The sequence below is a fragment of the uncultured Thiodictyon sp. genome (genome assembly GCA_903837595.1).
Lineage (GTDB): Bacteria > Pseudomonadota > Gammaproteobacteria > Chromatiales > Chromatiaceae > Thiodictyon.
Genome location: CAILVI010000309.1, coordinates 1 through 41,896, shown reverse-complemented (window position 1 = coordinate 41,896; position 41,896 = coordinate 1). Strand labels below are relative to the sequence as shown.

34 protein-coding genes are annotated in these 41,896 nt (G+C 64.8%); 13 read left to right on the top strand and 21 right to left on the bottom strand.

Annotated elements, in window-relative coordinates; translation table 11 throughout:
• Window positions 1–205: 205 nt before the first annotated feature.
• From rfbC to QZY44_RS17155, 4 genes are all read left to right on the top strand, one after another.
• Window positions 206–778: a dTDP-4-dehydrorhamnose 3,5-epimerase gene (rfbC, locus tag QZY44_RS17170; RefSeq protein WP_295448835.1), complete on the top strand. Its 573-nt coding sequence runs from the start codon at window positions 206–208 to the stop codon at window positions 776–778.
• The gene (gene rfbD, locus QZY44_RS17165; RefSeq protein WP_295448832.1) at window positions 775–1,716 is read left to right on the top strand and encodes a dTDP-4-dehydrorhamnose reductase; all 942 of its coding nucleotides are present in this window, start codon (window positions 775–777) and stop codon (window positions 1,714–1,716) included. The genes rfbC and rfbD overlap by 4 nt, the downstream gene beginning before the upstream one ends.
• Window positions 1,717–1,756: 40 nt before the next feature.
• A complete protein-coding gene (gene recQ, locus QZY44_RS17160; RefSeq protein ID WP_295448830.1) occupies window positions 1,757–3,991 on the top strand; it encodes a DNA helicase RecQ in 2,235 nt (744 codons plus the stop codon).
• 162 nt (window positions 3,992–4,153) lie between these two features.
• Window positions 4,154–4,495: a hypothetical protein gene (locus tag QZY44_RS17155; RefSeq protein ID WP_295448827.1), complete on the top strand. Its 342-nt coding sequence runs from the start codon at window positions 4,154–4,156 to the stop codon at window positions 4,493–4,495.
• A 207-nt stretch (window positions 4,496–4,702) separates the two neighbouring features.
• On the opposite strand, the gene QZY44_RS17150 is transcribed toward QZY44_RS17155, so the two are convergent.
• The 4 genes from QZY44_RS17150 to QZY44_RS17135 all read right to left on the bottom strand — a co-directional run bounded on the left by QZY44_RS17150 (window position 4,703) and on the right by QZY44_RS17135 (window position 7,295).
• The gene (locus QZY44_RS17150) at window positions 4,703–5,167 is read right to left on the bottom strand and encodes a hypothetical protein (RefSeq protein WP_295448824.1); all 465 of its coding nucleotides are present in this window, start codon (window positions 5,165–5,167) and stop codon (window positions 4,703–4,705) included.
• Window positions 5,168–5,451: 284 nt separating this feature from the next.
• Window positions 5,452–5,697, bottom strand: coding sequence for a glycine zipper domain-containing protein (locus QZY44_RS17145; RefSeq protein WP_295448822.1), 246 nt, complete (start codon window positions 5,695–5,697; stop codon window positions 5,452–5,454).
• A gap of 280 nt (window positions 5,698–5,977) precedes the next feature.
• Window positions 5,978–6,253, bottom strand: coding sequence for a glycine zipper domain-containing protein (locus QZY44_RS17140; protein WP_295448819.1), 276 nt, complete (start codon window positions 6,251–6,253; stop codon window positions 5,978–5,980).
• Between the two features lie 46 nt (window positions 6,254–6,299).
• The gene (locus QZY44_RS17135) at window positions 6,300–7,295 is read right to left on the bottom strand and encodes an OmpA family protein (RefSeq protein WP_295448817.1); all 996 of its coding nucleotides are present in this window, start codon (window positions 7,293–7,295) and stop codon (window positions 6,300–6,302) included.
• 200 nt (window positions 7,296–7,495) lie between these two features.
• On the opposite strand from QZY44_RS17135, the gene hrpA reads away from it, so the two are divergent.
• Both hrpA and QZY44_RS17125 read left to right on the top strand, forming a co-directional pair.
• Entirely contained in the window at window positions 7,496–11,536 is a 4,041-nt protein-coding gene (hrpA, locus tag QZY44_RS17130; RefSeq protein WP_295448814.1) for an ATP-dependent RNA helicase HrpA, read from the top strand.
• 258 nt (window positions 11,537–11,794) lie between these two features.
• Window positions 11,795–12,820, top strand: a complete 1,026-nt coding sequence (locus tag QZY44_RS17125) for a hypothetical protein (protein ID WP_295448812.1) — start codon at window positions 11,795–11,797, stop codon at window positions 12,818–12,820.
• Between the two features lie 4 nt (window positions 12,821–12,824).
• On the opposite strand, the gene QZY44_RS17120 is transcribed toward QZY44_RS17125, so the two are convergent.
• On the bottom strand, window positions 12,825–14,276 hold the full coding sequence (locus QZY44_RS17120) for a deoxyribodipyrimidine photo-lyase (protein ID WP_295448809.1): 1,452 nt from the start codon (window positions 14,274–14,276) through the stop codon (window positions 12,825–12,827).
• A gap of 524 nt (window positions 14,277–14,800) precedes the next feature.
• Between QZY44_RS17120 and QZY44_RS17115 the strand changes: the two genes are divergently transcribed.
• Window positions 14,801–16,108, top strand: coding sequence for a DUF2254 domain-containing protein (locus QZY44_RS17115; protein ID WP_295448806.1), 1,308 nt, complete (start codon window positions 14,801–14,803; stop codon window positions 16,106–16,108).
• A 329-nt stretch (window positions 16,109–16,437) separates the two neighbouring features.
• On the opposite strand, the gene QZY44_RS17110 is transcribed toward QZY44_RS17115, so the two are convergent.
• Window positions 16,438–18,840: a DEAD/DEAH box helicase family protein gene (locus QZY44_RS17110; RefSeq protein ID WP_295448803.1), complete on the bottom strand. Its 2,403-nt coding sequence runs from the start codon at window positions 18,838–18,840 to the stop codon at window positions 16,438–16,440.
• A gap of 2 nt (window positions 18,841–18,842) precedes the next feature.
• The gene (locus QZY44_RS17105; protein WP_295448800.1) at window positions 18,843–21,911 is read right to left on the bottom strand and encodes an N-6 DNA methylase; all 3,069 of its coding nucleotides are present in this window, start codon (window positions 21,909–21,911) and stop codon (window positions 18,843–18,845) included.
• Between the two features lie 873 nt (window positions 21,912–22,784).
• Between QZY44_RS17105 and QZY44_RS17100 the strand changes: the two genes are divergently transcribed.
• Window positions 22,785–22,982 carry a hypothetical protein gene (locus tag QZY44_RS17100; RefSeq protein ID WP_295448796.1) on the top strand — a complete coding sequence of 66 codons (198 nt, stop codon included), beginning with the start codon at window positions 22,785–22,787 and terminating at the stop codon, window positions 22,980–22,982.
• Window positions 22,983–23,063: 81 nt separating this feature from the next.
• On the opposite strand, the gene QZY44_RS17095 is transcribed toward QZY44_RS17100, so the two are convergent.
• From QZY44_RS17095 to QZY44_RS17085, 3 genes are all read right to left on the bottom strand, one after another.
• Window positions 23,064–23,705, bottom strand: a complete 642-nt coding sequence (locus QZY44_RS17095) for a hypothetical protein (RefSeq protein WP_295448793.1) — start codon at window positions 23,703–23,705, stop codon at window positions 23,064–23,066.
• 129 nt (window positions 23,706–23,834) lie between these two features.
• Entirely contained in the window at window positions 23,835–24,056 is a 222-nt protein-coding gene (gene gvpA, locus QZY44_RS17090; RefSeq protein ID WP_295448790.1) for a gas vesicle structural protein GvpA, read from the bottom strand.
• A gap of 527 nt (window positions 24,057–24,583) precedes the next feature.
• Window positions 24,584–25,156, bottom strand: a complete 573-nt coding sequence (locus tag QZY44_RS17085) for a hypothetical protein (protein WP_295448787.1) — start codon at window positions 25,154–25,156, stop codon at window positions 24,584–24,586.
• 220 nt (window positions 25,157–25,376) lie between these two features.
• Here QZY44_RS17085 and QZY44_RS17080 point away from each other — a divergent pair, with 220 nt between their 5' ends.
• The 3 genes from QZY44_RS17080 to QZY44_RS17070 all read left to right on the top strand — a co-directional run bounded on the left by QZY44_RS17080 (window position 25,377) and on the right by QZY44_RS17070 (window position 29,179).
• A complete protein-coding gene (locus QZY44_RS17080; protein ID WP_295448784.1) occupies window positions 25,377–26,969 on the top strand; it encodes an arylsulfatase in 1,593 nt (530 codons plus the stop codon).
• Between the two features lie 313 nt (window positions 26,970–27,282).
• Window positions 27,283–27,759, top strand: coding sequence for a metallophosphoesterase (locus QZY44_RS17075; protein ID WP_295448781.1), 477 nt, complete (start codon window positions 27,283–27,285; stop codon window positions 27,757–27,759).
• Complete coding sequence (locus QZY44_RS17070) at window positions 27,743–29,179, top strand: 5'-nucleotidase C-terminal domain-containing protein (protein ID WP_295448778.1); 1,437 nt, start codon at window positions 27,743–27,745, stop codon at window positions 29,177–29,179. The genes QZY44_RS17075 and QZY44_RS17070 overlap by 17 nt, the downstream gene beginning before the upstream one ends.
• Window positions 29,180–29,188: 9 nt before the next feature.
• Here the strand turns inward: QZY44_RS17070 and QZY44_RS17065 are convergent, their stop codons facing one another.
• Window positions 29,189–30,046 (bottom strand): dienelactone hydrolase family protein, encoded by an 858-nt coding sequence (locus tag QZY44_RS17065; protein ID WP_295448775.1) that lies wholly within the window; start codon window positions 30,044–30,046, stop codon window positions 29,189–29,191.
• Window positions 30,047–30,168: 122 nt separating this feature from the next.
• Between QZY44_RS17065 and QZY44_RS17060 the strand changes: the two genes are divergently transcribed.
• Both QZY44_RS17060 and QZY44_RS17055 read left to right on the top strand, forming a co-directional pair.
• Window positions 30,169–30,363 carry a hypothetical protein gene (locus tag QZY44_RS17060; RefSeq protein ID WP_295448772.1) on the top strand — a complete coding sequence of 65 codons (195 nt, stop codon included), beginning with the start codon at window positions 30,169–30,171 and terminating at the stop codon, window positions 30,361–30,363.
• Between the two features lie 257 nt (window positions 30,364–30,620).
• Window positions 30,621–31,814 (top strand): TAXI family TRAP transporter solute-binding subunit, encoded by a 1,194-nt coding sequence (locus QZY44_RS17055; protein ID WP_295448768.1) that lies wholly within the window; start codon window positions 30,621–30,623, stop codon window positions 31,812–31,814.
• A gap of 662 nt (window positions 31,815–32,476) precedes the next feature.
• Here the strand turns inward: QZY44_RS17055 and QZY44_RS17050 are convergent.
• The 10 genes from QZY44_RS17050 to QZY44_RS17005 all read right to left on the bottom strand — a co-directional run bounded on the left by QZY44_RS17050 (window position 32,477) and on the right by QZY44_RS17005 (window position 41,641).
• Entirely contained in the window at window positions 32,477–33,277 is an 801-nt protein-coding gene (locus QZY44_RS17050; protein ID WP_295448766.1) for a hypothetical protein, read from the bottom strand.
• A gap of 80 nt (window positions 33,278–33,357) precedes the next feature.
• Complete coding sequence (locus QZY44_RS17045; protein WP_295448763.1) at window positions 33,358–33,741, bottom strand: DUF1214 domain-containing protein; 384 nt, start codon at window positions 33,739–33,741, stop codon at window positions 33,358–33,360.
• A 46-nt stretch (window positions 33,742–33,787) separates the two neighbouring features.
• Complete coding sequence (locus tag QZY44_RS17040) at window positions 33,788–34,051, bottom strand: hypothetical protein (protein WP_295448760.1); 264 nt, start codon at window positions 34,049–34,051, stop codon at window positions 33,788–33,790.
• Entirely contained in the window at window positions 34,052–34,861 is an 810-nt protein-coding gene (locus QZY44_RS17035) for a DUF1214 domain-containing protein (protein ID WP_295448758.1), read from the bottom strand.
• Entirely contained in the window at window positions 34,858–35,148 is a 291-nt protein-coding gene (locus tag QZY44_RS17030; RefSeq protein ID WP_295448755.1) for a hypothetical protein, read from the bottom strand. The genes QZY44_RS17035 and QZY44_RS17030 overlap by 4 nt, the downstream gene beginning before the upstream one ends.
• Before the next feature lie 88 nt (window positions 35,149–35,236).
• The gene (locus QZY44_RS17025; protein ID WP_295448752.1) at window positions 35,237–35,506 is read right to left on the bottom strand and encodes a twin-arginine translocation signal domain-containing protein; all 270 of its coding nucleotides are present in this window, start codon (window positions 35,504–35,506) and stop codon (window positions 35,237–35,239) included.
• Between the two features lie 278 nt (window positions 35,507–35,784).
• Complete coding sequence (locus tag QZY44_RS17020) at window positions 35,785–36,783, bottom strand: AraC family transcriptional regulator (protein ID WP_295448750.1); 999 nt, start codon at window positions 36,781–36,783, stop codon at window positions 35,785–35,787.
• Window positions 36,784–37,018: 235 nt separating this feature from the next.
• Window positions 37,019–38,449 (bottom strand): patatin-like phospholipase family protein, encoded by a 1,431-nt coding sequence (locus QZY44_RS17015; protein WP_295448838.1) that lies wholly within the window; start codon window positions 38,447–38,449, stop codon window positions 37,019–37,021.
• Window positions 38,450–38,649: 200 nt separating this feature from the next.
• Complete coding sequence (locus QZY44_RS17010) at window positions 38,650–39,069, bottom strand: dienelactone hydrolase family protein (protein ID WP_295448748.1); 420 nt, start codon at window positions 39,067–39,069, stop codon at window positions 38,650–38,652.
• Window positions 39,070–39,202: 133 nt separating this feature from the next.
• Window positions 39,203–41,641, bottom strand: coding sequence for a mechanosensitive ion channel domain-containing protein (locus QZY44_RS17005; protein ID WP_295448745.1), 2,439 nt, complete (start codon window positions 41,639–41,641; stop codon window positions 39,203–39,205).
• Window positions 41,642–41,896: the final 255 nt, after the last annotated feature.

The window sequence follows — 41,896 nt, the reverse complement described above, 5'->3', positions numbered from 1 at the left end:
TCCAATGGTATCTGGACCACGACGACTGGTGCGGCCGGGTGCTGGACGAGAGCTACCGCGGCGAGCGTCTGGGCACGGCCAGCTGAACAGGAGTAACCTGAATGAACTGCAAAGGTATGATCCGCGCCAGGGGCTGGATCGATGAAGACGGCGCGGCGTTGCGTGAACGCGGTGATGGTGAATATCTACGCGGGCGGTTGCGCGGATGAATGTCATCGCGACCCGGCTGCCCGGTGCACTCATCATCGAACCCAAGGTCTGGGGTGATGAGCGCGGTTTTTTACTGGAGACCTACCGCGCGAACCGCTATGCCGCGCTCGGCATTGCGCAACCGCTGGTGCAGGACAACCTGTCCTACTCCCGGCGTGGCGTGCTGCGCGGCCTGCACTGCCAGCACCCCAAGGCCCAGGGCAAGCTGGTCCAGGTGTTCGCGGGTGAGGTCTTCGACGTGGCGGTGGATGTGCGCCGCGGCTCACCGACCTTCGGCCAGTGGGTGGGGGTTACCCTGTCGGCGCAGAACCAGCGGCAATTCTGGGTCCCGGCCGGTTTCGCCCACGGTTTTCTGGTGACCAGCGAGACTGCACTGTTCGGCTACAAGTGCTCCGATTACTATAACCCTGAGACCGAGTTCAGCGTGCGCTGGGACGACCCGGCGATCGGCGTCGACTGGCCACTGTCGGTCCAGGTCGCACGCGAACTCTCCCAAAAAGACCAAGCGGCCCCATCCCTGTCGGAGATCCCGGCCGAACGATTGCCTGCCATTGAGGACTATCCATGACCCAGCACCCCCCGGCCCCGGATCGCACTGACGGCCCACGGCCCAAGATCCTGTTAATCGGCGCCAACGGCCAAGTCGGTTGGGAATTGCGCCGTACCTTGGCGGGTCTGGGCGAGGTGGTGGCAGCCTCCATCGAGAGTGGCTATGGCCCGATCATCGACCTGCTGGACCACGGTCTGCTCGCCCAATTGGTGGCAGACACCCAGCCGGACGCGGTGGTCAACGCCGCGGCCTACACCGCCGTGGACAAGGCCGAAACCGACCGCGACATCGCGCGGCGCATCAACGCCGATGCGGTGGGCGAACTGGGTCGGCTGCTCGCCGAGCGCGGCATCCCGATTATCCATTATTCCACCGACTTCGTCTTCTCCGGGGCCGCCGACCGTCCTTACACGGAGGACGACGCCGTTGGTCCCTTGAACGTCTACGGGGAGACCAAGCTCGGTGGCGAACTGGCCCTGCTGGACTCCGGTGCCCCCTGCCTGATTTTTCGCACCAGTTGGGTCTATGGGGCGCGCGGTGCCAATTTCCTGCTCACCATGCTGCGGCTGTTGAAGGAAAAAGACGAACTGCGTATCGTCGACGACCAGATCGGCTCCCCCACCTGGAGTCGGATGCTGGCGGAGATGACTGGGCTCGTCCTCTACCGGGTTTTGCGTGGGGATGTGGATCTCAAGCAAGTCGGCGGTCTCTATCACCTGACCGGCAGCGGTGAGGTGAGTTGGTTCGGCTTCGCCCAGGCGATCCTGGAGCGTGCCGGGCTGGAGTGCCGCCTGCTTCCCATCCACTCCAACGACTACCCGGCCCCGGCGCGGCGCCCCGCTTACTCGGTGCTCGACAACCACAAGTTCCAGGAGACCTTTGGACTCTACCTGCCGCATTGGCGCGAATCACTGGATCAGTGTTTGGAACTGATCCCCTGTGGATCGTGTCAGTGATTTTTGGTCGCGATGACGCGGCTTGGCCGCGTTTTTTGGGATGAACCAACAGTCGCTGGAGGTCTTGAATCGGGTCTTCGGCTACCCGCGCTTTCGCGGCGCCCAGCAGGAGGTCATCGAGCGGGTCCTGCACGGCGGCGATGCCCTGGTGCTGATGCCGACCGGGGGCGGCAAGTCACTGTGCTACCAGATCCCGGCCCTGGTGCGGCCGGGGACCGGGATCGTGGTTTCGCCGCTCATCGCGCTGATGCAGGACCAGGTGGATGCGCTGCGACAACTCGGGGTGCGGGCCGCGTTTCTGAACTCATCCCTGGCGGGACACGAGCAGTCGCGGGTGGAGCGGGCGCTCCTGGCCGGGGAACTCGACCTGCTCTATGTGGCCCCGGAGCGACTGCTCACCGAGCGCTTTCTGGATCTCCTCGAGCGGGTGACGATCGCGCTCTTCGCCATCGACGAGGCCCACTGCGTCTCCCAGTGGGGCCACGACTTCCGCCCCGAATATATCCAACTCAACCTGCTGCACGAGCGCTGGCCCCAGGTGCCGCGGATTGCGGTGACCGCCACCGCGGACGCTCCGACGCGCCGCGAGATCGTCACGCGCCTGGCCCTGGAGCAGGCGGCGCAGTTCGTCTCCAGCTTCGACCGGGCCAACATCCGCTATCGCGTGACCGAGAAGGTGCAGGCGCGCCAGCAACTCATGGCCTTCCTGCGCAGCGAGCACCCGGATGACGCCGGTATCGTCTACTGCCTGTCGCGCCGCAAGGTGGAGGAGACGGCGGAGTTCCTGCGCGGGCAGGGCTGCAAGGCCCTCGCCTATCACGCCGGCCTGCCCGCCGAGCAGCGGCGCGCCCACCAGGCGGAGTTCCTGCGCGGCGAAGGGGTCATCGTCGTCGCCACCATCGCCTTTGGCATGGGCATCGACAAGCCGGACGTGCGTTTCGTCGCCCACCTGGACCTGCCCAAGAGCCTGGAAGCCTATTACCAGGAGACCGGCCGCGCCGGCCGCGACGGTCAGCCGGCGGACGCCTGGATGGCCTACGGCATCGGCGACGTGGTCGCCCTGCGGCGCTTCATCGAGCAGTCGGAGGCCGAAGAGCAGTTCAAGCGCGTGGAGATGCACAAGCTCAACGCCTTGCTGGGGTTCTGTGAGACCACGCAATGCCGCCGCCAGGTCATGCTCAATTATTTCGGCGAGACCCTGCCGAGCCCCTGCGGCAATTGCGATACCTGCCTGGCCCCGGTGGCGAGTTGGGACGGCACCGAGGCGGCCCGCAAGGCAATGTCCTGCATCTTTCGCACCGGGCAGCGTTTCGGGGTCAACTATCTGATCGAGGTGCTGACCGGCAAGGAGGATGAGCGCATCCGCCGCAACGCGCATGACCAGCTCAGCACCTTCGGCATCGGCCGTGATCTGAGCGCCGAGCAGTGGCGCTCGGTCTATCGGCAACTGGTTGCCGCCGGGTTGGTGGCGGTGGACATTGAGGGCCATGGGGCACTGCAACTCACCGAGCAGAGCCGGCCGGTGCTGCGCGGCGAGCGCACCCTGCGGCTGCGCCGCGACCCGGAGCGGCGCCCGGCCAAGGTCAAGGGTGAGGGCCGCGCCGCGCGGGCGCAGACCCCGCTCGACCCCGAGGCGACGGCGCTGTGGGAGCGCTTGCGCACCTATCGCCGGGAACTGGCGCTGGAGCAGGGGGTCCCGCCCTATGTGGTCTTCAACGATGCCACCCTGCGCGAACTGGTCACCTACCGCCCGCGCGACCCGGACGAATTGAGCCGCATCAGCGGGGTAGGCGTGGTCAAGCTCGAGCGCTATGGCGCCGGGTTTCTGTCGCAACTCGCTGCACATGCCGCGGAGCATGGTCGTCCGCCCCAGGTTCCACCCCTGCCCGAGTTGCCGTTGCGCGCGGTCGCTCCCGCCAGCGCGTCCGCCGGTGGGCTCTTAGGCGGTCGCGTCTGGGAGGAGGGCCTGAACGACACCGCGCGCGGCACCCTGGATCTCCTGCGCACCGGCCGCTCGCCCGCGCAGATCGCCGAGCGCCGCGCGCTGAAGATCAGTACCATCTATACCCACCTGTCGCGCTGTATCGAAGAGGGCGAGCTGGCCTTGGGTGAGATCGTCACGCTCAGCGATGAAGAACTCCAGGCCATCGAATTCGCCTTCACTCAACTCACGGCCGATGCCCCACTCGCCATCAAGCCGGTGTTCGACGCCTTTCAGGGCAAATACGACTATGGCCTGCTGCGGTGTGTGCGGGCGGCGATGGGGCGGGCCTAGCTCCATTCTCGTGACACCGCTGTAGCGGTGTTACGCATGTGTCAGGCGCTGTGCGCCGCGAGTGCCGGTGGCCGGAACGCTGATCAAGGCCGACCCGGCGATGAGTCGAGGCCCTGCCACGTGTCGACGACCAAGACCAATCGGGATGAGTGAAATGATGCCATGAACAAGCTTCCGAAATCGCTCAAGAAGTTGCTTCAATTGCACATGGGCCGTGCCTGGGAGGCCGAGATGCGCGCCGCGCTCGGCGCGCTGGCGGACCGCTTCGATCAGTGGCGCTCCGGCAGCCTGATCACCGCGGACCTGGATAGCGCAGTCCACGAATACCATAACGGTATCGCCCGCGACATCTGGAAGCGCTATAACGGGGACGACCCGGCCCTCCCGCTGGCACGCGCGGTCGTGCTGGGCATCATCGCACGGGAGTCACTGCCGCCGGAGGTGCTGGAGCACATCGCTCCGTGGTTGGAGACCTTGGCCCGGGACACCGGGGAGGATGATTGAGCGAGCGGCTTCATATCCGACGCGTCATCCACAATAGCCCGGACGGAGCTGTAGCAGAATCCGGGGGGTGATCTGCCGCGCTTGCCTGGGGTCGGGGTGTGATTCCTTTGCCGAGCTCTTTCAGGCTTGCCCGCATCATCGGGTCGTGTCTCGGTTAAGCACAGCGAAAGCAATGTCAGGCGGGCGAGAACCAGGGAATCAACTAATTCAGTTGGTTCCAATTATCGTTTCGTGGCTTTCCTGACGAGCGGAGCGCTTTTGTTCGAGGATGTTCCTAAGGTCGCGGAAGTCCAGCCCGAGAGTGCTGTCGTTCACCCCGCTTTCCGCGATCTGGCTGCGCAACTCCGCATTCTCCTTGCTGAGGCGGGCGATCTCGTCCGCGAGTGCCGGCATATTGGCCTCCTGGCTGGCACGGACCCAGCCAACCAATTCGCCCCGTCGCGCGAAATGCGACAGGGTCTCGCCGACGCTAATCTTGATGTCCTTGGCGTCCTCCCAGAATCGCACCATCTTGGTGAGTACCAAGGCACGAAACGCCTTGAGCTTCTGCGCGTGATCGGTCTTGATGACGCTGGACCCATGGGTCCTGACCCGGCTTTCGAGCGCAGCGTCCTTGATCACATAGCCGAACAGCGGCTTGTCCTTTTCAACCGCGTATTCGTATTCGGACAAAGCTGACCACGCTGGGGTCTCCGTGTACACGCGAACACCAAGGTCGGCAAGGATATCACGGTGGATCAGCGGTCAGCTGATTCGCAGGGGAATCGGTCCTGCCCGACTGGCAGGTTAGATTGAAACTGCGGGCCGGCTTGCAGTGGCGCACGGCCTCAGAGGACAGGATTGCGCAGAGCGCCTCTCAGGTTCACCGTGTCGCGCGCCGACCAACTGGCACCCCGGCCGTCAGGCCGGGCGCGTACGCCGCAGCGATGAGACCTGGCGTCTCAAAAGCTCTTGTCTTAGTTTCGGTAGTTCCGGTTGTTTTGGTTCGTCCTCTGGTTCTGGTCAACGACGAGGCCACCGAGCGCGCCGGCACCGGCGCCGATCAGGGCGCCCTTGCCCGCGTTGGCGCTCATGGAGCCGACCGCGGCCCCAGTGGCGGCTCCCATGACGGCGCCGCTGCCCACGCGCTCGGCGGTGGTCGTGCCGCAACCGGACAGGGCCGCGAGGGTGATCGCGAGTACAGAGATCGTGGTGAGTTTCATCGAATAATGTCCAAGGTCAGGATTCAGGAGGCCCTAGCGTGCGGGGCTACATCCCTAGCCTAGGCCGCTTGGGTCCCTAGAGTCGGTGCGCTTGGACACTCAGCAGGTCATCGGCCGGACCACCATCGGCCGATGGAAACCGCGGGCCGGTCCGTGCTCGCGCACGGCCGCAAAGGACAGCATCACGCAGAGCGCCTTTGAGATCCGCCGCGTCGCGCGCTGACGAGCGGGCGCTCCGGCCGCGGGCCCGGGGCGCACGCCGCAGCGATGGCCTGCGCGCTCAGTAGCTGTTGTTGTAGTTCCGGTTGTTCCGGTTGTTCCGGTTGTACCGGTTCTGTTTCTCCTGTTGATCCTTGTCGACCAGTAGGCCGCCGACGGCGCCGACGCCCGCGCCGATCAGGGCGCCCTTGCCGGCATTGGCGCTAAAGGAGCCGACCGCGGCCCCGGTGGCAGCACCCATGGCGGCGCCCGTGCCCACGCGCGAGGCGGTGGTCGTGCCGCACCCGGACAGGGCGGCCAGGCTGATTGCAAGTATAGAGATCGTGGTGAATTTCATCGCATAGTCTCCAAGGTCTGAGTTTCGGGCACCCCGTCGCGCGGGGCTACTTCACTAACATCGGCCGGTCGTGTCCTCCCGCTTGGCCCTGCGGGGGCTTGAGTGCGGGGATCGGACTGTCTGCCGGCTTCGCCGGTACTGTGCCCAACGGCTCGATGACCAGCTCCACCCGCTGGTTGCGAACACGCTCCTGCCAGGTCTGGGCGCGGCCGGCGGCCGCGACCAAGGGGGCCTCTGAGCCGCGTCCGATCGGGGTGATCCGGTCCGCGACGACGCCTTTGGTGACCAGGTAGGCCTTGACCGCATCGGCCGCCCGCTGCGACTGGCGCAGGTTGGTGTCGGGGTCACCCCGGTCGTCGGTGTGGACCAGGACCTGGATGCGGGTCTTGGGGTTGTCGGTGAGTATCCGCGCGAGCACATCCAGTGGGCGCTTCGCCTTGGGGGCAATCTTGTCACCCTTGCCCTCGAACGGGATGCGGTCGGCCAGATTGACCTCGACATGGGTGCCCTTGTTGACGGGGGCGAAGCGCAGGTCGTCCAGTGCTAGGGCGACCATGGCGACCGGCTCGGTCACATATTCCTGGATCTGCTCTTGGCGCAGGGTGCGCAGGCTCATGCCCAGCACCCCGGGGCCGTGCTCGAAGGCCTTGGATGCGGCGGCGGGTTTGGGTTCGCCCAGGTTGGCGGTTGGGGGCGTCGTGGACGTGGCTGGTGTAGCGTTTGCCGGGTGACCGACGGCCGGGTGCCGGGCCTTGTGCTTGGCGGCCTCGGTGGTCTTGGTCTTGGGGGCCGCGGCGGCCGCCGTCTTCGCGTGCGGCTTGGCGGCCTCTGTCTTCTTTTGCGGCTTGGTGGCCGGGGCGCTCTTGTGTGGCTTGGCGGATTCGTTTCCCGCGGCCGCGCCGGCCGGGGACGGCGCCACGGCGAGCGTCGCCAGGATCAGGGCGGAACAACCGGCGAGCAGCGTCATGACGCCGCGTCGCCAGTGCGGCGGGGTCGCCAGCGGCCACCGGGCGGGCGGCAGCGGGTGCGCTTTGCGTTGCATCCTTATCCTCTTTGCTTCTTGGCTGTCGGGTAGGACCGTGACGGAGCTCGGTCAGTGCTTTCGGCCGTTTTGTCGGGGGTCCTGCCAACACGGTCGATTCGGCGCGGTAACATACCCGCTTTCCGGGGCGAATGCTCAGATCCGTTCGCCGACCATGACCGCTGACAGCCAGAGAGCAACCCCTGTGGGCTCATCCCAACTTGAATAACGATCCCTTCCCGACCGACCGAGACCTGGAAACCTGCCTGATCGCCGACCGCCAGACGCTGCGGGCACGCCTGCGCGGCCTGCGGCGGCGTGCCCGTGAGGGGCAGCCGATGGATCAGGGGCTGGTGGCGCTGTGGGCCGCGGTGCGCGCCTCCCAGGCACTGGCGCAGCGCCGCCGCGCCCTGGTTCCGGCCATTGCCTACCCACCGGAGTTACCGGTGAGCGAGCGGCGCGCCGCGGTGGCCGGGCTGATCCAGGCCCACCAGGTGGTGGTGCTGTGCGGTGAGACCGGCTCCGGCAAGTCCACCCAGCTGCCCAAGATCTGCCTGGACTTGGGGCGCGGTGTACTGGGGCGCATCGGCCACACCCAGCCGCGGCGCATCGCCGCCCGCAGCCTGGCCAGTCGGGTCGCCCAGGAATTGGGCAGCGAGCTCGGCGGTCTGGTCGGTTACAAGGTGCGCTTCCACGATCGGGTGTCCCCGCAGACCTGTATCAAGCTGATGACCGACGGCATGTTGCTGGCCGAGGTCCAGCACGACCGCGCGCTTCTGGAGTACGACACACTCATTATCGACGAGGCACATGAACGCAGCCTGAACATCGATTTTCTCTTGGGCTATCTCAAAGGCCTGTTGCCGCGCCGCCCCGAACTGAAGCTCATCGTCACCTCGGCCACCATCGACCCCGGGCGCTTCGCCCGGCACTTTGCCGATGCGCACGGTACCCCCGCGCCGGTGATCGAGGTCTCGGGTCGCACCTACCCGGTGGAGGTGCGCTACCGCCCGCCGGCCGAGGATGAGAGCGCCGGGGAGCGCGATGACGCCATGCAGCAGGCGATCTCGGACGCGGTGGGCGAACTGGCGCGGGAGGGCAGGGGGGACGTGCTGGTCTTCCTGTCGGGCGAGCGCGAGATCCGAGAGACGGCGGAGACGCTGCGCAAGCACCACCCGCCCTCGACCGAGATCCTGCCGCTGTTCGCGCGCCAGGGCTATGAGGAACAAGCGCGGGTCTTCAAGTCCCACGGCACCCGCCGCGTGGTGTTGGCCACCAATGTGGCGGAGACCTCGCTCACGGTACCCGGCATCCATTATGTGGTTGACCCGGGCTTTGCCCGCATCAGCCGCTACAGCCACCGTGCCCGCGTTCAGCGCCTGCCGGTGGAGCGGATTGCCCAGGCCTCGGCCAACCAGCGTAAGGGCCGCTGCGGGCGGGTGGCCGCCGGTATCTGTATCCGGCTCTATACGGAAGACAACTTCCAGGCGCGCGCCGGCTATACCGAGCCCGAGATCCAGCGGACCAACCTGGCCGCCGTCATCCTCCAGATGAAGCTCCTGGGCTTCGGTGGTATCGAGTCATTCCCCTTCCTGGACCCGCCGGACGGGCGGCTGATCGCCGACGGCTACCGCACCCTGGAGGAACTCTGTGCGATCGACCCGCGGGGCGAACTGACCCCGCTTGGGCAACACCTTGCGCGCCTGCCGGTGGACCCGCGTATCGGGCGGATGTTGCTCGCCGCCGCCGAGCACCACTGCCTGGCCGAGGTGCTGGTGATCGCCAGCGCGCTGAGCATCCAGGACCCGCGTGAGCGCCCGCAGGAGCGGCAGCAGGCGGCGGACCAGGTCCATGCCACCTTCAACCATCCGGACTCCGATTTTTTGGCGCTGCTCAACCTCTGGCACTTCGTGGAGAAGGAGCGCAAGGCGCTCTCCAAGAACCAGTTCCGCAAGCTGTGCCAGCAGCATTTTCTCAACTGGAACCGCGTGCTGGAGTGGCACGACATCCACGCCCAGTTGCGCGAGCAGTTGCATGAGATCCAATCGCTGAAGCAGTCGCGCCCGCCCGTAGGGTCCGCTGCGCGGACCAGCGACCTCGCCGTGAGCGAGGCCCCCGGCACCCCCGAGGAGATCCATCGCGCGCTCCTCACCGGCCTGCTTGCCAACATCGGCTTCAAGGACGAGAACCGCGAATACCAGGGCGCTCGCAACAGCCGCTTTGTCATCCATCCCAGCAGCGGCCTGGTGAAGGACGGTCCCAAGTGGATCGTCGCCGCCGAGCGCATCGAGACCACCCGCCACTACGGGCGCACCGTGGCCCGGGTTCAGCCCGCCTGGATCGAGGCGGCCGGTGCCCACCTGGTGCAGCGGGCCTACGCGGAACCCCACTGGCAGGCGGATTCCGGGCAGGTCGCGGCCTTTGAGCGGGTGACCCTGTTCGGCGTCACCCTGGTGCCGCGCCGTCGGGTCAACTATGGCCCGATCAATCCGGCGGAGGCGCGCGAGATCTTCATCCGCTTCGCCCTGGCCGAGGGCGATTTCACGACCCGTGCCCCCTTCTGGCGGCACAACCGCGAACTGATCGAGTACGTCCAACACCTGGAGGCCAAGTCGCGGCGCCGCGACATTCTGGTCGACGAGGAGGTCATCTGCGCCTTCTACGAGGAGCGGGTGCCCTCCGGCATCTATTCCACCGCCCAGTTCGAGAAATGGCTGCGCGAGGCGACCCGCAAGAACCCCAAGTGTCTGCACATGCGCATGGCCGACCTGATGCGCCACGATGCGGCCGGGGTGACCGCCGAGGCATTCCCCGACGGGATGCAAATCGGCGCCACCCGGCTGCCGCTGGAGTACCACTTCGACCCCGGCAGTACGGCCGATGGGCTGACCCTGGTGGTGCCGCTGCCACTGATCAATCAGGTCTCCGGCGAGCGCCTGGAGTGGCTGGTCCCGGGGCTCCTGACCGAGCGCATCACCGAGCTGCTGCGCGGTCTGCCCAAGGCCATCCGTAAGGGTCTGGTGCCGATCCCGGACACCGCCGTCCGCCTGGCTGCCCATCTCAAGCCCACGGATCGGCCGCTGATCCAGGCCCTGGGCGAGGCGATCCGGGAGCTGACCGGCCTGCTGGTCCCGGAGGGTGCCTGGGACCCCGCCATCCCCGAGCACCTGCGCATCAAGGTCCGCCTGGTGGACGACGCGGGCCAGGAGATCGCCACCGGCGCCGACCCGGCCCAACTCAAGCGTGAGCACGGCGGTGAGGGCCAACAGCGCTTCGCCGCGATCCCGGCCAGCGGCCTGGAGCGCGAGGGGCTCACCCGCTGGACCTTCGGCGACCTGCCCGAGCAGGTGGACCTGACCCGCGCCGGCATCCAACTGCGCGGCTATCCCGCCCTGGTGGATACCGGGGAGGCTGTCGCCATCCGCGTCCTGGACTCGGCCGAGGGTGCAGCGCTCGCCATGCGCGCCGGGCTGCGGCGGCTCTTCATGTTGCACCTGGGTGCCGAGCTGCGGGTGCTCAAGAAGGGTCTCCCCGGCCTCGCCCGCATGGCGCTGCAATACGCCAAGGCCCCCGCCGCACCGGACTGGGAGCGCCGCACCCCAGTGCGGCCCGGCCCCGCAGCCTCCGTGCCCCCCGAGTCTACCAAGGGCGCTGCCGCCAAGCCGTCCCGTGCTCCTGATCTGGCCGACGAACTCCTCTCGCTCATTCTGGACCTTACTTTCGTCGAGTCCCTTGAGCCCATCCGCACCCAAGCCGCCTTCGCGTCGCGTCTCACTAGCTGCAAGCCGCGCCTCACGACCACCGCGCAGGAGGTCTGCCGGCTCGCCAGCGCCATCCTGGATGCCTATCAGGGACTGCGTCAGCGCCTGGCCGCCATCACCCAGGTCAACTGGAAGCCATCGGTAGACGATCTGCGCGCCCAGCTGGACCGCCTGGTCTTCCGCGGCTTCCTGCAGGCCATCCCCTACGTGCACCTCAAGGACTATCCGCGCTATCTCAAGGCCGCGGACCTGCGTGCCCAGGCGCTTTTGCATGCCAGCGCCCGGGACCAGCAGCGCATGGCCGAGCTGGCGCCGATCGAGGCCCGCTGGCGTGAGCGCAGCGCCGCTGCCCAGAAGGCCGGTCGCGAGGACCTGCGGTTGGATGAGATCCGCTGGATGCTGGAAGAACTGAGGGTGTCGCTCTTTGCCCAGTCGCTGGGGACCGCCTATCCGGTGTCGGTCAAGCGCCTTGAAGCGCGGTGGCGGGAGTTGGGCTTGTAGGGGCGGGTTTCAAACCCGCCCCTACCCTGGTGACACCGCTCCAGCGGTGTCACCCTTGTGTTGGCCGCTGTGCGGCCCGGTGCAGCCGAACAGACCTGCACTGCGCCCCGATGGAGTCTAACGCCAAAGCGGGCGCTGGCGTAGCAATCCCATCCAACGCGTCGGCTAGATCACGCCGGCCAGTGCCCTTAACTGCGATATCTACTGGTTATTCGACCGGGCGGCCGCGCTGGCCGCGCACTCATCTGGGAGTAGGCTATGCGTGCTTTCTATTTCACTCACTTGACTGTTTGGCGCGGTGGGCCGCGTCCGGTTGCCGGCCTGGTCGGGGCGCTGGCGTTGTTTGCTGTCGCTTGTGCGGTCGCCGATGCCGCGGCGGACCCGTCGTCCCCGAGCCAGTCGGCCGCGCCCGGCGACGTCCTCTTTCCCGTGCGCAGCGTTGCGCTCACCTTGCCCAGCGGCGACTTGGCCGACGTCTATCTGCCGGGTATCGCCGCGGCAGAGCAGCGGGTTTCCGAGAACAGGTTTCCCGTGGTCGCGGTGCTGCAGGGTGCCATGGTCGACAAGTCGCATTACCAACAGCTGGGCAATGCGATTGCCCGGCAAGGGTTCGTGGTGGTGATCCCTAACCACTTTCGGACCGTTCCATCTTTTCCGAGCCCGGTGCTGTTCTCGGAGGTCGGTGTCGTGACCGATGTCTACGCGGCCGTGGTGGCTGCCGATGCGGCTGCGCAGTCACCGCTGTATGGGCTCATCGACACCGCGACCATGGGGTTGATCGGCCATTCGCTCGGCGGTTCCGTGGGTCTCTATGCGATCGGCGGTGTCTGCGCGCCGGGTATCTGCACCGATCCCAGCCTCCACTACACGCGGCCGGCGGCGCTGCGTGCTGCCGCGACCTATGGTGCCAGCCTTTTCGGGACCAATGGAACCGTCACCGACGTGGATACGGCGGGCGTTGCGGTGGCGCTCCTGCAGGGCAGCCAGGATCGTGTCGCCCTGCCGGAGAAGGCGGCGCCGGCCTATGCGGCACTGGAGCGACCACGCGCCCTGATCGAGATCGCGGGGGCCAATCACTACGGCATTTGCGACGAAAACAATCCGCCGGGCGCGCGGCCGGACCCCGGTGCGCCGACCCTCACGCAAGTTCAGGCGAATGCCGCTGTGGATGATTGGATCGGGCGGTGGCTGCGGGCGGCACTGCGCCACGACGAGCGGGCGCAGCGCGCGATCCAAGGCGTCAGTGCGTCCCCGGATGGCGTGGTGAAGGTGGTGTCCGATTAGGGGCTCACGCCGCCTTGATGGTCTCGAACGCCGCCAGTGCCTCCAACCGCGAGCGGGCGAGGTCGACCAGGGGGTGCGGGTAATCGTCCCCCAGGGTCACGCCGGCGGCGTGCAGGACGGCGGCGGGGGCGGCCCAGGGCTGGTGGATGAAGCGCTCCGGCAGCCGCGCGAGTTCCGGGCACCAGTGGCGGACATAGTCGCCCTGGAGGTCGAAACGTTCGCCCTGGCGGACCGGGTTGAACACGCGGAAATAGGGTGCGGCATCGGCCCCGCAGCCGGCGGTCCATTGCCAACCCAGGGTGTTGGCGGGGAGATCGGCGTCGACCAGGGTGTCCCAGAACCACTGGACACCGGCCTGCCAGGGCAGGAGCAGGTTCTTGGTGAGATAGGAGGCGACCACCATCCGCACCCGGTTGTGCATCCAGCCGGTGCGCCAGAGCTCGCGCATCCCCGCGTCGACCAGCGGCACGCCGGTGCGGCCCTGTTGCCAGGCGGTGAGCCGGGCGGCGGCGTCCACGGTGTGCCAGGGGAAGCGGGCGAAGCGCGGGTCCAGCGGCTCCGCGGTGGTGTGCGGGAAGTGATAGAGCAGGTGATGGGCGAACTCGCGCCAGCCGAGCTCGCGCACGAACACCTCGGCGGCCGGTGCCGCGAGCGACCCGTGCCGTTCCCGGATGAGGGCCAGCAGCCGCCGCGGGCCGATCTCGCCAAAGTGCAGGTGGGGCGAGAGGCTGGAGGTGCCGGGCTCGGCGGGGAGGTCACGGCCCTGCGCGTAGCCCGCGAGGGCGCCGTCGATGAAGCGCCGGGCCTGCGCCAGGGCCGCGGTCTCGCCCGGCTGCCAGCGCCCGGCCAGCCCCTGGTCCCAGTGGATGCGGGGCAAGAGGTCCAAGGTGTCGACGCTGATGGCGGCCGACTCCGGGTCGTCCAGGTCCGGGGGGCGACGCCACTGGATCGGCACCGGCAGTGGTGTGAGCTGATCCAGTTCGAGTATGGCCTTGCGCCAATAGGCGCTGAAGACCCGGTAGGGGCCGCCGGCGCCGGTCAGCGGCTCCCAGGGTTCGTGCAGCAGCAGTGCGTTGAAGCTCTCGCAGCGCAGCCCCCGGGCGCGCAGTGCCAGCTTGATGTGGGTATCCCGGGCGCGGGTGGCGGGGTCGTAGAGACGGCTCCAATAGACGCGGGTGGCGCCGGTGCGCTGTGCGATCCGCTCCAGCACCGCCAGGCTCTCACCCGTGGCGATCCGCAGCCGGCTGCCGCGCTCGCGCAGCGCCCGATCCAATGCCTTGAGGCTCCCATCGATCCACCAGCGCGTAGCCGCCCCGGGGGGCCAGGGGGCCTCTTCGGCAGGCGCATGGATATAGAGCGGCAGTACCCGCTCATTCTCTGCCATGGCTTGCACCAGGGCCGGGTTGTCGTCGAGGCGCAGGTCGCGCCGCAACCACAGGATCGCGGTGTCGGGCATGGCAAGTCCTAACGCAAATAATTCAGCTGAGGAGCCCCATCGTTATGTCACCGACCGCCCCCCACCGGGCCGCTGCGTCGGTGCCCACAGGTCATCCAGACTGATCGTTGCCGCCTCGAAGGGTGGGACCGACACCCGCGCGCCGCCCGCGAAACGCCCGATGGTGGCGCCGCAACGCTAGCCCCCGGTGGGCGGCACTGTCAACCGACCTGCCCCGCAGCATCCGCTGCGCCGCGCTTCAGACGGCAACCCGCGGGACCGGGATTCACCTAAGTCCGGCAATTGCTCACACCAAGGCGCCAAGCTCGCCAAGAAAAACAACAGGGGAGGTCTAATAGGCACATAACCCGTCGGGGGGACCGCTCAGTACCGATCTGTGTTAGCCTTCGTCCCACTGATGCTGGGGTAGCCGAGGGCACGAGCCGGGAAAAGAGCCCAGGCGGGAGTTAATTTCGGCCATTCTATCCCGAAATGTATTCGAGCCCGGCCACTCTTGCTCAGGGTGACAATGGTGAACCGTGAATATGAATGAGATACGAACGCCGCTGTGGCTGATTCCATTGCTGTATGCCGCAGTGGCCGCGATCTGCGGCTTGACGCTCCCGCGCCTGGAGCACGCCTTCCTGGGCGCCTACAGTCACGGGATGGCGGTCGCATCCGCGCAGGCGGCGCTCTCCGCCATCGCCTCGGGCATGATGGCGCTGACCGGCGTCGTCTTCGCACTCGCCTTCGTCATGGTGCAATTCAGCGCGCTCGCCTATTCCCCGCGGCTGGTCACCTTGCTCAGCCGCGACCCGATGCTATTTCATGCCCTCGGGCTATTCATTGCCACCTTCATGTATGCGATCGCCGCCCTGGCCTGGACCGATCGGGGCGGTAACGGTCGGGTACCCCTGTTTTCGGTGTTGGCGGTCACCGCACTATTGCTCCTGAGTATGATCTCCTTTGCCCGGCTGGTGCAGCGGCTCAATAGCCTGGAGATTGGCACGGTGCTCGATTCGATCGGCCGGCGCGGACGGGCCGTCATTCGTGCCATGTTCCCGCGACTCGATTCGCCGGCCGGTGCGCTCCCCGAGTCCTGTCAGTCGCTGATGGAGGAGGCGCGTCGGCGCCAGGTGACGCAGACCCTGCGTTATTCGGGCGAGCCGCGGAGCATCGCGTCCTTCGAGCTCGACGCCCTGGTGCGGCAGGCCGAGACGGCGCAGGCCGTGATCGTACTGGAATGCGCCGTGGGCGATACGCTGGTCGAAGACACCCTGCTGCTGCGGGTGCATGGCGGCTGCCGCCCCCTGGCGGAGCCTCAACTGCGGCAAGCGATCCGGCTGGCGCGGCAACGTACCTTCGAGCAGGACCCGAAATACCCGCTGCGGCTGCTGGTGGACATTGCGATCAAGGCCCTGTCCCCCGCCATCAACGACCCCACCACGGCGGTCCAGGCGATCGATCAGATCGAGGACCTGCTGATCCGCCTGGGCCGGCGGGCGCTCGATGCCGGCTGCCTAACCGATGGGGGCGGTGCGTTGCGGGTCCTCTTTCCGACGCCCACCTGGGAGGACTATCTGACGCTGGCCTTCGACGAGATCCGCCACTACGGTGCCGATTCGGTTCAGGTCATGCGCCGGCTGCGTGCCGCCCTGCTCGGTCTGGAGGGCTCGCTGACCGAGGCCGACCGGCAGCAGGCGGTGCGCCGGTATCTGCAACACCTGAACCTTGCGGTGCAGCACTCGGTCCTCGACGCGCAGGATCAGGCGACGGCCCAGCAAGACGACCGGCAGGGTCTGGGTCTGACCCGCCGGCGGGTCAGTCCTGGGGCGGCGCCGGGTGACGCCTGACTCCAGGAGCGGGCCCCCATTCCTACTTCACGGCCGAGGTAGCTGAGGGGCCACTCATCTCTTCGTGCTGGTTCCAGCCCAAGAATACGTCGGCCAGTTCCAGAAAACCCTCCAGGAATTCCCGCCGCGCCAGAAGCCGGGCAGCGTCAGCATTGACAAGGCCATGGATCAGTTCATGAACGCTAAGCCAAACTGAGGCCGGGGATAAGGGGCCGGTGCGGCTCGGCAATGCGGTTCCGGGGGCAGTAGACTTCATTCAGCTTGAGACCAGTCTCGATTGAGTAAACTGTCTCCGGAATTGCCCGGAATTGCATGACTAGCCCAAGGCGCTACGCGACCTTCTTCAGATTTCCCTGGATCTCCGCGACGACCTCCCGCAGTCGCCCGTCGAATTGGCGATTGATGTCCTCGAAGCTGCCGATCAGTCGGGCATAGATTGGGTTGGCGAAGATGGCATCCAGATCGACCCGGCCTTGGGATGAGAGGTTGGCGATGAATGCATCCTTGATCTTGTGCAGTGCCTTAGCCTGCGCATCCGTAAAGTTATAGATCGTCAGATAGCTCTCGAAACCCGATTCGATGCGCTCGCGGGTGGTTGGGATCTTGCGCACCCCGAGCACCGCCAGGAAGAAGTCCCAGACCGAACCGGCGGGGTAATCATAGATCCGCTGTAACTGCTCCTCGCTCAGGATGACGTCCGGTGCAGCGGCCCAGGCCATCACCAGGGCCAGCTCCTCCTCGGTCGGCTGATAGTCCTTGTCCTCCCATGCCTTACGCCGCAACAGTGCAATACGCGGGTCCATGGTCAATTTGACACCGTTCTCGAACAACTCCCGCGCCTGTGCCACCGGGATGTTGTCGACGATCTTCAGGCCCTCCTCGGTCATCAGCGTGCGTTGAATCAGGCTGGCCGGGTCCGGGTTGTCCAGAATCCCATCCACCCGGGCGCCGCCTCCACCGCCATTACCACCGCCATTGGCGCCATTCTTCACGACCTTCTCGTTTAGCTTCGGTGTCCCTTTACCGTTGTCATCCATGCGTTTGCAAAGCCCGACGAAATCCAGGATCTGGAAGCTGAACTTCCCGGTCTTGGGGTCGAGTCGGGTGCCGCGTCCGAGCATTTGCAGATACTTGGCGATCGACTTAGTCAGTGCGCCGAAGGCCACATAGCGCAGGCAAGGGACATCGACACCCGTACTCATGATGTCTACCGACACCACGATCCGCGGGTTGGAATAGGGCCGCTCGAACCAGTCCTTGAGTGACTCGTTGATGTCGTCGTTGTCGGAGATGACCGCCTCCGCGTAGCGCGGGCTGTCGTCGGTGGAGTTGAAGACGGCATTGATCGCCTTGACCAGCATCAGGCTATGGGCCTGACTGGCCGCGAACAGCAGTACCTTCTCGCCGTAGTCCGTCTCCTGGCGCAGGATCTCCGCCCACCGCTTGGCCTGCTCGTCGCTCAGGATGCGCTTATTGAGCCGCTCCAGTTCGATCCGCTCCGGGTTGCCGATCTCGATGCGCGCCCGGGTGTCGGGGTCCAATAGATGGTCATAGAGCACCCCGGCATCCATTGCCTCCTGGGTCAAGGCCGTGATGTGCTCCTCCTTGCCGTAGGGCGCCAGAAAACCCTCGCTGATGCCCTGCGCGAGATCGAAGCAGTAATCAGGTTCGCCGGATGCGCAGCCGAACAGGCAATAGGTGTCATTGACCGCCAGGTCGGCGTCGTCGATGGTCGCACCCTTGGGCGGGACCGCGATGCGCGGGGTGGCGGTTAGGCCGACCCGCGGACAGACAAAATGGTCGAACACCAGATTGCGGTTCACCGTAATGGACCGATGGCATTCATCGACGATGATCAGGTCATAGAAGTTGCTGGGGATGCGGTCATAGAGTAACTCGAGGGTATCGATCACCACCACATGGATATTCTTGTTCGCGTGCGTGCGCCAACTCCCCGAGGTGATCCAATGGCTGTTATAGTTTGGGGCGAGCAGGCTGAAGCCCTTATTGATGGCCTGACGCGCCAGGGTGCGGCGATCCACCACGAACAGGATGCGCCGCGCCAGGGCATAATCCAGCAGGGCCTTGACAAAGGCGACCAGGGTGCGGGTCTTGCCGAGTCCGGTGGCCATGTGCACCAGCATCTTCATCTTGCCCTCGCGGTAGAGGGCAAGCAGGATGCGGATGCAGTCCAGTTGATACGTACGCTCTTTGCCTGCCGCCGGGTCGAAGCCGCCGGCGATGGCGGTATCGATGCGGATTTCCTGCTGACGGCGCTTCTGCCGATCCTGCTCCAGCTTTAGCTTCATCGCCTCCAGGGTCATGAAATCGGTGACTGGCCGAAACTCCGCCGCGTCCACACCGCGCCAGGCGAGGTCGAAGAACAGCAGCTTGAGCCCGCCCGCCCCGTCCGCCGCGCAGGCATAGAGGAACCGGGGCCGCAGGACCCGGCTGTATTTGAGCCGCAGCTTCGGCAGGGCCTTGGCCGGGTCATCCAGCTTGTCCTCGAGTACCGCCAGTGCCTCGCCTTGGATGTCCTGTAAGACAAAGTCCGGTCGGATCGACTTGCTGCCGGGGTAGTCCCGCTGTTCGTCCTCCGTCAGGGCGTAGCTCGGTTGATAGAGTAGGGTATCGCCCAAACGCCAACCCAGTGCCTTCAACGCCTCATAGACTCGCAGGTCGACGGCGGATGCCTCGTTGTCGAAGATGCCGGTCTTGGTGGGCTTGGGCATGGTCAGGACTCCCAGATACTATCTAGAATCTTGCGTGATTTGGCTTCGGCCTCTGCTTTCAATTGCAGCAGGTCAGCCAGCAGTTTGGTCTGGCGGTCAAGCTCAATAATGACTGCCTGCTGCTCTTCCAAGCTTGGTATCGGTACGCGCAGATTCGCGATGACGGACAAGTTTAAGTGGGGGACGCCGCCGCCGCTGTATTCCTGTCCCCGAATCTCTTCGTACATTGAGCGCAGGTAGTAATAGACATAGCGCGGAAGTACCTCTGGGCGCGTGATAACGATTCCAGCGCAATTCTGGGTAATCGCGGCGGGAACACGCAGGTAAGCCGCTTTGCCTCGCGTCGCTCCTTGCCCGTACATTGCAACTAAGATGGTATCCGGCGGATAGATGCGTAGATGGTAATCGGATATGGCCTGGTCAGTCAGCGTTTCGGTTGTCTTTTCGATATCGCATTCGCTTACCTCCGCGGTTAGAATCCAATTTACAGTTCCACCGAAATAATTCAAGTTCGTTCGGGAAGGCGTCGAGCCTGTGCCAATATCTGCTATGGCTGAGAGTTGGTGCTCCTGTCCACTGAAGATTGTTTGGTCAAGTTTCCAGTTCTTCTCAACCATACTAATCCCTTGAGCGATTGAGTCATTGCGATCCAATGTTAATGCCATGTCTTCCTGTTCAGCAAGGTCTGGTAAAGGCACCGTGAGGCTTTCGATAAATTCAGGTTGCGATCTCCCTTTGACTCCGCCGGGTTTGTTTGCCGCAAGAGTCGCCAAGAAGTTAGGATGGCGAAGTATGCGAGCCAATAAAGTCGTAGAAATCTGAGCCGCGTCGACTGTATAAATCAAATAATCCATGGACGCCAACACCCGACCTGCATCATTTATAGCTGTTGCTCCTTGGTGGAAATTTATCTTAGAAATGATCAAATCACCTTTCTCGGTCCACTGAAGGTTCGTCTCGGCGGCGCGCTCCTCGCGCATGAATAACTTGCCGTCAGAGAAGCGTATTTTCCCTACAATGTCGGTTTCGCCGGAGTAATCGGATTGGGCCACTACCTCGCGTCGTAACCTGAATAGCTCGCTGAGAGGTAAATGGGGCATACGCTGTTGCGATGCGATGATCTCTTGCAAGGTCCGCAAGTGTGGATAGCGCTCAAACTCCCCGGCCGAGACATTCTCAAGAAACTGCCTTGCCCAATCGAGTTCAAGCGTATGCCGCGGGTCCAGAGTGGAGAGCAACTCATCCAGCCGCTCGATGGGGGCGGCAGCCACTGCGCGATAGCGGCGTTCCAGCAGGTCCTCCGGCTCGGTCTCGCGTACTTGCGTCGCGGCGAAAGCCCGCCAGGCATCCAATTGTGCCGTGGTCAGGCCGCTGCGATAGTTCGGCAGGTTGAATGAATAGAGGTGCGCGCGTTCGATCTTGCGGGCGATCTCGCTTTGGGTCTTGGCTTCCCACAGATCGGCGTGGTGAGCGAAGCGTATGAGTCGTTCGGCTTCGGTGAGCCGCTTGGCCGCGATTTGGGCGGCCCACTTCTGTTCCAGCTTGTTCCTGTCTTCGGCCCTCTTGATTGTCATATCGGCACGGGTCTCGGCGCGGATACGGTCCTTGATCCGCGGGTCCAGGGTCGTGATCCACTCCGCGGGGATGCAGAATGAGTGGCGCGATTCAGGCGGCTCGCGACCCTCGCGCACATAGCTATGGAACAGCTCGAGCGCCTCGACCAGTTGGCAGCCAACCATGGGCTTGCGGTTGGTGCCCATGGAATAGCCGTCGTTCGTCACCTTGTAGAACCAGACCCGCTCGGTAGGGCGGCCCTTGACGAAGAACAGGATGGAGGTCTTGGGTCCCTGGCCGCCCTTGCTGACGAAGACGCCCTGGGGCAGACTGATGATGGCTTGCAGGTCGCAGTCTTCCAACAGACTCCGGCGAAGCGCGCGGGCGCTGTTCTGGTCCCAGGTCAGGAACCCTTCCGAGACGACGACTCCGCAGACCCCGCCGGGCTTGATCAGTTCCAGCATCAGCTTGACGAACAGGATGGTCGTTTCGCTCTCGGTCGGGTATTCGCTCCAGACGTTGGGGTAGGATTCCTTGTCCCGCTGGGCGCCGAAGGGCGGGTTGGCGAGCACGATGCTCTTACTGTTGGGCGGGATCTCGGTTCCGAACTTCTCCAGCGCATCACCCTGGACGATATTGCCGGGGTTGAGACCGCGCACATAGAAATTGATGGCGGCCATCTTGCGCACCATCCCCAGATACTCCACACCGCCGACCCCGGTGCGGTAGAAGTCCGTATTGACTTCGATGGACGGCACCGGGACCGGATGACGCTCAAACCAGGCCTTGAACCAGGCGGCGAGTTCCGGGTGGGACTTGGGGCCTGGCCAGTGACCTTCGCGGTAGACGCCCTCCAGCACATATTCAAAGCTGTCGAACATGAAGCCGCCGGTGCCGACGGTCGGATCGAACAGCCGGGACTGAAAGGTCGGCGCGGCCAAGCCGACCATGAACTCACGGATATGATCCGGGGTGCGGTGCAGGCCGATGTCCTTGGTGCCGCCGGTCTCGGAGAGGGCGGACTCGATGGCATCGCCGAGCAGGTCGGTCTTGAGCAGCCGATCACTGTCCAGTTCCGCCACCAGGCCAATGATCTCGGCCATGTTGCCGCTGGTGACATTGTTGGTGAAGTTCGAGTTGCTGAAGACCTCCTCGATCAGCACCAGTTGGTCCTGCACCTTGTCGCTCAGGTTGCCGCGCCAGACCTTGCGGGCCTCGCGCAATATGCCGGCATAGAAGGGAAACAGGTCGAGGTTGAGACTTGGCAGGATCTCATCGTTGGGCAGGCTGAGCAGGGAGGAGAACAGCAGGGCCTCGTTGTCACCCTTAAAGGCGGCGCGCAGCGGGGCGAAGTCCGGGTCCTGCACCAGCTTGACCTCGAAGATGCGCAGCAACAGCAATTCGATGATGTATTCCACCCGCTGCACCGGGGTCCCCGCCGGCCGCAACTTGTTGTGCAGCTTCTTGAGGATGTTGTTGGTTTCCTTGTCGGCGTAGTGAACGGTGGAGCGGGCCATGGATATCCTTTGGTAACGTAAACAGCGGCTGGGGCGGGCAATTGTAGGGCGGGTCGATAGATTACGCGTGCTGACGCTTCAGGACAAATTGTGCCTGGGGGCGCCTGTAAGCCGAAGCCCGTCTTCTTTAGCTTGGCCGATGGGCTTGCTCTGTCTTGAACAGCCGCTTGCCTCGCCGAGTTTGGGGGCTGAGCGCCAGTGTGGCTGTTCGGCTAATCTTGGCGAGCGATCCGGATCGGATGCTTGTTGGGTTGTAAGCCCGTTGATCGGCTTGGCAGACCTTGCGCGAGCGTACGATATTTATCGGCAGACGGGGCATGGAAAGCGCCGGCCAGTGCGTCGCACTGACCATTGGGTACTGCAGGACGCCGGCCGGGGTGGTAGCTGAGTTCTCCGGGGTCACCGCGCTGTCCGCCGGGGTGGGGGTCCTATCCGGCGGGGTACCAGCGGGTTCCCGCGGGGAGGGGGCGAAGTCCCGAGGGGAGGAGTCGGAGTCTGCAGGGGCGCCCGCGGACGGCTGAGGGGGATGTCGAAAAAGAAAGATTAATCAGTGGTATGCGAGATATTCAGGAGTTTGATGGCCGAGGGGGAGGAGTTCCAGTCTCCAGGGGAGGAGTTCAAGTGTCCAGGGGAGTCCGGCGACTCTCCTGGGGAGGCGTTCAGGTGTCCAGGGGCGTCCGGCGACGCTTCAGGGGCGGGGGGCTGATTTCCAGGGGCGCCCGGCGAACCGCCTGGGGCGGGGGGCTGGTAGCCAGGGGAGTCCAGCGGCGATTCATCGAGCAACAGCTAACGTTTGAGGAGTGAAACCAACATGCCTAACGCTGACTTCGTTCCGCCCGGGGACAACAATTCGTCAAGGGTCCGACCGAAGGCGTGAATATGTACTGCCAGCGCGACGGGGACGCCAGTTGGGTCCTCATCGGCCGTGCCAACCACTCCCCTTTCATAGACAACCGTCCCTTACTCCAGCCCGGCAAGGCCGAGTTGCGCCGCTACACGGCCGTCTATGTGATCCACGATAAGGAGATCGGGCAGTTCAGCGATACCTTTGAACTGAGCTGTGCACCGTGATGGCCTTATCATTGTTCCGGCCACAATAGCTCCCGTAGGGTGCAGTTCGTTCCTCACTGCACCCTACAACCTGGGGTCATCCTATTGGTCGGAAGGATGCTCAAGGCCGTCTTGGGCATCGTCCATCGCCATGGCCATCGCCGACTTCTCCACCGGCATCGGCTGCTCCTTGTAAGCGGCAACCTTGTGCTGGTCCTTCGGTGTCGATTTGGCCTGAGCCTTCGCCTGCACCTGGGGCTTGGTTTCGACCGGGTCCTTCATCTTCGGGGTCGGCGCGGGCTGGGAGGTGAGGGCAGCCGGCTGAGATGTCTGGCCGTACCACGCCTGACAGGTGGCGCTGCGTTGGCCGGCAAACTCACCGAGTAACTGATGGGCGGTTCGGGCGATGTCGGAGACGAACGCCTGGTCAGCGGCCCGCACCTCAATGGCCATCACGCCCCGGGCGCGCTGGAAGTCATCCAGGAGGTGGGCGACCTCTTGCTTGCGCTTGGCCTGGCGCTTGCTCATGTCGACTCGCATATCGGCAACGGCGCCGCTAAGTCGGGTGAGGAAAGCAATGCGATCGACTCGCATGGTTTCCACACTGACCTTAAACTCACGCATGAAGGCGTGCGCAGCGTCGGTGACTTCCTGGCGGTTATCGTTGATTAGGGTCTGGCGGGCGATGCGCTCGCGGGCGATCTCATCGCGTAGCCGCCCCATGTCCTCAGTAAGACTCCACATGGTTTGCTCCTCGAATCAGGTTGCCAAATCCGGCGTAGGGTCGCGCGGTTCCCGGCGCAGCGCACTCCATTGGTTAGGCGCGGCTTGCCATCTGACCCAGCCGGGGAAAATGCCGCCCGGGGTCAATGCCTAGTGCCTCGGAGCGGCAGATGGAGCGGTGAGGCCGATAGCCTCGGCATACTTCAGGTAGGTCTCGACCGAGGCGATCACTATGCGGGCTTCAATTGCCAGCAGCTCGATACCAACCAAAGACACCTTGACCCACACATCAATCACGATGCCCTTGTCGAGGATGCGGTCAACGACTTCGGCCAGGCTGGAAGAATCGGTCGAATTGGCTACTTTTGCCATTTTCAGTGCCCCAAAGAAGGTGGAGAGATGTGTACTTGACGCGTGCCTGTTAGCGAATTTTCCGGTGCTGCCGTTGCGTCGCAATCCTTATGAAACCATTCTGCCTGTCCAATGGCCGATGAGGCCATGCACGTTGCGCATCGGTTTTCTGTGAGCTGGTACACACGCGTATCAAGCACGAATGCGGGGAAATTACACTGGTTCGCTTGCCGGGTCTGTACGCTAACGCACATGGAACGGCAAGAGTGCACTATTAGCCGCTCAGTAAAGATTCAAGGCCTTGATCATAGCTCCGGCCGCCGACATTCCGTCGGCCAGCCGCCGCGGCGGTTCGCGGTTTCGCGGCTAATCGCAAAGGGCCTTGTTTTCGCGAGGACCCAACGGCGCTTCGCGCCCTTGCCGACAGAATGTCGGCGCTCCCAGGCGCGGCGGGGTTTGGTGTCTGCGAATACTTGCCCAGTCTCTAGAGCGGTGTCACCAGAGGCCGCGTGGCCGCAGTTATGATCGAGGCCGGCGCGGGTATTGCGTCACCAGCGGAAACTGACGCCCAGCGCCGGTCCGGACTGGGTCAAATTCGCGTTATTCTGGCTGAACTGGTAGCCCAGCGCGCGCCAGGCCAGGGTTACCGCACCCCAATCGTAGCGATAGCCCAGGCCGAGGATGCCCTGCCAAGTCCAGTTGGAGGTGCCGGCGCCGATGTCCGCGTAATAGGGCACGAACCAGCGGCTGTCCCCCAGTCGGACCTCGCCCTTGACGCCGACGATGCCGTCCCAGATCCCCTTGTCGATGGATGCCTTGCGGCTCAGGTAGCGCCCGCGCGCCTCCTGCAGGGTGAGGGTCAGGTTGGTGGCGAGGCCCATGTACCGCGCCCCCGCCAGCAGGTCCATGTTCCAGCGGTCAATTCTGACCAGCGCGTAGCCGCCGCCGAAGGTCAGGATGGTACTGCTGAGATCCGTGCTGGCCGTGCCGGTGATCTGCGCGGACAGGTTCCCGAGCGGGCCGGTGACGCGGCGTACCTTGGTCCTCTCGCTGCTTAGGTTCGTGTACACGATATCGCCAAAGACCAGCCAGCGGTCCTTGCGGGCTTCACCCATCATCATGAAGGCCATCTGCAGGTTGGATTGTCAAGTATCCTTAATCGGCAAGGTCTGAGGAAGGCACTGTGCGACAATTTTTCGGCCCCGGCGCCACGGGTCATGTTAATTTTTTTCACATATCACTGGTCCGCCCCGATTTAGAATGCAGGCGCGACGGCTTGGACAGTACGGAGCCAAGACGCTCAGGTGACGACGATTCCGGTGCAACATAGGAATATTGAAGATGATACCCATCCCATTCGACCCAAGCGGCCCGCGCGGGCGTCCTGGCGGCCGGCACGCACTGGCCATCCTGGCGCTGACCCTCGCGGCGCTCGGCTTCGTCACCCCCGCCGGCGCGGCGGACAAGCCCAACATCCTGGTCATCTGGGGCGATGACATCGGCACCTGGAATATCAGCCACAACAGCCGCGGCATGATGGGTTACCAGACGCCCAATATCGACCGGATCGCCGACGAGGGCCTCGGCTTCACCGATTACTATGCGCAGCAAAGCTGCACGGCGGGCCGCGCGGCCTTCATCAGCGGCTCAGTGCCGGTGCGCTCCGGGATGACCAAGGTCGGCCTGCCGGGCGCCGCGGCGGGCTGGCAGAAGACCGATGTGACGATGGCCACGGTGCTCAAGGGCCAGGGTTATGCCACCGGTCAATTCGGTAAGAACCACCAGGGCGACCGCGACGAGCACCTGCCAACCATGCACGGGTTCGATGAGTTCTTGGGTAATCTCTACCACCTCAATGCCGAGGAGGAGCCGGAGAACCTGGACTACCCGAAGAATCCGGAATTCCGCCAGAAGTTCGGCCCGCGCGGCGTACTGCACACCATCGCCGATGGCCGGGGCGGTCAGACCATCGAGAATACCGGCCCCCTGACCAAGCAGCGCATGGAGACGATCGACGACGAGACCGTCGCCGCCGCCATCGAGTTCATTACCCTTCAGGCCAAGGCCGACAAGCCCTTCTTCGTCTGGTGGAACGGCACCCGCATGCACTTCCGCACCCATGTGAAGGCGGAGAATCGCGGCAAGTCCGGACAGGATGAATACAGCGACGGCATGGTCGAGCACGACGGCCATGTGGGTCAATTGCTCAAGACCCTCGACGACCTGGGGCTCACCAACAATACCATCGTCATGTACTCCACAGACAATGGTCCGCACTACAACACCTGGCCCGATGCCGGTACCACCCCCTTCCGCAGCGAGAAGAACTCCAACTGGGAAGGCGCCTACCGGGTGCCGACCTTTGTGCGCTGGCCCGGCCATTTCGCGGCGAATAAGACCCTTAACGGGATTGTCTCCCACGAGGACTGGCTGCCGACCTTCGCGGCCATTGCCGGCGCGCCGGACATCAAGGAACGGCTGATGGCCGGTACCGATGTCAATGGCCGTCATTACCGCAACTATATCGACGGTTATAACCAGCTCGACTATCTTACCGGTAAGGTGAAGGAGTCCCCGCGCAACGAGTTCTGGTATGTGAATGACGACGGCCAAATCGTCGCCGCCCGCTACCAGGATTGGAAGGTGGTCTTCCTGGAAAATCGCGGCGAGGGCTTCGGGGTCTGGCGTGAGCCCTTCACCGAGCTGCGCGTCCCGCTATTGTTCAATCTGCGCCGCGATCCATTCGAGCGGGCGCAGCACAACTCCAACACCTATAACGACTGGTTCCTCGACCATCCGTTCGTCGTGGTGCCGATCCAGGCGATGGCCGCGAAGTTCCTGATGACGATGAAGGACTATCCGCCGAGCCAGACCCCGGGCTCCTTCAACTTGACCAAGATCCAGGCGCAATTGGGCGCCAGCGGCGGCGATTAATATCCTGGGCCTGGCCTAGGTCGCCAGAGGGACGGGGCATTCGCCCCGTCCCTTTTTTTGATCTTTAATTCATGTCCGCACCGCCTTGCTCAGCCTGCAGGCTGCACGCGCACCATGCCTGTTGATTCGCGGCCTTAGTCATCGCTCCGGCTAGACCTCTTGCGGCAACCCGTCGCGGCCTGGGGGCCGCTCCTACGCGGGTAGGAGCGGCCCCCGGGCCGCGATCAATGTTCGCAGGGTGGCCGGAATAACGATCAAGGTCGTTCAGAAACCACCGTCCGCCAGCGCGGGCGGGAAGGAGACCTTAACCCTCATGTCACACGAAACGCTTTCCCGTCGTGAGTTCCTGGCCGCCTCGGCGGCCGTCGGTGTCACGCTGCTCCTGCCCTGTGGCCTGGCGGCCGCCGCGGACGGGAAAAAAACCTTCACGATCCTGCACACCAACGACTTGCACTCGTCCTTCATCAGCATGGGTCCGGCCGCAGACTACACGCCTTTCACGCTCAACGACGATACGACCCAGGGTGGGTATGCACGTCTGGGTGCGTTGATCGCCGCGCGCAAGGAGGCGGGTTCCGCGGCGGGTCCGGTGTTGGTGCTGGACGCGGGCGACTTCAGTATGGGGACCGCGTTCGGTGCCGCCAGCCGCGAGACCGGCGGCGAACTGCAACTCATGTCCCGCATGGGCTATGACGCCACCACCTTTGGTAACCACGAGTTCGATCTCGGGGCGGACGGCCTGGGCCAGGCCATCGGCGTGGCGGGCCCCGGCGGTGCTTGCCTCCAATAGCACCTTCTCCGGGGGTGACGCCACCCTGGCCGGCCTCCAGCGCCTGGCCCAGGAGGGGGTGATCCGCCGTTACCTGGTGATCGAACGCGGCGGTCTGCGCTTTGGGCTGTTCGGGGTGCTCGGTAAAGAGGCCACCTTTTACACCAGCGGCGGTGCAGTAGCGTTTGCCGACGCCATCGAGACGGCCAAGGAGATGGTGAAGGTCCTGCGTGAGACGGAACACGTGGATGTGGTCATTGCGCTCAGTCACGGCGGTCTGGAGAAGGGGCCGGACGGACGCCATACCGATGGCGACGACCTGCGCCTGGCCCGTGCCGTGCCGGGTATCGACGTCGTGATCGGCGGCCACAGCCACACCGAGCTGCGCGAGGTGCTCATCGTCAACGGCCGTACCCCGGTGGTCCAGGCCGGGAAGGAGGGCAGAGCCCTCGGCGAACTGGTGATCACCCTGGATGGGGACCAACTGATGGTTGAGTCTTACCGCCTCCACTCGATCGACGACCGTATTGCCGGCGACCGGGCCATCGCCGATGCGATCGAACAGCAGAAGCCGTTGGTGACCGCGGCCGTGTTCGCGGCCCGCGGTTACCGTATCGATCAGCCGCTCGCGGTGGTTCCGCGGGACCTGCCCAACACCTTCACCGACATTGCTGCTGGCACCCCGCTCGCCAACCTCTGTACCGACGCCTACAGACGCGCCACCCAGGCTGACATCGGCTTCACCGCCAATGGGATGATACGCGCCGGTCTGATCCGCCGGAAGTCGGGCGTGCAAACGGTCTACGATGTCTTCGCCGTCGCGCCGTTGGGCGCCGGTGTCGTGGATCGCACGGCCGGCAGCGCGCTCGTGACCGGCTGGTTCACCGGGCTGGAACTGAAGCACCTGCTGGAGTTTCTGCTCGTCGACACCCCCGCCCACCCCGGCGAGTACTTCCCCCGCGCCTCGGGCCTGCGCTTCCACTATGACCCGTCCCGTCCGACCTTCGATGTCGTGACCGCCATTGAGCTGGGCGACCTCGACCACGGCTACCGCCCGATCGACATCAGCGGCAACGACACGCGCCTGTATAACCTCACCTGCCCCTTGTATCTCGGCCTGATCATCATGGCCATTCCCAAGTACAGCAAGGGAAAGCTGGCGCTGGTCCCCAAGGACAAGGACGGTGAGCCGCTCAAGTCCCGGGTCGATGCACTCGAGGCGCCGCGTGACCGCGAAACCCCGTATCTGCTGCCGCCGCCGGGTACGCTGGATCGGGGCAGTGTGGCGCTCGGTGCCGGGAAAGACGCCGGCCGCGAGATCAAGGAATGGCAGGCGATCATGGATCACCTGCGCGGCCTGCCGGTCAAGAGCCCGGGGGAGCTGCCGGAGATCCCGGTCGATGAGCGTGCCGCAGAGGTCCGGGCGATTAAGGCGGGTTGATCGGAGGGCTCAGCGGCTGAAGACCTCGTGCAGGAAGTCCTTCATCAGTGCCCAGGAGCGGGCGTCGGCCTTGGCGTCGTACTTGACTCCGGGGACGCCATAGCTGCCGGCCTCTGGGTTGGTGAAGGCATGTTCGGCCCCGGCATAGGTCACCATCTGCCAGTCCGCCCCCGCCGCATCCAGGCCCTGCAGGAAGGCGCTGACCCGCGCCGGGGGGACCATGGAATCCTTTTCGCCATGGGCGATCAGGATGCTCGGCTTGATGTGCGGCTGGCCCTCGCCGGCCGGGGGCAGGGCGCCGTGGAAGTTGACCACGCCGGCCAGGTCGGCCCCGGCATAGGCCAGTTGCATGACGGTGGCCCCGCCGAAGCAGTAGCCAATGGCGGCCAGCCGCTTGCCGTCCACCTTGTCGCTCGCCTTCAAGGCGTCGAGTCCGGCCTGGGCACGCTGCTGCCAGGCTGCCTGGTTGGCGGTGATCTGGGTCATCCAGCCCTGGGCGTCCGCGGCATGGGTGGTGACTTTGTGGTCGCCATACAGGTCGGCGGCAAAGGCGACATAGCCGAGTTCGGCGAGCATGTGCGCGCGCCGCTTGGCGTAGTCGTTGAGGCCCCACCACTCATGGGCCACCAGCACCCCGGGGCGTTCGCCCGTCAGCGCGTCGTCATAGGTCAGATAGCCGGTGAGCACCTGATCGCCGTCATGGTATTGGACGGCCTCGGTCTGGATGGCGGCGTCGACGCGCCCAGCCAGCAGCAGAGCGAGCGTCAGGGTCAGCGGGGCACGCGCAGTCAGGCGCTGCCGCCGGGGCCTGGCAGCTGAGCGGACGCGTGCCGCGCCGGGGATCGGGGTGGGTGTGGTCGGTTGCATAGGGCCTCCGCGATGGTGTTCACTCTGTTAGTCTGCCATTGCGTACTATCATGCGTCGAGCAGTAGAATCGGCAGATCTTGGAGAAGGTCGCGAAAAGGGCCGCCTTGAAGGCGCAGCGCGGGTGCTGGCTCGCCGCTTCGGGGCCTTGCCGGACTGGGCTGAGCAGCGACTTGCCGCCGCGAGCGAGGCGCAGTTAGAGACCTGGGCCGATGGGGTGCTCGACGCGAATATTTTGACGGAGGCGTTGGCCGTGCCCGCGGCCAATCACCGATCGGTGGCCAAAGGGGTATATGGGGTCGCGGTTGAGTGGCACTGACTTAAGTTTTTCGGGCTCTCCAGTGCGTTTTTAATCAATCAAATGTGGTCTGTCTCTGATATTTCTGACATTTAGCTTACCGCCTTGTGGCGCTCGTCGCAAAGGTCGATCAGTTCGTCAATAAACTTGGCCAATGACGGCGAAAACAGAGGAGGCTCTTGATGCGTGCTACAATTCTCATTGCTGCCGCACTGCTGATCGTCGCGGCGGGCATTATCGCCGGCGTCTATTTTTGGAGTCCGCACGCACACCTGCGGGTGACCATCGGCCCGCAGGGTAGTCCGGCCTATCGCTTCATCAGCGCCTTTGCCACGGTCACCGAGGCCGCCCATCCGCGTGTTCATATCGATTTGGTGCCGGTCGATAGCCTGGCGGGTAGTGCCAAGGCGATCGAGGATCACACGACCGATCTGGGTATCATCCGCAGTGACGCAGAAATACCGTCCAATGGCGAAACGATCGCCATTCTGCGCCGCGATGTCATCGCCTTCATCGTGCCGTCGAACTCTTCAATCGATAAAGTCCAGGCCCTCACCGGCAAAGCCGTCGCCATTCCTCAAGGCCCAGTGAGTTCCTACAATGACAAGACACTGGATAGGATACTGAGCTATTACGACATCCCCGAGAAATCAGTCAAGCGCGTATTCCTTCCGATCACCGACATTGGCACCGCGGTGCGCGAAAAGCATGTGGCAGCGGTCCTCGCCGTCGGCCCGATGGCCCCAGGGGACGTCGTGGACGTGGTCAATGCCATTAAGCTCGCGACCAAGGCCGCGCCGACGCTGCTCGGCATTGATGAGGCGGACGCCATCAACAAGCGCTTTCCCGGTCTGGAATCGATCGACGTCCCGGCCGGTGCCTTACGCGCGCGCCCACCCGTTCCAGACGACACAGTGACGACGCTCGCTATCACCTACCGCTTCGTCGCCCCTGATACCATGCTCAACGCCGTGGCCGGTGCCATCGCGCGTTCGCTCCTCAAGACGAAGGCACAGCTGATGGCAAAGACGCCACTCGCCAGCCAGATTGAGGCACCCGACCCCGACGAGGGCAATCCGCTATTACCCGTGCATCCGGGTGTCGCCAGCTATCTCAGCAGCGGCGAGCAAAGCTTTTTCGAAGAGTTCCAACAATATTTCTATGTCGGCGGCATGGCCCTGAGTTTGATCGGTTCAGCGATCACCGTGTTCCTAGGCAGGCTCAGGAGTAATCGCTCGGCAGCTGCCCTGCGACAGATCGATCGGCTGATCGCGATCGCGGATAAGGCATTGTCAACGCAGGCCATAGCCGACCTGAAGCCATTGGATGACGAGCTCAACGAGATTGTGGCATGGTGCGTCCATGGCCGCGCCGCCGAGGGCAATGACTCGGCCGCCTTTTCCATCGCCATCGATCATGCGCGCCGGGCGATTCAGCGGCAACGCCTGTTGCTCGGCCAGGGAGCCCCCTAGCCGGTATCGACTGGCCGCTCGGCTTTTGCAGCCCCCGAGTGCGGGTCGCTACAACCATTCAGCGCCGCGGACCAACGCGGTTCACTCCGCCATTTCTATTTGTTGGTTTCGGTGCGACAACTGCTTTTGCCGCCGGTGCCGTGGCGACCGGCCGCGCCACGCAGCCCTTGGGTACGCCCACGCTCTTGCAATAAACGACGGCGCTCGCGGGTGCCGCAGCAACAGCGATCCCAGCGGCTAATATGGTCAATACGATCGATCGGTTCATCATTTAATCCTGCGGGTGGCTGAGGATCATCGGCGGATCTGTCGTGCGGTCTGACAAGGGGCGGTGCGTCATGCTCACGGCTGTTCGCGACTGACCTCGACGAGCGATGTTGTTTGGGTGGTCTTGGGCTATTTCTTTGCCTGGGGGCTTCCTCTCAGCCCTTCCTCACTCTACACCATCACGCGATCCAACGAAACTCGTAGTAAGTGCAGTTAATCGGGACCCTAACAGCTACGGGACCGATTGTACGAATCGCCGTCCTTTAGGGCGATGAGGATGTCAATGGCGTTTGAGGGGTTAGTCGCGCAATCAAAAGGAAAATCGCATCGCCAACGAGTGATTGTTCGCGATTAACCCCCTGGGGGCTGGAGTACTACTTTGCCTTATCTCCACCTTAGTATCCCGCTCTATGGCTTGAAGTTGCTGTAGGGGCACCCGCGTGGTCGCAGGTATTGCCGAAGTTGTCCTGCGTGATGTGGGCGGTGCCATCCTTCTCGGGCGTGAGGACTAGATCCTGCTCGAGCACCACTGAGCGGAACTTCCACCCCGGCGGCACTTGCTTGAACTGGCTGGCCAGGTCCTTAAGGTTGGCCGCTGTCTCGCCCTTGTTGGTGAAGTTGGTCCAGGACTGCATGACCAGCACCTTGCCGTCCGGCAGGTCGAGCAGATAGACACGGGTCCCCTTCTTGAACAGGTACTTGTTGTTGCGACTGATCGGGCCGGGGTGGTAGTGGCCCGCACCGACCGCCTTCTTCATCACTTCTACCGGCACGACACCCATGTAGGCCATCTTGACCGGTCCGAACTGGCGCACGTCGCCGACCTCGTAGACCCAGAATTCGTCCCACGTCCAGTAACGGGTGGGGTTGAGCCACGCGTCTCTGGCGCCGTTGTCCTTGATGATCTGCGCCTTGGCCTTCTCGAGCTGGGCGAACTGCTCCGGCGTGCAGTGGTCGATGCCGGTCGGGTTATAGAAATCCGCCACCGCGTTCTCCATGGAGGTGCCGTAGAACAGCCCCAGCTCGCAGAACTGGTAGTTGGGCCCGGTCGCTTGGATCTGCTTGCCGGGGATGAGGTGCTGCTTCTGCTGCGCGGCCATGTTCTGCTCGGCGGTGGCGCATCCGCCGATGAAAGCGGCAGCTGATGCGGCGGCCAGCACGGCAAGGCGGCGAGCTGTCTTTCCGAGGAGTTTCATTGGCATCTCCTCTACTGTTGACGGTTGCGTCAGCACCTTGGTGCATCGGTTTGAACCTGGGCGCCCAGGACGCGCTGGCTTCAGTGAACCTTCTTCACCGGCGGCAACTTGTAGCTGCCGTCGAGCATCGCTTCTTGCGGCCAGAAGTCGCGCACGGTCAGGTTGAACGCCCCGCTCGCCGGCGCCGGCAGCCAGTTGGCTTCCTGGTCGGCGCCCGGCGAGGCGGACTGGATGTAGATGTCGAGCGACCCGTCGGCGTTGAGCTTCAGCGGCATCCAGGACGCGAGGTTGTAACGGTCGATCGCGTTGGGCACGTAGTAGCCCTGCGGGTCATACATGGACACCGACCAGCCGACGTGCGTCGGCGGCCTCTGCCCCTGCTCAAAGTGCAGCAGGTAGCGGTTGGCGGCGTCCAGCAGCTTGCCGTCGCCGTCGTCGAACGCGGTCGGGTACGAGATGTCCACCGGCTGGACGCCGTCCAGGCCGATCAGCGCGATGCCGGCCCGCGTCTCATAGTCGGTGCCATAATATGACCGAGAACTGGTTCACCGGTGCGGTGAGTTCGCCCGCGCGGGGCACCCCGGTGGCGGCCTCTTTGGTGAGGTCCATCACGACCAGCGGGAAGCCAAAGACATAGGCCTGCACGCCGTAGAGCCAGGCCTTGCCCTCCTTCACCAGTCCACAGCCCGGGCCAGCGGCAAGCAGCGCGGCGCCGGCAAGTGCCAGTGCCCAGGGTCGCAGGCGCGGCGCGCGTGTGTTCAAGGAACGAAACATCTACGGTACCCTCTTGACCGGCGGCGGCGTCCAGGTGCCGTCGAGAATCGACGGTACCGACTGCTTCGGCGCATAGATGCGCATCACGAGTTGGAACTTGCCCTTGGGCGCCGGCAGCCAATTGGCCTCCATGTCCTTGCCAGGCGACTGGGCCTGCAGGTACAGCTCGACCGATCCGTCCGCATTGACGACGAGCGTGTCGCGCTGCGCCAGGTCGTAGCGGTTGATCGCGTTCGGCACGAAGAAGAAGTCGCCGTCGTACATCGTGAGCGACCAGAACGCGTCGGCCGGCGGCAGCCTGCCCTTCTCGAACCGGACCACGTATTTGTGCTTCTCGCCGTCGTATTCGTCGCCGCTCGCGTCCTTCTGCGACAGCGGATAGACGGCGTCCCGCGGGCGGTTCCATCCGGGGCCGAGCAGGTTGGCCATGCCCCGGGTCAGATAGTCGGTGCCGAAGTTGCAGACACCCTCGGTGAAGTAGAGCCAGCCGTTGGTCGTCTTCTGCTCCTTCAGGTGGAGTCCCATCTCCAGCAGGGCGAGCTTGGGGACCATCCGGATCGCCTCCCGGTCCAGGAACCCGAGCTTTTCCGGGTCGAATGCCTGGCCCGGAATGAGGCCAATCCTGGCCATGCGCTCCACCATGGGCGCGTCCTGTGCCGTCGGTGGATTGGTCTTCATCAGTTCGGCAAGGCGTTTGAAGTAGTCGTCAATGTCCAGCGCATTGACCTGTTTGCGCACCGCGGTCTTCATGTCGAACCCTGGGTCCAGGTTGCCCGGCGGCGGCGTGTAAGGCTTGCCGTAGGCGCTCAATCGGTGTTGGGTGCGGCGCAGCAGTGGTTGTCCACCGCCGGGTAGCTGCGCATCCGGATCATCTGCCCCATGGGGGCGTGCTCGGCATCCGGTTCGGCCACATTGGTCTGCTGCCGACGGGCCATGTCGAAGGTCACCAGGGGATAGCCGTAGATATAGGCGTCAGTGGCGATCTTGATCGCCTCGACGGCGCCCAGCCGCTCGGTCTGGGCCGCGCCCGCGGCGAGCGATAATGCCGCCAAGGCCCCGCAGCACAGTGCCGCGACGACGCGTTTGACTGATTTCATCGGTCTGCCCCCATGCGGGATTGATGGACGTTCGCCTCAGTTGGGCACCGCATGGCGGACGGCTGCTGTGGGTGCCGGCGCCGCTGGGTTAACGCCTGCCGACCCCGCGCGCCCCGGCTCCGACGCCATGGAAGCCTGGACCGACCCCGCCCCCCACGCCGACCCAGTCGATGAAGAGCGCGGTCGCCCCGCCGGACTTGGGCATGGGGCACTCGATCAACTTGTAGTTGTAAACCAAGTCTCGGCCCTCGACGACCGGATGACTGATCTCGACCACCGCCAGGGCGAGGCCGGAGGTCAGAGGGGCAGCGGCAGCCATTAGTGCCGCGGTGGCGAGGAGGTTGCGTCTGGTCGTCATGGGTTGGTCTCCGACTGGTGATGGATGGCGGTCGAGGTGCCCTTGGCATCGCGCCGATAGTACCTTTCGCTCCAAGATCTTGGTGGACACTTCACGACAGAATCGCCTCGATTATCCTAGGGCTCGACGCCGGGGCCAGCACCCAGCAGGCGCATCTCGCGCCTGGGGAAGGGGAAGCTCAAGCGCGATTATCTCGGCCGGTGCCGCGCCGTCGTTCAGGCCCGCCGGGAGTTCCAGGCGCCGCTGCCGATCGCTGAGCGTCCAGGTCCTGAAGGCGATCAGACGGGGGCATTGGCGGCGCGCCAAGCCAGCGGCGTGGTCCCGGACCAGCGCCGGAAGGCGCGGTTGAAGGCGCTGGGTTCCGAGTAGTCGAGGGCCGTCACGATCTCCGCTACCGGCAGGCGGGTATCGCGCAGGAGCTGGCGAGCCATGTCGTAGCGCATTGCATCGATCAACGCCTTGAAACTGGTGCCTTGGTCCCGCAGGCGGCGGTTCAGGGTGCGTGGATGGATCGAAAACAGCTTCGACACCTCCGCCAGGGATGTCTCCGTTTGACCAGCGCCGCCGACCAGCTGTCGACGCAGCACGCGCCGCAATGGGGCGACAAGATCGCCACCGCCCTGTTCCGAAAGGGCGAGAATCTCCTGCATGGTCTGCTGGTAACGCGCGGCGTCGGCGTCGCGCAGTGGGCGGTCGAGCCAGGCCGCGGCGAAGGCCACCGCGTTATGCTCGGCGCCGAACCTCAATCCCGTGCGGTAGAGGCGTCGGTAGGGCTCGCACTCGACGGGCCGAGGGCGGCACAGGCACACCTCGCTTGGCTGCCACCCTGGATCGGTCAGGCCCTGCAAAATCCTGTAGATGATCGCCAAGGCGGCGTCGTAGATTTGCTCAGTGCCGGGCACCTCCGCCTGGTAGATCGTATAGCCCAACAGCGCCCGGTCACCGCTGACCCACAGTGCGGGTACGGCTCCGCGGTCATGGATATGCAGAAACAGAATGATGTTGCGCAGGGCGGTGCCGAGATCGGGGGCATGGCGCGCCAAGCGCCCCAGGGCACCCAGCACCGCCAGGTCTTGCCGCTCCCCGATCAGGAGGCCCAGATGGGGGCAACCGGTCCGGCTCGCGCACAGTGCAAGGAACCGCCCCCCGTCGGCAAAGGCGACAGTGCTTTCCGGGTCAGCAAAGAGGACTGGGTCGAGCCGGGCCTCCGCGATCAACTGACCTGGATCGAGGCCCATCTCCGTCAGCAACGCCGGGACGACGAGCAATGGCGCCATACGCACAACCCTCATCCAAGAGGGCGAGACCGGCCAATGGGCGGCCACGGACAGGGGTTAGGCGCACCGTGGGATCGCTCCGGATGGCAAGTGGTCAGTCCCTGCCGTTTACCCTGTCTGTCGCGAAATGGCAAGGGCCCCGCCGATCGTCATGCCATTGGCCATCGCAAAGGCGGGCGCTCAACGCCGCGGCTCAGCGGCAGCGCGGTGCACCGGTATCAATCGTCAGCCATGATCACCGCCCGCTCGAGTGCGCGGTGGTCGGACCTCCCTTTGCCGATGGCGCCGGCACGACTCTGGCGCCGACGTCCTTGAGCAATCGCTTGAATTCGGGCGAGTCCATGAGGATGGTTCCCGCCGCCGCGCGCAGGCGATCGACGGCCTCCGCGGGCAGCACGAACGACGTCGGCTGCTGGTTCAGATAGGCGAATTCCGCCTTGTCCTTCAGCATCGGGAACGACACGTCGATGGCGTAGATCTCGGCCTCGGGAACACGCAACGCGGCGGCGACCGCCGGGTCCTTGTTGGCCGCGAAGGCGGCCGAGTTGCGGATCCGACGTAACGTCTGCCACCTCGCCGCCGTGTCTCTGAGCAACTCGACGGCCTCATAGGAGAAGGCGTCGATCGGCGCGCCGGCGGCCTTGAGCAGCACGTCCGCGGTGCCGGGCGGGCTCTCGGACTTGTCCCAGTCGGTCGGGGGCGAGGAGAGTGAATTGACACTGATCACGATAATCCGGCGCGCACGGTCGAACGGCGATGGTTGACCGGCATCGTGCAACGCCTCGAGGACTTCCAGCCCATCGAGCACGGCGCGCATGCCGACATTGTCCGATACGCCGCCGTCAACCAGATGGAGGTAGGGCCGATTGACGCTGTCGCGCAGGCTTTGCTCGGCCTTGAGCGAGCGGATCGCCCGCGCGGCGGGCCGCGGCGGGTTGTCCGCGTCGAGGAAGGGCTTCACCCAACCGGGCAAGATCGTCTTGCAGGTGCCGCCATAGTTGTTGAGCGTGACCGGCGAGAGCACGACGGGCACCGCCGACGAGGCGGCCGCGGCCCGGGAGAGCCGGACTGCATTGAGGTCCGAGCAGACGGTGTCGAAGACGCGCTGGTTGAAGACAAAACGGGCGCCGGTCGAGATGTCGGTTGCAGACGCGAGGATCAGCGGGCCCTTGCCACGGTCGAGATCGCCGAAGGTGGCACCGTGGAACAGGATTTCGTCGTAGAGCTCGGCCGCCAATTCGGAACGACCCCAAGCGGTCGACCCCAGCTTGCCCCAATTGGACGGACTGAATGCGCGCGCGATGATCTCACCCTGTACATCACGCTTGAGGAAGCGTTGCTCGTAGTCGTCGAACAGCTTGTCGCCATAGAGGCCATAGGCGAGCGCCGTGAAGCTCCCGCCCGACACGCCGGTAATGACGTCCACCGCATCGAGCAGGCGGACCTTGTTGCCCTGCGGTCCGACCACCTCGGTACGCCGCAGGAACTCCAGGACGCCGTAAGAGAAGGCGGCGGCGCGGGTGCCTCCGCCCGAGAAGGCGAGGATGACCAGATTCTCCTTGTTCCTGTCCCGCGCCTGGCGCGTCTCCCAACGGTAGCCGGTGCTCGGGTCGGTCTGGGTGATCGGCGGATTGATCGGGCGGGTAGCGCAACCGGCGAGCAGCACCAACGAGACCAGTATCGACAATGATGGCACTCTTGAGCCAGACATGATTTCTCCTGATTAGCAAGACTCTTCAGCCAAGAACACACACTCAGCGACCGACAGGCGCATACTGATTCCGGGTTTACAGGCGCAAGGAGTCTGTCATGGCTATGAACCCGGCAAAAAAACGGAAAGCGCCGGCCAGCGCGTCGCCGCGACCATTAGGATACTGCAAGACGCCCGCCGGGTGGGGGGCCAACCCGGCGCGGCGCCAGTGGGTTCCCACGGGGCGAGTCCCGGGCGGAGGAGGCGGAGTCTCCAGGGGCGCCCGCAGCCATCGCCGTCGTCAATGGTCTGATTCTGGTCACAGGTAACATCGATGACTTTGCCGCCAGGCCGCCAGGCCGCCAGGCCGCCTGGTTGGCGGTGATCTGGGTCATCCAGCCTTGGGCGTCCGCGGCATGGGTGGTGACCTTGAGGTCGCCATACAGGTCCGCCGCGAAGGCGACATAGCCGAGTTCGGCGAGCATCCGCGCCCGCTGTTTGGCGCAGTCGTTGAGGCCCCACCATTCATGGGCCACCAGCACCCCGGGGCGTTTACCCGTCTGCGCGTCGTCATCGGTCAGATAGCCGGTCAGCACCTGATCGCCGTCATGATATTGGACGGCCTCGGTCTGGACGGCGGCATCAACGCGCGCAGCCAGCAGTAGGGCGAGCGTCAGGGGCAGTATGACACGCGTCCCAGTGCAGAATGAGCGCTATCCTATGCTCCAGCTATTTTGATTCATCGGACAGCAATCGAATCTCACGCTGCGGGAAGGGGAAGCAGAGCCCAGCCCCGTAGATAGCCTGATAGACCTCCGTGGCGAGCGTGCTGCGTACATCGAGTGTCTGATCGTATTCGGTCCAGACCCGCAGCTCAAAATTGATCGCGCTATCGCCGTAACCCATGAAATAGCAGCGGGGCGGCGGATCGCACAAGACGCCAGGGCTGGTACGCGCGACCTCTTCCAATAGCTCGATCACCCGGCCGGGCTCACTGCCATAGCTGACGCCGACCGGCAGATCGAGTCGCCGTTGCTGATCGCTCAGGGTCCAGTTGGTGACCTGAGTGGCGGTCAGTTGTGAATTGGGAATGATCACCTCGGCCCCCTGCACGGTGCGCACGACGCTGGCCCGGATGCCGATGCGGCGCACCCGCCCCTGCAACTCGCCCATCTGAACCGCATCGCCTACATGGATCGGTTGCTCGAACAGCAGGATGAGCCCGGAGACGAAGTTCTGTACGACGTTTTGGAGGCCCAGTCCGATGCCGACCCCCAGTGCCCCGGCGAACACCGTCACCTGGGTGAGTGTGATACCCAGGAATCCAACGGCGATGAAGAGGGCGAGGATCGCAATGCCGTATTGAAGCAGGCTCGAGGTGGCGTAGGAGGCCCCGGCGGGCATGCGGCTGCGGGGATAGACCTCTTCGGCGAGTATGAAACGCAGTGTCGCCGAGAAGAGATAGCCGAACCACAGGGTGAGGACGAACGCCAGTAGGTCACCGGCGCTGGTGCTGAAGGTGCCCAGCGTGAGGCGGGCCGCGAGCAGGTCCCCGATGGCCCCGGTGAGCGGGTCCCACAGCCCCAGATAGTCCAGATAGCGATACCACCAGCTCAGGACCGCAACCCAGATGAGCAACCGGTGGGCGCGCAGTTCCAACCACTTGCGGTGGTTGCGGACCATATTCAGCAGTTGCAGCGGCCATACCCGCAGGGCGAAGGCGATGACCGCGCTCACCACCTCGACGACCGTATAGAAAAAGAGTGCTAACGCGGCCCCGACCAGGGCCGTCGGCGTGGTAAGCCGGGCGAGTTGCAGACTGCCCACCAGAGCGGCCAAGAGTCCGACCGTCAAGGCGGCCAGGGCCGCCCCTGCCAGGAACCGCCAGACCCAGTGCAGGTCCGCCGGCGGCGCCTCGCGCCGACGCGACCTCAGGTGCTGGACCAGCCACAGTGCCACGCCCCCCGCGGCCAGCGACTCCGCGAACAGGATGGCCTGATCGACCACGGGCGGGACGCCACCGAAGGTGTGGCGCACCCGATCCAGCGCGAACAGCAGCCCCAGGGTGTAGAGCCCCGGGTGGATTGCCGCGTCCAGTAAGGGGCGGGCGACCAGGATCATCGGCACCAGTGCGAGCGCCCCCAGCAGATTCTTGACCTCGGGCGGTGCGGGTGACGCCACGCTGGTCGCAAACATCAGTGCGACCATCAGTGCGGCAGCGATGGGGCGGTCGAAGACGACGGCGATGCGTGCGATGTCCGCGCCCTCGGCGGTCCATTGCCGCAGGCGTCCCCGCGCCGCGCGCAGCATGATCAGGATGGCGAAGAAGGTCGCCAAGTGCAGCGGCAGGCGTTTTGTCCGGTCGTGCAGATACAGGCCCCACTGTGTACTCAGTGTCGCGCCGATCTGGTGCGCGCGCTCAGGCAGTACGGCCAGCCCCTGGCTCCAGAGCACCGGGCTCCACAGGGGCCGGCCGGTGCGGGCGAAGACCTCCCCCACGCTGCCCTCCTGGGCTTCCAGCACGCGCGTCCTGATGTCTTCGCACCGGGCGACCGCGCGGGCCACCGCGGTCTGAAGGTCGAGCGTCTCGTCGCGCTGGGCGCGATACAGTGGTTGCGCCGCCGCGAGGCTCGCGAGTGTGTCGTCGACTTGCTGGAGCAAGGCAGCAGGGCTCGCCGTGGCCTGTGCGGTTTGCCGGGTCAGGGTCCAGGCTCCGTGCAGCTCGGCGAGACGGGTCGCCGCGCCTTGGAGCCTGGTGGCGCGCGCGGTGAGGGTCTCCAGCCAGGCCGTCAGGGCGAGTTGACGGGCCGACCAACTTTGCTCCTGCGCTTGGAGCGTCTCCAGCGAGGGTTGCTCCCGCAGCAGGGCCAGGGTCTGCGCCCGGTCGCTCTCCAGTTTGGCGCTGACATCGGTCAGGGTCGCGCGGATGTGTTCGATCTCGCCGCTGGGGATCAGGTACGCCGCGTAACCACGCAAGAGCTGGGCGACCGCGGTGGCGGAGGGTGCGATCTGCGCGAGCGGGATCGGTGCCGGGGGCGCGGTTCCGGCTGGCCCCGCCGCCTGCGCGTGGGCATCGAGCGGTGGGGCGAGCAGGCAAGGCAATAGCAGGAGCCAGACCGCCGGCCCCAAGAACGCAGAACTGAAACGCCGCCGACGTGTGGTTTTCATGGCCTCTCTTGACGCTCTAGATCCGCGCCGGAATCCGGCGGGAGCGGCTTTAGCCGCGACGCGCCCTCGCAAGTTGCGGTGGCCTCGTCGCGGCTAAAGCCGCTCCCACGTATGCCGTTACCGTGAAAGTCGCGCCGGGAGCGCGCTCCACTTCTCCCTCTCCTATTGGGGGAGGGCCGGGGAGGGGAACGGCCCACGCGCCCGCCACTTTCATCGTTCGGGGTGGCGCGGGCGCCATGGCCGTTACCGTGAAAG

Excerpts from the sequence above, each read along its gene's own strand:
- rfbD (WP_295448832.1), top strand. The coding sequence starts at position 775 with ATGACCCAGCACCCCCCGGCCCCGGATCGCACTGACGGCCCACGGCCC.
- QZY44_RS17125 (WP_295448812.1), top strand. The coding sequence starts at position 11,795 with ATGCGTGCTTTCTATTTCACTCACTTGACTGTTTGGCGCGGTGGGCCG.
- QZY44_RS17105 (WP_295448800.1), bottom strand. The coding sequence starts at position 21,911 with ATGGCCCGCTCCACCGTTCACTACGCCGACAAGGAAACCAACAACATC.
- QZY44_RS17120 (WP_295448809.1), bottom strand. The coding sequence starts at position 14,276 with ATGCCCGACACCGCGATCCTGTGGTTGCGGCGCGACCTGCGCCTCGAC.
- QZY44_RS17080 (WP_295448784.1), top strand. The coding sequence starts at position 25,377 with ATGATACCCATCCCATTCGACCCAAGCGGCCCGCGCGGGCGTCCTGGC.
- QZY44_RS17095 (WP_295448793.1), bottom strand. The coding sequence starts at position 23,705 with ATGTGGAGTCTTACTGAGGACATGGGGCGGCTACGCGATGAGATCGCC.
- QZY44_RS17025 (WP_295448752.1), bottom strand. The coding sequence starts at position 35,506 with ATGACGACCAGACGCAACCTCCTCGCCACCGCGGCACTAATGGCTGCC.
- QZY44_RS17040 (WP_295448760.1), bottom strand. The coding sequence starts at position 34,051 with ATGTTTCGTTCCTTGAACACACGCGCGCCGCGCCTGCGACCCTGGGCA.
- QZY44_RS17005 (WP_295448745.1), bottom strand. The coding sequence starts at position 41,641 with ATGAAAACCACACGTCGGCGGCGTTTCAGTTCTGCGTTCTTGGGGCCG.
- recQ (WP_295448830.1), top strand. The coding sequence starts at position 1,757 with ATGAACCAACAGTCGCTGGAGGTCTTGAATCGGGTCTTCGGCTACCCG.
- gvpA (WP_295448790.1), bottom strand. The coding sequence starts at position 24,056 with ATGGCAAAAGTAGCCAATTCGACCGATTCTTCCAGCCTGGCCGAAGTC.
- QZY44_RS17115 (WP_295448806.1), top strand. The coding sequence starts at position 14,801 with ATGAATGAGATACGAACGCCGCTGTGGCTGATTCCATTGCTGTATGCC.
- QZY44_RS17135 (WP_295448817.1), bottom strand. The coding sequence starts at position 7,295 with ATGCAACGCAAAGCGCACCCGCTGCCGCCCGCCCGGTGGCCGCTGGCG.
- rfbC (WP_295448835.1), top strand. The coding sequence starts at position 206 with ATGAATGTCATCGCGACCCGGCTGCCCGGTGCACTCATCATCGAACCC.
- QZY44_RS17155 (WP_295448827.1), top strand. The coding sequence starts at position 4,154 with ATGAACAAGCTTCCGAAATCGCTCAAGAAGTTGCTTCAATTGCACATG.
- QZY44_RS17075 (WP_295448781.1), top strand. The coding sequence starts at position 27,283 with ATGTCACACGAAACGCTTTCCCGTCGTGAGTTCCTGGCCGCCTCGGCG.
- QZY44_RS17065 (WP_295448775.1), bottom strand. The coding sequence starts at position 30,046 with ATGCAACCGACCACACCCACCCCGATCCCCGGCGCGGCACGCGTCCGC.
- QZY44_RS17050 (WP_295448766.1), bottom strand. The coding sequence starts at position 33,277 with ATGAAACTCCTCGGAAAGACAGCTCGCCGCCTTGCCGTGCTGGCCGCC.
- QZY44_RS17110 (WP_295448803.1), bottom strand. The coding sequence starts at position 18,840 with ATGCCCAAGCCCACCAAGACCGGCATCTTCGACAACGAGGCATCCGCC.
- QZY44_RS17145 (WP_295448822.1), bottom strand. The coding sequence starts at position 5,697 with ATGAAACTCACCACGATCTCTGTACTCGCGATCACCCTCGCGGCCCTG.
- QZY44_RS17020 (WP_295448750.1), bottom strand. The coding sequence starts at position 36,783 with ATGGCGCCATTGCTCGTCGTCCCGGCGTTGCTGACGGAGATGGGCCTC.
- QZY44_RS17030 (WP_295448755.1), bottom strand. The coding sequence starts at position 35,148 with ATGAAATCAGTCAAACGCGTCGTCGCGGCACTGTGCTGCGGGGCCTTG.
- QZY44_RS17140 (WP_295448819.1), bottom strand. The coding sequence starts at position 6,253 with ATGAAATTCACCACGATCTCTATACTTGCAATCAGCCTGGCCGCCCTG.
- QZY44_RS17085 (WP_295448787.1), bottom strand. The coding sequence starts at position 25,156 with ATGATGATGGGTGAAGCCCGCAAGGACCGCTGGCTGGTCTTTGGCGAT.